61 protein-coding genes (1 of these 61 cut by a window edge) are annotated in these 55615 nt (G+C 66.9%); 36 read left to right on the top strand and 25 right to left on the bottom strand.

Going from position 1 to position 55615, the window contains the following annotated elements; translation table 11 throughout:
* On the bottom strand, window positions 1-915 hold the 5' portion of the coding sequence (locus tag QQ25_RS00305) for an NADH:flavin oxidoreductase/NADH oxidase family protein (RefSeq protein ID WP_039376525.1). Its footprint begins 336 nt before the window's first position; 915 of the gene's 1251 nt are visible here — the first part of the coding sequence; the start codon lies at window positions 913-915; the stop codon falls past the left edge of the window.
* A gap of 105 nt (window positions 916-1020) precedes the next feature.
* On the opposite strand from QQ25_RS00305, the gene QQ25_RS00300 reads away from it, so the two are divergent.
* Complete coding sequence (locus QQ25_RS00300; RefSeq protein WP_039326571.1) at window positions 1021-1950, top strand: carbon-nitrogen hydrolase family protein; 930 nt, start codon at window positions 1021-1023, stop codon at window positions 1948-1950.
* A gap of 4 nt (window positions 1951-1954) precedes the next feature.
* Here the strand turns inward: QQ25_RS00300 and QQ25_RS00295 are convergent, their stop codons facing one another.
* On the bottom strand, window positions 1955-2587 hold the full coding sequence (locus QQ25_RS00295; RefSeq protein ID WP_039326570.1) for a TetR/AcrR family transcriptional regulator: 633 nt from the start codon (window positions 2585-2587) through the stop codon (window positions 1955-1957).
* A gap of 102 nt (window positions 2588-2689) precedes the next feature.
* On the opposite strand from QQ25_RS00295, the gene QQ25_RS00290 reads away from it, so the two are divergent.
* Genes QQ25_RS00290 through QQ25_RS00280 form a run of 3 tightly spaced genes read left to right on the top strand, consistent with a single transcriptional unit; the run spans window position 2690 to window position 3940 of the window.
* Window positions 2690-3079: a nuclear transport factor 2 family protein gene (locus tag QQ25_RS00290; protein WP_039326568.1), complete on the top strand. Its 390-nt coding sequence runs from the start codon at window positions 2690-2692 to the stop codon at window positions 3077-3079.
* A gap of 33 nt (window positions 3080-3112) precedes the next feature.
* The gene (locus QQ25_RS00285) at window positions 3113-3451 is read left to right on the top strand and encodes an ArsR/SmtB family transcription factor (protein ID WP_039326567.1); all 339 of its coding nucleotides are present in this window, start codon (window positions 3113-3115) and stop codon (window positions 3449-3451) included.
* Between the two features lie 3 nt (window positions 3452-3454).
* Window positions 3455-3940, top strand: coding sequence for an SRPBCC family protein (locus tag QQ25_RS00280; RefSeq protein ID WP_039326566.1), 486 nt, complete (start codon window positions 3455-3457; stop codon window positions 3938-3940).
* An 18-nt stretch (window positions 3941-3958) separates the two neighbouring features.
* On the opposite strand, the gene QQ25_RS00275 is transcribed toward QQ25_RS00280, so the two are convergent.
* Genes QQ25_RS00275 through QQ25_RS00255 form a run of 5 tightly spaced genes read right to left on the bottom strand, consistent with a single transcriptional unit; the run spans window position 3959 to window position 8797 of the window.
* Window positions 3959-4744, bottom strand: a complete 786-nt coding sequence (locus tag QQ25_RS00275) for an MHYT domain-containing protein (protein ID WP_039326565.1) — start codon at window positions 4742-4744, stop codon at window positions 3959-3961.
* A 58-nt stretch (window positions 4745-4802) separates the two neighbouring features.
* Window positions 4803-5387, bottom strand: a complete 585-nt coding sequence (locus QQ25_RS00270) for a GTP-binding protein (RefSeq protein WP_039376524.1) — start codon at window positions 5385-5387, stop codon at window positions 4803-4805.
* Window positions 5368-5745 carry a DUF742 domain-containing protein gene (locus QQ25_RS00265; RefSeq protein ID WP_101906401.1) on the bottom strand — a complete coding sequence of 126 codons (378 nt, stop codon included), beginning with the start codon at window positions 5743-5745 and terminating at the stop codon, window positions 5368-5370. The genes QQ25_RS00270 and QQ25_RS00265 overlap by 20 nt, the downstream gene beginning before the upstream one ends.
* Entirely contained in the window at window positions 5742-6197 is a 456-nt protein-coding gene (locus tag QQ25_RS00260) for a roadblock/LC7 domain-containing protein (protein WP_039376523.1), read from the bottom strand. Before QQ25_RS00260 ends, QQ25_RS00265 begins: the two co-directional genes overlap by 4 nt.
* Entirely contained in the window at window positions 6194-8797 is a 2604-nt protein-coding gene (locus tag QQ25_RS00255) for an ATP-binding protein (protein WP_101906402.1), read from the bottom strand. The genes QQ25_RS00260 and QQ25_RS00255 overlap by 4 nt, the downstream gene beginning before the upstream one ends.
* Window positions 8798-9336: 539 nt before the next feature.
* Between QQ25_RS00255 and QQ25_RS00250 the strand changes: the two genes are divergently transcribed.
* Entirely contained in the window at window positions 9337-9603 is a 267-nt protein-coding gene (locus tag QQ25_RS00250) for a hypothetical protein (protein ID WP_039326560.1), read from the top strand.
* A gap of 139 nt (window positions 9604-9742) precedes the next feature.
* Window positions 9743-10552, top strand: coding sequence for a L,D-transpeptidase (locus QQ25_RS00245; protein ID WP_082017347.1), 810 nt, complete (start codon window positions 9743-9745; stop codon window positions 10550-10552).
* A gap of 116 nt (window positions 10553-10668) precedes the next feature.
* Here the strand turns inward: QQ25_RS00245 and QQ25_RS00240 are convergent, their stop codons facing one another.
* The gene (locus tag QQ25_RS00240) at window positions 10669-11097 is read right to left on the bottom strand and encodes a hypothetical protein (RefSeq protein ID WP_234706237.1); all 429 of its coding nucleotides are present in this window, start codon (window positions 11095-11097) and stop codon (window positions 10669-10671) included.
* Between the two features lie 321 nt (window positions 11098-11418).
* Window positions 11419-12282 carry a DUF732 domain-containing protein gene (locus tag QQ25_RS00235; RefSeq protein WP_039326556.1) on the bottom strand — a complete coding sequence of 288 codons (864 nt, stop codon included), beginning with the start codon at window positions 12280-12282 and terminating at the stop codon, window positions 11419-11421.
* A 215-nt stretch (window positions 12283-12497) separates the two neighbouring features.
* Between QQ25_RS00235 and QQ25_RS00230 the strand changes: the two genes are divergently transcribed.
* On the top strand, window positions 12498-13337 hold the full coding sequence (locus tag QQ25_RS00230; RefSeq protein WP_039326554.1) for an SDR family oxidoreductase: 840 nt from the start codon (window positions 12498-12500) through the stop codon (window positions 13335-13337).
* A gap of 415 nt (window positions 13338-13752) precedes the next feature.
* Entirely contained in the window at window positions 13753-14898 is a 1146-nt protein-coding gene (locus QQ25_RS00225; protein WP_039376520.1) for a glycoside hydrolase 5 family protein, read from the top strand.
* 55 nt (window positions 14899-14953) lie between these two features.
* Here the strand turns inward: QQ25_RS00225 and QQ25_RS00220 are convergent, their stop codons facing one another.
* Window positions 14954-16003: an alpha/beta fold hydrolase gene (locus QQ25_RS00220; protein WP_039326551.1), complete on the bottom strand. Its 1050-nt coding sequence runs from the start codon at window positions 16001-16003 to the stop codon at window positions 14954-14956.
* Window positions 16004-16110: 107 nt separating this feature from the next.
* On the opposite strand from QQ25_RS00220, the gene QQ25_RS00215 reads away from it, so the two are divergent.
* Entirely contained in the window at window positions 16111-17004 is an 894-nt protein-coding gene (locus QQ25_RS00215; protein ID WP_039326549.1) for a LysR family transcriptional regulator, read from the top strand.
* On the opposite strand, the gene QQ25_RS00210 is transcribed toward QQ25_RS00215, so the two are convergent.
* On the bottom strand, window positions 17001-17354 hold the full coding sequence (locus QQ25_RS00210) for a VOC family protein (RefSeq protein ID WP_039326547.1): 354 nt from the start codon (window positions 17352-17354) through the stop codon (window positions 17001-17003). The two genes, QQ25_RS00215 and QQ25_RS00210, sit on opposite strands and share 4 nt — an antisense overlap.
* A 209-nt stretch (window positions 17355-17563) precedes the next feature.
* Between QQ25_RS00210 and QQ25_RS00205 the strand changes: the two genes are divergently transcribed.
* Complete coding sequence (locus QQ25_RS00205) at window positions 17564-17926, top strand: DUF6766 family protein (RefSeq protein WP_039326545.1); 363 nt, start codon at window positions 17564-17566, stop codon at window positions 17924-17926.
* A gap of 31 nt (window positions 17927-17957) precedes the next feature.
* Here the strand turns inward: QQ25_RS00205 and QQ25_RS00200 are convergent, their stop codons facing one another.
* Window positions 17958-18878, bottom strand: coding sequence for a TIGR03619 family F420-dependent LLM class oxidoreductase (locus tag QQ25_RS00200; RefSeq protein ID WP_039326543.1), 921 nt, complete (start codon window positions 18876-18878; stop codon window positions 17958-17960).
* A gap of 105 nt (window positions 18879-18983) precedes the next feature.
* Here QQ25_RS00200 and QQ25_RS00195 point away from each other — a divergent pair, with 105 nt between their 5' ends.
* A complete protein-coding gene (locus QQ25_RS00195) occupies window positions 18984-19775 on the top strand; it encodes an SDR family NAD(P)-dependent oxidoreductase (RefSeq protein ID WP_039376519.1) in 792 nt (263 codons plus the stop codon).
* Here the strand turns inward: QQ25_RS00195 and QQ25_RS00190 are convergent.
* The 5 genes from QQ25_RS00190 to QQ25_RS00170 all read right to left on the bottom strand — a co-directional run bounded on the left by QQ25_RS00190 (window position 19740) and on the right by QQ25_RS00170 (window position 26917).
* Window positions 19740-20375, bottom strand: a complete 636-nt coding sequence (locus QQ25_RS00190; protein WP_039376518.1) for a TetR/AcrR family transcriptional regulator — start codon at window positions 20373-20375, stop codon at window positions 19740-19742. The two genes, QQ25_RS00195 and QQ25_RS00190, sit on opposite strands and share 36 nt — an antisense overlap.
* A 7-nt stretch (window positions 20376-20382) precedes the next feature.
* Window positions 20383-21603 (bottom strand): FAD-dependent oxidoreductase, encoded by a 1221-nt coding sequence (locus QQ25_RS00185; protein ID WP_039326538.1) that lies wholly within the window; start codon window positions 21601-21603, stop codon window positions 20383-20385.
* Window positions 21596-23761, bottom strand: coding sequence for an RNA polymerase recycling motor ATPase HelR (gene helR / locus QQ25_RS00180; RefSeq protein WP_110812333.1), 2166 nt, complete (start codon window positions 23759-23761; stop codon window positions 21596-21598). The genes QQ25_RS00185 and helR overlap by 8 nt, the downstream gene beginning before the upstream one ends.
* 57 nt (window positions 23762-23818) lie before the next feature.
* Window positions 23819-26353, bottom strand: coding sequence for a DEAD/DEAH box helicase (locus tag QQ25_RS00175; RefSeq protein WP_039376516.1), 2535 nt, complete (start codon window positions 26351-26353; stop codon window positions 23819-23821).
* A 90-nt stretch (window positions 26354-26443) separates the two neighbouring features.
* The gene (locus QQ25_RS00170) at window positions 26444-26917 is read right to left on the bottom strand and encodes a carboxymuconolactone decarboxylase family protein (protein WP_039326535.1); all 474 of its coding nucleotides are present in this window, start codon (window positions 26915-26917) and stop codon (window positions 26444-26446) included.
* Window positions 26918-27039: 122 nt separating this feature from the next.
* On the opposite strand from QQ25_RS00170, the gene QQ25_RS00165 reads away from it, so the two are divergent.
* The gene (locus tag QQ25_RS00165; protein WP_039376754.1) at window positions 27040-27897 is read left to right on the top strand and encodes an adenylate/guanylate cyclase domain-containing protein; all 858 of its coding nucleotides are present in this window, start codon (window positions 27040-27042) and stop codon (window positions 27895-27897) included.
* Here the strand turns inward: QQ25_RS00165 and QQ25_RS00160 are convergent.
* Window positions 27848-28456: a cutinase family protein gene (locus tag QQ25_RS00160; RefSeq protein ID WP_110803495.1), complete on the bottom strand. Its 609-nt coding sequence runs from the start codon at window positions 28454-28456 to the stop codon at window positions 27848-27850. The genes QQ25_RS00165 and QQ25_RS00160 overlap by 50 nt on opposite strands.
* 156 nt (window positions 28457-28612) lie before the next feature.
* Between QQ25_RS00160 and QQ25_RS00155 the strand changes: the two genes are divergently transcribed.
* Both QQ25_RS00155 and QQ25_RS00150 read left to right on the top strand, forming a co-directional pair.
* Window positions 28613-28990: a nuclear transport factor 2 family protein gene (locus tag QQ25_RS00155; protein ID WP_039326531.1), complete on the top strand. Its 378-nt coding sequence runs from the start codon at window positions 28613-28615 to the stop codon at window positions 28988-28990.
* A gap of 52 nt (window positions 28991-29042) precedes the next feature.
* Window positions 29043-29762, top strand: coding sequence for an NUDIX hydrolase (locus QQ25_RS00150; protein WP_039326529.1), 720 nt, complete (start codon window positions 29043-29045; stop codon window positions 29760-29762).
* A gap of 3 nt (window positions 29763-29765) precedes the next feature.
* On the opposite strand, the gene QQ25_RS00145 is transcribed toward QQ25_RS00150, so the two are convergent.
* Window positions 29766-30206 (bottom strand): flavin reductase family protein, encoded by a 441-nt coding sequence (locus tag QQ25_RS00145; protein ID WP_082017368.1) that lies wholly within the window; start codon window positions 30204-30206, stop codon window positions 29766-29768.
* Window positions 30207-30349: 143 nt separating this feature from the next.
* Here QQ25_RS00145 and QQ25_RS00140 point away from each other — a divergent pair, with 143 nt between their 5' ends.
* The gene (locus tag QQ25_RS00140; protein ID WP_039376514.1) at window positions 30350-31531 is read left to right on the top strand and encodes a zinc-dependent alcohol dehydrogenase; all 1182 of its coding nucleotides are present in this window, start codon (window positions 30350-30352) and stop codon (window positions 31529-31531) included.
* Between the two features lie 24 nt (window positions 31532-31555).
* Here QQ25_RS00140 and QQ25_RS00135 read toward each other — a convergent pair whose 3' ends face one another.
* A complete protein-coding gene (locus tag QQ25_RS00135) occupies window positions 31556-32290 on the bottom strand; it encodes a TetR/AcrR family transcriptional regulator (protein WP_082017346.1) in 735 nt (244 codons plus the stop codon).
* A 38-nt stretch (window positions 32291-32328) separates the two neighbouring features.
* Between QQ25_RS00135 and QQ25_RS00130 the strand changes: the two genes are divergently transcribed.
* Entirely contained in the window at window positions 32329-35175 is a 2847-nt protein-coding gene (locus QQ25_RS00130) for an MMPL/RND family transporter (RefSeq protein ID WP_039376512.1), read from the top strand.
* Here QQ25_RS00130 and QQ25_RS00125 read toward each other — a convergent pair.
* Both QQ25_RS00125 and QQ25_RS00120 read right to left on the bottom strand, forming a co-directional pair.
* Entirely contained in the window at window positions 35148-35600 is a 453-nt protein-coding gene (locus tag QQ25_RS00125) for a VOC family protein (protein ID WP_039376510.1), read from the bottom strand. The genes QQ25_RS00130 and QQ25_RS00125 overlap by 28 nt on opposite strands.
* 57 nt (window positions 35601-35657) lie before the next feature.
* A complete protein-coding gene (locus tag QQ25_RS00120) occupies window positions 35658-36551 on the bottom strand; it encodes an LLM class flavin-dependent oxidoreductase (RefSeq protein WP_039376508.1) in 894 nt (297 codons plus the stop codon).
* Window positions 36552-36692: 141 nt separating this feature from the next.
* Here QQ25_RS00120 and QQ25_RS00115 point away from each other — a divergent pair, with 141 nt between their 5' ends.
* From QQ25_RS00115 to QQ25_RS00040, 16 genes are all read left to right on the top strand, one after another.
* Window positions 36693-37694, top strand: coding sequence for an AAA family ATPase (locus QQ25_RS00115; protein ID WP_039326522.1), 1002 nt, complete (start codon window positions 36693-36695; stop codon window positions 37692-37694).
* Between the two features lie 7 nt (window positions 37695-37701).
* Window positions 37702-38568 carry a DUF58 domain-containing protein gene (locus tag QQ25_RS00110; RefSeq protein WP_039376506.1) on the top strand — a complete coding sequence of 289 codons (867 nt, stop codon included), beginning with the start codon at window positions 37702-37704 and terminating at the stop codon, window positions 38566-38568.
* Window positions 38558-39031 carry a hypothetical protein gene (locus QQ25_RS00105; protein WP_039376504.1) on the top strand — a complete coding sequence of 158 codons (474 nt, stop codon included), beginning with the start codon at window positions 38558-38560 and terminating at the stop codon, window positions 39029-39031. Before QQ25_RS00110 ends, QQ25_RS00105 begins: the two co-directional genes overlap by 11 nt.
* A complete protein-coding gene (locus tag QQ25_RS00100; protein WP_039376502.1) occupies window positions 39022-39984 on the top strand; it encodes a hypothetical protein in 963 nt (320 codons plus the stop codon). Before QQ25_RS00105 ends, QQ25_RS00100 begins: the two co-directional genes overlap by 10 nt.
* Entirely contained in the window at window positions 39981-40892 is a 912-nt protein-coding gene (locus tag QQ25_RS00095; RefSeq protein WP_039376750.1) for a VWA domain-containing protein, read from the top strand. The genes QQ25_RS00100 and QQ25_RS00095 overlap by 4 nt, the downstream gene beginning before the upstream one ends.
* Window positions 40889-41575: a hypothetical protein gene (locus QQ25_RS00090; RefSeq protein WP_039376500.1), complete on the top strand. Its 687-nt coding sequence runs from the start codon at window positions 40889-40891 to the stop codon at window positions 41573-41575. The genes QQ25_RS00095 and QQ25_RS00090 overlap by 4 nt, the downstream gene beginning before the upstream one ends.
* A gap of 61 nt (window positions 41576-41636) precedes the next feature.
* Window positions 41637-42236 (top strand): TetR family transcriptional regulator, encoded by a 600-nt coding sequence (locus tag QQ25_RS00085; protein ID WP_039376496.1) that lies wholly within the window; start codon window positions 41637-41639, stop codon window positions 42234-42236.
* Between the two features lie 107 nt (window positions 42237-42343).
* Window positions 42344-43048: a hypothetical protein gene (locus QQ25_RS00080; protein ID WP_082017367.1), complete on the top strand. Its 705-nt coding sequence runs from the start codon at window positions 42344-42346 to the stop codon at window positions 43046-43048.
* A 133-nt stretch (window positions 43049-43181) separates the two neighbouring features.
* Window positions 43182-44723, top strand: coding sequence for a nitric oxide reductase activation protein NorD (locus QQ25_RS00075; protein WP_201774189.1), 1542 nt, complete (start codon window positions 43182-43184; stop codon window positions 44721-44723).
* 14 nt (window positions 44724-44737) lie between these two features.
* On the top strand, window positions 44738-45550 hold the full coding sequence (locus QQ25_RS00070) for a CbbQ/NirQ/NorQ/GpvN family protein (protein WP_039376491.1): 813 nt from the start codon (window positions 44738-44740) through the stop codon (window positions 45548-45550).
* Entirely contained in the window at window positions 45547-45675 is a 129-nt protein-coding gene (locus QQ25_RS31480) for a hypothetical protein (protein WP_039326505.1), read from the top strand. The genes QQ25_RS00070 and QQ25_RS31480 overlap by 4 nt, the downstream gene beginning before the upstream one ends.
* Window positions 45660-46367 (top strand): hypothetical protein, encoded by a 708-nt coding sequence (locus QQ25_RS00060; protein WP_101906544.1) that lies wholly within the window; start codon window positions 45660-45662, stop codon window positions 46365-46367. The genes QQ25_RS31480 and QQ25_RS00060 overlap by 16 nt, the downstream gene beginning before the upstream one ends.
* A gap of 21 nt (window positions 46368-46388) precedes the next feature.
* Complete coding sequence (locus QQ25_RS00055) at window positions 46389-46811, top strand: hypothetical protein (protein WP_407661836.1); 423 nt, start codon at window positions 46389-46391, stop codon at window positions 46809-46811.
* A complete protein-coding gene (locus QQ25_RS00050) occupies window positions 46812-48062 on the top strand; it encodes a cytochrome P450 (RefSeq protein WP_052235524.1) in 1251 nt (416 codons plus the stop codon). It begins immediately after the preceding gene.
* A gap of 39 nt (window positions 48063-48101) precedes the next feature.
* Complete coding sequence (locus QQ25_RS00045; RefSeq protein ID WP_039327256.1) at window positions 48102-48641, top strand: hypothetical protein; 540 nt, start codon at window positions 48102-48104, stop codon at window positions 48639-48641.
* 72 nt (window positions 48642-48713) lie between these two features.
* Window positions 48714-49148 (top strand): hypothetical protein, encoded by a 435-nt coding sequence (locus QQ25_RS00040; RefSeq protein WP_131546044.1) that lies wholly within the window; start codon window positions 48714-48716, stop codon window positions 49146-49148.
* Here QQ25_RS00040 and QQ25_RS00035 read toward each other — a convergent pair.
* Window positions 49127-49780: a TetR/AcrR family transcriptional regulator gene (locus tag QQ25_RS00035; protein WP_234706235.1), complete on the bottom strand. Its 654-nt coding sequence runs from the start codon at window positions 49778-49780 to the stop codon at window positions 49127-49129. The two genes, QQ25_RS00040 and QQ25_RS00035, sit on opposite strands and share 22 nt — an antisense overlap.
* An 80-nt stretch (window positions 49781-49860) precedes the next feature.
* Between QQ25_RS00035 and QQ25_RS00030 the strand changes: the two genes are divergently transcribed.
* A complete protein-coding gene (locus QQ25_RS00030; protein WP_039376490.1) occupies window positions 49861-50775 on the top strand; it encodes an alpha/beta hydrolase fold domain-containing protein in 915 nt (304 codons plus the stop codon).
* A gap of 78 nt (window positions 50776-50853) precedes the next feature.
* A complete protein-coding gene (locus QQ25_RS00025) occupies window positions 50854-52215 on the top strand; it encodes an FAD-dependent oxidoreductase (RefSeq protein ID WP_039376487.1) in 1362 nt (453 codons plus the stop codon).
* A 21-nt stretch (window positions 52216-52236) separates the two neighbouring features.
* On the opposite strand, the gene QQ25_RS00020 is transcribed toward QQ25_RS00025, so the two are convergent.
* Together QQ25_RS00020 and QQ25_RS00015 are read right to left on the bottom strand one after the other, a co-directional pair.
* Window positions 52237-52689 (bottom strand): 6,7-dimethyl-8-ribityllumazine synthase, encoded by a 453-nt coding sequence (locus tag QQ25_RS00020; protein WP_039326494.1) that lies wholly within the window; start codon window positions 52687-52689, stop codon window positions 52237-52239.
* Between the two features lie 9 nt (window positions 52690-52698).
* Window positions 52699-53460 (bottom strand): alpha/beta hydrolase family protein, encoded by a 762-nt coding sequence (locus QQ25_RS00015; protein WP_039376486.1) that lies wholly within the window; start codon window positions 53458-53460, stop codon window positions 52699-52701.
* Between the two features lie 269 nt (window positions 53461-53729).
* Here QQ25_RS00015 and QQ25_RS00010 point away from each other — a divergent pair, with 269 nt between their 5' ends.
* Together QQ25_RS00010 and QQ25_RS00005 are read left to right on the top strand one after the other, a co-directional pair.
* Window positions 53730-54626, top strand: a complete 897-nt coding sequence (locus QQ25_RS00010; protein ID WP_039376746.1) for a mycobacterial-type methylenetetrahydrofolate reductase — start codon at window positions 53730-53732, stop codon at window positions 54624-54626.
* A 43-nt stretch (window positions 54627-54669) separates the two neighbouring features.
* Window positions 54670-55615, top strand: a 946-nt coding sequence (locus QQ25_RS00005; protein WP_039376745.1) for a DUF222 domain-containing protein, incomplete at its 3' end; no start/stop codon positions are given.

The following is a 55615-nucleotide window of genomic DNA, read 5'->3' as shown; positions in this document are numbered from 1 at the left end:
AGTGCGTGAACGGAAGCCGCCCGTCACGGCGAGCGGCACATCGCCGGCGTGCTCGCGAACGCGCTCGGCGTATGTGAGGAAGTAAGCCTCCCGGTCGCGGGTGCTCTGCCGTGCGATCGAGCCCATCATCGCCGGCCGCTCGAACGTGCCGCCACTGATCTCGATCAGGTCGATCTGCTCGGCGGCCAGGCGGGTCACCACCTTCTCGGATTCGTCCTCGGTGAAGCCGCCGCGCTGAAAGTCGGCCGAGTTCAGTTTGATTCCCACCGGGAATCGGTCGCCCACCGCGGCACGAACCGCCCGCAGCACTTCGATCGGGAATCGCATGCGGCGTTCCAGATCGCCACCCCAGTCGTCGTTGCGCCGATTGGCCAGCGGGGAGAGAAACTGCGAGATCAGATAGCCGTGCGCACCGTGCAGCTGGACTCCGTCGAACCCGCAGTCCTTGACGACGGCGGCCGCGGTCGCGAAACGCCGGATGGTCGCCTCGATCTCGCGTGCGGTCAGGGCGCGCGGACGTGGTGCGCCGGGAATGGCGAGGGCAACGTCACTCGGTGCCACCGGGCGGGTGCGGCCGGCGAGTGGGTTGGCCTGCCGCCCAGGGTGATTGAGCTGGACCCAGATGTGCGTGCCGCCCCGCTTGGCGGCCCGTGCCCAGCGGCACAGCTGATCACGATCGCGGCCGTCCTCGATGGCGACGTTACGCGGCTCAGCCATGTGGAGCCGGTCCACTGTCACGTTGCCCGTGATGGTCAAGGCGCAGCCGCTACGCCCCCAACGGTCATAGAGGCGTTCGAGCTGCCCGGTGGGCGCGTGGTCGCGATCGCTCAGCTGCTCACTGAGCCCGGCTTTCATCAGCCGGTTTGGCAGTGTCTGTCCGCAGGCCAGCGTGAGCGGCTGATCGATGGAGCTCATGGCGACCGCACTCTATCGAGAAGCCGGGGCGGGCCGCCGATCATGAGCCAGAGTATTGCATGAATCCTCAGTTTTTGAAGTTGCGTTCAGTTATTGTGTTGTTTCATGCGGCTCCTCGCAGCGGCCATACAACTCGAGGCGGTTCTCGGCGACGTCGCCGAGAACCTGTCCGCGAGCGAACGGCTCGCCGATGAGGCCGGCCGGGCGGGAGCGAAGGTCATTGCGCTGCCCGAATTCTTCTCGACCGGAATCGGTTTCGTGGAAGAACTCAAAGACGCTGCGCTTCCGCCGGGCGGAGAAGCCACCGCGCTGCTGTGCCGGCTCGCCAGTCGGCACCAGGCACTGGTCGGCGGTTCGTTTCTGTGCCGCGACCCCGACGGACACGTGCGCAACGCCTATATCGCCGCCGGTCCCGGCGGCATCGTGGGCCGGCATGACAAGGATCTGCCGACGATGTGGGAGAACGCCTTCTACATCGGAGGGAGCGACGACGGAGTCTTTGCCAACGGGGACTACCAGGTGGGTGCCGCGGTGTGCTGGGAGCTGATGCGGACCCGCACGGTTCGCCGGTTGAGGTCGCGCGTCGATCTGATGATGACCGGTTCGGGGTGGTGGTCGATCCCGGAATGGACTCCGCGGGTGTTGTTCGACCGGTGGGAACGCCAGAATTCCGCGACGGCCCGCACTGCTGCGGCGTCGTTTGCGAAATACGTTGGCGCACCGGTACTTCATGCCGCGCACGCCGGGGTGTTGACGTGCTCGATGCCGTGGTTGCCGGTCAGTTACGAGGGCCGTTTCGAGGGGTCGACGCTCATCACCGACGCCGGTGGGGCGATCGTCGGCGAACGTCGAGCCGACGAGGGCGAGGGTGTGGTCCTGGGCGAGATCGAGATCGGCCGTCGAACACCGGCGCTCGAGCCGCCCGAGGCGTACTGGCTCCATCCGCGCGGGGCCCTCGCGAGCGCCACGTGGCACTACCAACGCTGGCACGGCAGACGCTGGTACCGCCGTCACGTGACGAGTGCGCGGGTGTGACCTCTCATGCCTGCAGAGCATCGCGAACCAGTCCGCGACCGAGTTCGATGCAATGCTCAAGTTCGGTGAAGCTGAGGGCCAGATCGTCCTGGCGCAGGGCGAGAGCGATCACGCCGTTCCAGGCTCCCCACAGAAACTGCATCGTGGCGGGTACGTCGACGTCGCGGATCAGCCCGGCGTCGCGCGCCTCGGCAAGGTCGGCTTCGACGTTGCCGACGATCCGCCTCACTCGCGCCGCGATCCGCTGCTCGGCGTCTTCGAGCGTCCCGCCGCTGGACGGCTCCAGCACGCGCAGCACCACGAGCCTGAACTTGTCCGGATGGTCGAGGAAGAAGCGCAGGTAGCAATCCCCGGATTGCAACACGCGATCGAACGGCCCACAGTCCCGGTCGATCCGGCCCATGTACTCCTCGTTGACGTCGAGTGCACGCTCGACGAGTGCGAGGTAGAGGCCGTCTTTCGACTCGAAATGGAAGTACACGGTCCCGACCGATACGTCGGCAGCGGCGGCGATCTCGTCAACGGTGGTCCGCACCAGACCCTTTGCGGCGAACAGCCGTTCGGCGGCATCCATGATCGGACCTGCCGTACGCATCCGACGGCGCTGCGCCCGGTCGCTGAGACTCTTTTCCGCCATACCGAACCGAACGCTACCTGGCGCGCGCCCGAGCCCGGGAGCTGACCCGCTGGCGCGGATCAGTTGCGTGAAAGTCGTCCGACAAACCGTTGAGGAGGATTCGTGAGCCAAGCAACCGAGGCCCTGTTCGAGCGTTACCACGCCGCCTGGGTGGGGCACGATGCCGACGCCATCGCCGGCCTGCACAGCGTGGACTCTGTGTTTCATCTGCACGTGGGCCAGGATCCGGCGCGGGGCCGGGAGGCGATTCGGCTCGCCGCGGCCCAGGTCTTCGAGCTGGTGCCGGACCTTGGTTTCGTGCCGGTGTCCCTGCGGGTGGGCGAGGACTACTGGGTGGCGGAGTGGACGATGACCGGCACGACGCCCGCCGGTACACCCGTCGAGATCGACCTGGTGGATGTCGTGTCCGTCGAAGACGGACTGGTCACCAGTAAGCAGTCCTACGTCGACGGCGCGGCCATGCAGGCCGCGATGGCCGAGATCAACCCTTGACAACATACAACCAAATGGTTGTATGTTGGAGGTGTGACTGAGAGCGATGAGGACCGGGCAGACGCCTTGTTCCACGCGCTCGCCGACCGGACCAGGCGAGACATCATGCGCCGGGTTCTGGCCGGGGAGCACTCGGTCTCGGTGCTCGCGGCGAAATACGAGATGAGCTTCGCCGCGGTGCAAAAACACGTCGCCGTGCTGGAGAAGGCCGGGCTGATCACCAAGCGACGCAACGGTCGTGAGCAGCTGGCCAGTGGTGACGTAGAGGCAGTGCGGTCGGTCGCGTCCATGTTGACTGAGCTGGAACAGGTTTGGCGTGGCCGCATCGCACGCATCGATGAACTGATCGCATCAGATACCAAGGAGGACTGAACCATGCCCGTAACCGATGTCAAACACGACCTCGACAGCCTGACCCTGACGATCACCGCCGACTTCGCTGCCCCGGTGCAGCGCATCTGGCAGGTCTACGCCGACCCGCGCCAGCTGGAGAAGGTGTGGGGCCCACCGACGTACCCGGCGACCGTCGTCGACCACAGCCTCACGCCCGGCGGGCGCGTCACCTACTTCATGATCGGCCCGGAGGGCGACAAGCACGCGGGGTACTGGGATGTCACGGCTGTCGACGAGCCGACGAACTTCGCGTTCGACGACGGTTTCGCCGATCTGGACTTCAACCCGAATCCCGAAATGCCGGTGTCCAAGAACGTCTACACCTTTGCCGAACACGACGGCGGCACCCGCGCCACCTACGTGAGCACCTACGAGTCCGCCGATGCGCTTCAGCAGGTGCTGGACATGGGTGTGGTCGAGGGGGCCTCGTCGGCGATCAACCAGATCGACGACCTGATCGCAGCGTGATCCGCCGCGCTGACCGGTTTACCGGTGGCGCCCGACCGTCGCGGCCACTGGGCGGGAATCGGATTCGCTGTCCTCACCGCTGTTGTCGGGCGCCAGCATCACGGCGGTGATCGGGACGACGAGTGCGAGAAGGCCGATCACGAAGACCGGGAACAGGAACGAGAACACCTCGGGCCCACCGGGAACCGGCATCGTGTGGTCGACATTCACCCGCACCGCAGCCATGCCGGTGTAGTGCATGCCGACGACGGCCACACCCATCACCAGGCCGGCGACGAATCGCAGTCCGCGTGATTCGAGGACGAGGGTGAACCACAACGCGGCCGTCGCCGCGACGACGGCGATCACGAAGGAGAGGACGACAAGGGTGGTGTCGTAGGTCATCGTGCCCTGCATCTGCACTGCCCACATGCCGGTGTAGTGCATCACCGCGACCGCCAGGCCGGTGATCACACCGCCGGCCAGCAGGCGGCGCAGGTCGAATTCGCGGCCGATGGTGATCAGACCGACGAACACCGCGACGATGGCGATGACGGCTGAGGCAATCGTCCAGCCCAAGTGGTACCGGACCATGCTGCTCGGGATCGCGAAGCCCAGCATCGCGATGAAGTGCATCAGCCAGATGCCCACCCCGCCAATGGCGATCGAGGCCATCAGCAACCAGCGGAGCCGATCGCGTCCGCTGGTTGCGGTGGCACCGCAACGGGTGCAGGCCAGGCCGACGACGGAGCCGGTCACCGAGACGATGTACGCAAGAAACAACAGCCAGAGGCCCATGTCGAAGTGATGTACTTGGTGGTTCATGGTGTGTTCCTCGAGACTGTGGGACTGGTGGGGCGGGTGGATCTAGAGGGCGGCGGATCTACAGCGCTGAGGACGGCAGGCGGTCCAGCGCGTACGAGGTGATGGCGATCAGGGCATTCTTCGCTGAATCGCGTTGCCGTGCATCGACATTGATGATGGGCACGTTCGGCGAGACCGACAGCGCCTCACGCAGCTCGTCGATGCTGTGGGTCGGCGAGTCGTCGAACTCGTTGACCGCGATCAGGAACGGCAGGCTGCGGGCCTCGAAGAAGTCGACGGCCGCGAAACTGTCATCGAGCCTGCGGGTGTCGACCAGCACCACGGCGCCGATCGCGCCGTGCACCAGGTCGTCCCACATGAACCAGAACCGCCGTTGCCCGGGGGTACCGAACAGATACAGCACCAGGTCGTCGGCAATGGTGATGCGGCCGAAATCCATGGCCACCGTGGTGGTTTCCTTGCCGGGGATCGCCTCGAGATCGTCGTGGCCCTGCGAGGCGTTGGTGACGAGTGCCTCGGTGCGCAACGGCACGATCTCCGACACCGATCCGACGAACGTGGTCTTGCCGACGCCGAAGCCTCCGGCGATCACGATCTTCGTCGATGACACGGTGGGGCCGGAGTCAGAGTGCGCGTAATCCACTGAGGGTCCTTTCGATCAGTAGGCGCCGTTCTGCAACGGTCGAGCGGTCGGTCAGGGTGGCGTGTACGCGAAGGTGGCCGCTGTCCACCAGATCGCTCACCAGTACCCGCGTCACCCCGATGGGTAGGCCGGCGTAGGCCGAGATCTCGGCGATCGACGGCCGGGTGTCGCACATCCGGACGATGACGGCGGGGATGTCGCCCGGTGCGCAGTCGAGATCACCGGATGACAGCACGGCCTCCACCGGTGCTTCGATCGGTACCTCGACCCGGGCTCGGGTTCGTCCGCCGGTCAGGGTGTACGGCCGCGCGCGACTGGCGGACCGCTTCTGCTCGGGTCTGTCCATGCTCAGGGTCATCGAGCTGCATGGGTGGCGCGCGGTGTCGCCTCGACGGTCTTGCCCACCCGGTCGACCAGCAACGCCATCTCGTATCCGACCTGTCCGATGTCGCACGAGATCGAGGCCAGGGTGGCCAGATACGAGCCGTTGCCGACGCCCATCAACAGCAGGAACCCGTCGTCCATCTCGACGATCGACTGCCGTACGTTGCCTGCCTCGAACAGCCGGGCGGCACCGGTGGACAAGCTCGCCAGGCCAGAGGTGACCGCGGCCAGTTGCTCGGCACGATCGGCAGGCAGGTGGGAGTTCGCGGCCATCAGCAGTCCGTCGGCCGACACCAGGATCGCGTGGGAGACACCCGGCACGTCGCGGACGAAGTTGGACACGAACCAGTCGAGGGTGCCTGAGGTGCCTGACCGTGTTGCAGCAGATCCCGCGGACCGTTCATGTGGTTGCGTGCCGGTGTTCATCGATCTCCTTCGATTCGGCTCTGTGCTGCGTCGGTCTCGGCCCGGCCCCTGCGTACGCCGGCCAATTGCCGGCTCAGGATGTCCCGGATGGCCGCAGGATCGTTGGACCCGTCGGCCCGGGCCTGGGTTTCCGATCTTGCCTCATCGGGCACCAGGCGCGCTCCGCGTTCGCGAATCGGCAGCCCGGATGCGGTGTGCCGCTTCGGTTCCTGCTCGACAGCCTTGGCCGCGGCCTCCCAGCTGGCGTCGGCCGCGCTGGCCCAGACCCGGTGGCGGGATTCCGGTGCCGTCGGATCCATCAGCCATTCCGAGGCCATCCGCTCGAAGATCGGAGCACTCTCCAAAATCTCCGCCTCGATGCGCGGTTGCACGGATTCGGTGGCCGGTGCGGGTTCGGGGCTCGGCGGTTTCGAGGCCGCGGGATCGGAATTGCCCGAGGTGAAGTACGAGAGCGGATTCCCGCGCTGCTGACGCTCGGGTTCTTCACGATCGGCCGGCGCCGGGGCGGTGAGCCCGTTGGCGGGGGCCGGGATGCCGGTCACGCCGCTGGCGCCCGGTGAGCGCTTCGGCAGTCCGCTGGCGGTCGCGCGGACCGGGGCGCCGGATTCGGGCTCGGGCGGCGAGCTGGCCTGCGAGCCGTTCGTCAGGGCATGCGTCCCGGCTGTGAGTGCTCCCCGCCCGGCTCCGGCGGACCGCGGGCGGGATTCTCCCGGAGAAGGCTCGGCGAACGAACCGGTGCGCAGGTCGTCGAGGCTCTCGCTCATCCCTATCGGTGAGACCAGCGTGCCGGGTAGATGCACGCTCGCCGTCACACCGGGGCGCTCGGTCAGGGCGGAGGTGGTCCGCAGCCGCACCGTGGCCTCGTGGCGGCGTGCCAAGCGTCCGACCACGAAAAGGCCCATGCGCTTCGCGGTTTCGGAGGTCACCTCACCACCGAGCGCGAGGCGTTCGTTCGCCGCCGTCAAGTCGTCCTTGGACATGCCCAGTCCGCGATCGGCCACCTCGACCAGCAGGCCGGCGTCGACCGCGCGTCCGACGGTCACCATGACGGGCGAATCGGGCGGTGAGTAGCGCAGTGCGTTGTCCAGCAGTTCGGCGATCAGGTGGCCGATATCGCCGGCGGCCGATCCGGCGATCGACACGTCGGCCATGTGTCCGACCTGCACCCGGCGGTACTCCTCGACCTCGGACATCGCGGCGCGCAGCATGTCGGGCAGTGCGACAGGGGGCGATGTTCGGTGGCGTTCCACGGTGTCGGCGAGGACCAGCAGGTTGTCGCCGTTGCGGCGCATGCGTGTCGCGAGGTGATCGAGCCGGAAGAGGTGATCGAGCCGGACCGGATCTTCCTCGTCGAGCTCGAGTGTCTCGATGAGTGCCAACTGTTCCTCGACCAGTGACCGGCTTCGACGGGACAGGGTTTCGAACATGTCGCCGATCTGGAGGCGGACACCGTGCTCACTGGCGAGGCGGACCGCCTGGGAGTGGATGTCGTCGATCGCGCGCGCGAGCTGACCGACCTCTTCGTTGGTACGGAACGGCAGCGCCTGGATCTCCGGCATACCGCCGCCCTTGCTGAGGCGTTCGATCTCCTCGGGCAGCTCCACCTGTGCCACCTGCAGCGCGCCCTGGCGCAGCCGGCCGATCGAGCGGATGAGTGAGCGGCCGACAGCGAGGGCGAAGACCAGGGCGGCCAGCACGGCGCCGAGGATGATCGCGGTGTCGCGCAAGGCATCGGACCGCAACACGTTGGCTCGGTGGTGCAGGGTGCCGTCGAGGTCGGCGGACAGGCGCTGCGTCATCGCGCGGTACTGGTCGACGCTTGCCCGCATCGCTTCGGTGAACGCGGGCGCGTGCACGGTGTCGCCGGACGGTTCGCTATAGGTGTCGCGGCGAACGTCGGACTCCTTGGACAACGCCGTGGCTTCGTCGGTGGGTGTCAGCCGGCCGAGTCGATCGATGGCCGCTGCCTCGGCACCCGCGGCGTCGGCGACCTCGGTGCGAAGCTCGTCGGACTCCCTGAAGTCGGGGGCGGCGATCAGGACCCGCTGCGTCGTCAACGCCCGCTGCGCTGTCAGTGCGTCCACGAGTTGATCTGCCAGGGGCCGCACGACGCGATCGTCGACCGTCCCGGTGGTGGTCGCGATCGCGGACACGACGCCGGACGCCACGTCGGACGCACGTTCGGCGATCACGCGCTGGGGCAGCGGGCCCGATTTGATGTCGTCGCGCAGCGTCTTGGCGGTCGGAGATGCGGTCGTCAGTTGTGCGGCGGCGGTCGGGTCGAACTCGGCGGATGTGATCAGGGCGTCCAGGGCGCCGGCGCTCTCGTCGAACTGTCTGAGGGGCTCTTCGAGTGGTGCGCCCGAGGCGGCGGCGTAGGCCAGGCCGTCGAGCCGGTCGACCAACTCCACCGCGGGCACCACGATCACGGCGTTGTCGGATGCGAGGTTCAGCCGCGAGGCGGCCGACAGTTCATTGTAGATACGGACTGCGCCGAACGTCGCCGCGAGCAGGATCGGCAACACCAGAGTCGCCGCGACCTTCCATCGAAGCGGCCAGCTTTCGATGGACGCGCGAGACGCGCGAGACGTCCGCGTCATGGTCGGACGCGCATGTTCTCCGACGCTCGGATCATGTGCATCCACAGCCGTACCACCCTTCACCGAGCTAATTGACGTTCCAGCAGGGGAGCTCGGCCACCGGACAGGGTAAGGGATAGGTAACGATTCTGCATCGACGGGGCTAACGGCGGCGCGTTCGCTGGCGCCGTTCCTTAATTTGTGTGCGCTTCCTACGTGCGGGTTTCTTGCGAATGTAAGAAGATGCTGCGATTGTGAGGACCCCCGCCGGTGGGAAGCTGTCGCGACGGCTGAGTCGGGATTGCTGGCAGTGCCTGCCGCGATGATCTTGATCGTTCGATCAGGGCGAATGGGAGTGCCGCAGCAGCAAACAACTGCGGCGGATGTTGTCAAATCCGTGAGTGTGAAATACGTCTCTGTCGACGTTCTTTCAGTGTGTAAAAGCAGCTTAAGAGGGATCCTTAATGTGTCCACGGCCAACTCGATGCTTCGTCTCAGCTTGGCCGAGCACGCTTGGCACTGTGTAGAAGTGCCGTGAAGCTCCGCTGGAGGTCAGGGAAATGGCGACAAAAGCTGCCGGCTCGACGGTCATCGAGTTGGCGACGCATCCACTCTGGTGTTCGTCGCAGCGCTACTCCCGTGAGCTCGCCGCGGCCAAGCGCAGGCATCCGTCGTCGTACCGGCCGGAGGCCGAAGACGACACGATCGATCGCGAGTCGCAGCGGCCGCCGCAGTCGGGTTTGCGGGCCAACGCTCTGGTGACCCCGCTTTCGTGCGCTCGGGTTCTCAAGTTCGACCCGGCGGCGGACGAGCTCGTCGGGGATTGATGCCGCGGCCCCCCGCTGTGGCCGAAACGTGACGAACGCTTGACCGAATTGCCTACGTGTGACTACACATTCGGACCGCTGCGGGCCCATACCATGACAACGTTCAAGATCATGGGGGCATCGCAGAGGGATCGAATTGATGCGCGCGGTTTTTCAGGGTGTTCTCGTACTGGTCGTGATCGTCATGACCTTCTTCTCCGGAGTCACGGATAACGTCGACACGGCGGCGATGAGTCTGCCGGTGGCGTCGACCATCGAATCGATCGCACCGGCCAAGGGCGCTGTCGTCGGCGTGGCTCATCCCGTAGTGGTGACGTTCAAGAAGGCGGTCACCAACCGGTCGTCCGTCGAGCGTGCCCTCGGCCTGATGTCCACGCCGGCGCGCACGGGCACCTACGAGTGGCTCGATGCCAACGTCGTGTCATGGACTCCGGCCCAGTTCTGGCCGGCTCACAGCACGGTGATGCTGTCCGTCGGCAGCATGCGGACCGAATTCCAAACCGGCCCAGCGGTTGTCGGCGTAGCCGATATCTCCGATCACACCTTCACCGTGACCATCGACGGGATGGCCGAAGACCCGCCGATCGCCCTTCCGGCGCCGCACCATCTGCCACATGCCGGCGAGCCGGGTGTGCTGCTGGCCTCCCTGGGACGTCCGGAATACCCGACGCCGGTCGGCACCTACACCGTCCTGGGGAAAGACCGCACGGTGAAGATGGATTCGAGCAGCGTCGGCATTCCCGTCGATGCCCCCGACGGCTATCTCCTCGATGTGGACTACGCGGTCCGCTTCACCCATCGTGGCCTGTTCGTGCACTCGGCGCCGTGGGCTGTGCCGTCGATGGGACTGGACAACACCAGCCACGGCTGCATCAGCCTGGTCCCGGCGGCGGCCGAATGGTACTTCAACACCGTAAACATCGGCGATCCGGTGATCGTGCAAGAGTAGCGAAACACCCTGCCACGCAACGGAAACAGAGCATGAGAAAGGCGCCCGGCTGGTGAGCCGGGCGCCTTCCTTGTCGCTACGTGGTGGGGTCAGGTGGTGGGGTCAGCCCGCACCGATCAGTCCGCGGGACCTGGCAGCGTGGGCGTCCCGGCAACCGGCCCGCCGCCGGGTGAAACGGTCGGCACACCCTTTCCGGTGCCTGCGGCGACAGTTACGGGAGCGGCGATGGGCGCTGCGGCGGGGACGGGGGCCGCGGCGGGCACGACCGGCACCGGCGGCGCCAGCGGCACAGGCGGGACCGCCACCGGCGGTGGTGCCAGAGGTACCGGCGGCACGACGGGCGGTGGTGCCACGGGCACCGGCGGGACGGCTGCGGGCGCCGCCGCGGGCACGACGCCCGCGGCTTCGACCGCGGCAGCCGCACACAACGGTGCGCCGGCTACGGGCGCAGCGCCGGCGCCGACGCACTTGTAGCCCCCCGTCTTGAGTTGCAGCGCGGCCGCGGCGTGCGGACTCAGCGCTACGGCGGTCGCCACTGCCGTCATGCACAATCCAGCGCTGACAACAGTTTTGACCGTGATGTGAGCAAAGGTAGCCATCCCCGGACCAGCTCCTGTTTTTCGTGTCGAAATTACATCGATGAAGATTGTGACGAGCGCAACGGTAGGACCGTGTGAAATCGATGTCTACTCAAGTTCCCAGTTGATGCTGGGATGACATGTGAGCGAGCCGCACTCGTGATCACATCGTTTCCAAACGGTTGCGGCCGCCGTGATATGGCAGCGCACGGAAATGAATGTAACTCGGCGTCCCCGTGCGATTTTCGCAAACATCACGGCAAACACCGCCGCACACCGTGGACGGCATCATTGACCGAGCTGCATCTGTATCCCTTTGGCCACAAGCTCTTCGAAGCTGTAGCTGAATTCGCCACGACGTCCCACCGAGAGCACGTAGCGATCCTGGCCTTCGGTCAACGGCACGCTGAAGGAGAAGGTGCAGCTGGCGGCGCTGCCCTTGCCGGGCCCCAGGGTGGTCGTGGCCAGCACGTCGCCCTTGCCGTTCTTGACCGTGACGATGGTGCCGGGGTTGACGTCGGAGTAACCGTTGGCGCCCTGGCACGCCTTTCCGTCCGAGGCGATGCCCTGCACCCCGGCATTGTCGGAGAGCACGAAAATGCCCGTAACCGTGACTTTTTCGAGCACGCGGAAACCTTCGGAGAAGTGCGGGCAGAACGTGTCGACGGCGATCTTGTCGGCTGCCAGACCCTGTTGGGCTTCGCCGTCTTCCAGCCGGCGGCACACCTGCCGCCCGTGAGCCACCGCGTTGGCATCGGAATTGAACTGATCGAAGAGCCCGGCATCCCGCAGTGCCGCAAGGTATCCGGCTTCGGGTGGGGGTGGTGGCCTGCGACCCGCCACCAGCAGCACCCACACCACCGCGGCAGTCATCACGATGATCACCGCGGCCGCCGTGGTGCCCAGCCACGTAGACCGGATGCCTGAGGTCTTCAACTCCAGGTAGTCGGGCAGCATCCGGCCCCCATCGGGGTCCATCGACACCGACCTGCCGTCGCGTACCCGGTTCGTCGGGTGTCCGGTGACGAAGTAGCGGCCCTCGTGGCGCGCGGTGGGATCCGGTCGCCATCCCGTGGCTGACGTGTGGAGCTGTCCGCAGCGGCTACAGGTGTCGGTCCCGTCGAGCGGGGATCCGCAATACGGGCACGTCATAGCCCGCGATCCGCCGCAGTTGATCGACAACGGTTCGCCAGCGTCATCGTCGGGCCATCTGTCATCACTAACCGTTATATGCCGGTCGGTGCGCCCGCACAGCGAGCCGCTCAGATTGGCTGCCGCGAAAATCGCCCGCGCCGCCAGGGGTTGGCGCTGAGCAGTCGCTCGAGCCCCCCGTGCGGCCGCGGTTCTGCCCGTATACCGTGCTTGCCATGACACGCGTGACGGTGATCACAGGCGGTGCGGGCGGCATGGGGCTGGCGACGGCAAAAGTCGTCGGCCCGGAGCATCCGGTGGTGCTGTGCGACGTGCGGCAGGACCGCCTCGACGACGCCGCCACCGCCCTGGCTGACCTCGGTATCTCGGCCACGACCGTCAATGCCGACGTCACCGACCGGGATGCCGTCGATCGGCTTTTCCAGACCGCAGCCGGGATCGGCAGCGTGGGCGCGGTCGTCCATGCGGCGGGGGTCAGTCCCAGCATGGGTGACGCCGAGTACGTCATGAGGACCAACGCGCTGGGCACCCTCCTGGTGAACGAGGCTTTCTTCGGGTCAGCTGCCGAGGGCGCGGCCATCGTCAACGTAGCGTCGATGGCGGCACACCTGCTGCCCGAGGAAGTCATTCCCGCGCAGCATTTTCCGCTTGCGTTGCAGGATCAGGACGCATTCCTCGCCGAGATGCTCGCGGCATGCAGCGTGGCCCCCGAGGACATGAGGTCCGGCTTCTCCTACGCCATCAGCAAGGCCTTCGTGAAGTGGTTCAGCTCGTCGCAGGCCGAGCGGTTCAACAGCCGCGGTATCCGCATCGTCTCGGTATCCCCGGGTTCCGTCGACACGGAGATGGGCCGGCTGGAGGAGCAGGCCGGGGCGGGCGCGATGGTGGCCGATGCCGCCGTGCCACGCTGGGGCAAGCCCGAGGAGATGGCCGATCTGCTGGCCTACTGCGTCAGTGAGCGGGCCGGCTACCTCACCGGCACGGACATCCTCAACGACGGCGGCGTCGTGGCCTCGATGCGGGAGCGTGCCCGCTTGGCCGCCGCCGGCAGTTAGCCGGCCGAACCCGACGTCCGGGAGTTATCCGGCCGCCGTCTGCGGTGACAGTTCTCTGAGCACGGCGTTGGCCCACACATCAGCCGGCAGCGCCCCCGGTGGCGTGTCCCGATACCCGTCGTGAAACGGTAGGAAGAGCGGTCAGGGCTGCCCGCAGTCGTAGGCATCCGGGTGCCCACCGATCCGCGATGTGATCGCTCGCTGCGACCAGGTGCCGCCACCAGGTACCCGAAGTGGTCCGCGTCAAACCATGGCAGCGCACCGTGCGGCAGGGCCGAGAGTCGGGTACACCTCGAGTGGTGGGCAGAACGACGCCCGGCCGGGGACCAATGTACGCCGATGATGACGAAACCGTAAGGAACACAGTTTGTTTGGCATTTCGACGCAGCACATCACGTCAGGCGTCGCCGGCCGGGTGGCTCGCCGCACAGCGTTCAAGGTGCCGCTGGTCGTCTCGGCGGCCGCCGCGCTGTCCAGGGCGCCGGGGGCGCGTGCACAGGCCGACGGGCCTGGGGCTCGCTGGTCACCAGAGCGGGCGCAGCGCTGGTATGCCGCGCAGGGTTGGCTGGTCGGTGCCAATTTCATCCCGTCCAACGCGGGCAATCAGCTGGAGATGTTCCAACCCGAGACCTATGACCCGCAGCGGATCGACAACGAGTTGCGTATCGCCAGGTTGGCCGGGTTCAACACCGTGCGGGTGTTCCTGCACGATCAGCTGTGGGTCCAGGACCACTTGGGCTTTCAGAACCGACTGGCCCAGTTCGTTGCTCTGGCATCCAGTCACGGGATCAAACCGCTGTTCGTGCTGTTCGATTCCTGCTGGGACCCATTTCCCCGATTGGGTCACCAGCGCCGGCCGCGGCCCGGGATACACAACTCGGTGTGGGTCCAGAGTCCGGGCGCGCAGCACCTGGACGATCGCCGGTACCGGCGCACGCTGCGCGAATATGTCGTCGGCGTCATCACCCAATTCCGGCATGACGAGCGGGTATTGGGATGGGACCTGTGGAATGAGCCCGACAATCCCGCGGCCACCTATCGCGAGGTGGAACGGCAGGACAAGGTCAAGCTCATCGAAGGGCTCCTGCCTCAGGTCTTCGGCTGGGCCCGCTCGGTCAATCCCGTGCAACCGTTGACCAGTGGCGTTTGGGACGGCCCGTGGGCAGACCCCAAGCTGCGCAGCGCGATGGCGACGATCCAGCTCGACCATTCGGACGTGGTGACCTTTCACAGCTACGACGATCCGGTCGGATTCGAGGCCCGGATCGCCGAGCTGGCACCGATGGGACGGCCGATCCTGTGCACCGAATATCTGGCGCGAGGTGAGGGCAGCACCGTCGAGGGGGTTCTGCCGGTCGCCAAACGGCACAACGTCGGTGCCTACAGCTGGGGGCTGGTGGCGGGTAAGACGCAGACCTATCTGCCGTGGGATTCCTGGGACCGGCCGTACCAGACGCCGCCGCGCGTGTGGTTCCACGACTTGTTCCATGCCGACGGCCGGCCTTATCGCGACGGTGAGATCCGCGTGATCCGGAAGCTGACCGGGCGGCCCTATCCCTGACGCCGTCAGATGGTCGTGAAATGCCGATCTGGTCCAGACATGCCGAGCGCCGACGTCAGCGCCCGCCCATCCGACTGACATCGGCGATGGCCGCGGCGAACTGCTCAGGTGCCTCCTGGGGCACGTTGTGCCCGATGCCGTCGAGGACGCGATGTTCATACGGCCCGGTGTAGAGCGCACGGTAGCCGGCTCCGTCCTTGGCCGCACCGTCGAAGTCCGACCCGATCGTGATCGCCGGAACGGTGACGGGCGGCTTGCCGGCCAGCCGCGCCTCGTCGGCGTCGAAGCGGGGCTCGCCGGGGGCCAGGCTGAGCCGCCACCGGTAGTTGTGCACGACGATGTCAACGTGGTCGGGGTTGTCGAACGCGGCGGCCGACAGGTCGTAGGTGGCGTCGTCGAAGCGCCACAGCGGCGAGGCCTTGGTCCAGATCAGCCGGTTGAACTCCTTGGTGTTCTGGCGGTAGCCGAGCTCACCGCGCGGGGTGGCGAAGTAGTACTGGTACCACCAACCCAGTTCGGCCTCCGGCGCCAGCGGCTTCAGGTTTGCCGCCAGGTTGACCGTGATGTAGCCGCTGACGGCGACCAGACCGGCGCACCGCTGCGGCCACAGCGCGGCGACGTTGTTCGCGGTGCGCCCGCCCCAGTCGTATCCGCCGATGATGGCGCTGGGAATGTCGAGGGCGTCCATCAATGCGACGACGTCCTGGGCCAGCGCGGCCTGCTGGCCGTTGCGCACGGTGTCCGCGGAGCGGAACCGGGTGGAGCCGAAGCCGCGCAGGTAGGGCACGATCACCCGGAAGCCCTGTTCGGCGAGCAGTGCCGAGGCATCGGCGTAGCTGTGGATGTCGTAGGGCCAGCCGTGCAGCAGGATCACCGGGTGCCCGTCGGCCGGGCCGGCCTCGGTGTAGCCCACGTTGAGCTCACCGGCATCGATCTGTTTGACCGGGTTCAGAGTGTGCGACGGCTTCGAGGGAGGCCCAGCCGGCACGCTCGGCGAGGGTCCGGGAGCGGGGGCGGATGAGGTACCGCAGGCGGCCAGTGTCGCCGCCCCCGCGGCGGCTGCCGTGAGGAAGCCGAAGTTCCTTCTGCTCAAACCGTTCACCATTGCTGCTCCTTGTCGCGGGCTCTTGTGTCCATCTCACTGCCAACTTCCCATCAAGTCCAACGATTGGATCTGATAGGTGCCATCGATGACATAGATAGACTGTCGCCGTGGAGTTACGGCAGATCGAACACTTCATCGCGGTGGCCGGCGAGATGAGTTTCACCCGCGCCGCCGAGCGTGCGCATGTCGTGCAGTCGGCGTTGTCGACCTCGATCGCCAAGCTCGAGCGTGAGCTGGGGGTGGAACTGTTCGACCGCTCACGGCAACGGATCAGCCTGACCGCCGCGGGCGAGGCCTTCCGCCCCCATGCCTACGAAGTCCTGCACGCGGCCAGGGCGGCAGCCGAATCCGCCGGGCAGTTCCGCGGATCGCTCATGGGCACAGTCGAATTCGGATCCCTCATTTCCTACGGCCCGGTCGATGTCGCGCGTGCTCTCGGTGGCTTCCACCGAGCCCACCCGTCCGTCCGGCTGCGGTTGAGGCTGAGCCAGGCCGGGGCGTCGGCCTATCTGGCCGCACTTCTGGAGGGTTCGCTGGATCTGGCCCTGGTATCGCTGCCCAACAGGTTCCCGCCGCAGCTCGAGATGACGTTGCTGTTCGAGGAGCCGATGCTGTTCGTCTGTCGTGACGACCATCCCCTGGCCCGGCGCCGTCGTGTCGACATGGCCGAGCTGGCCGGCGAGGATCTCGTCGGCTTCCCACCGGAATTCGGGCTGCGCCGACTGATGGACGAGGCGTTTCACCGTGCCGGTGTGCAACCGCAGACGCAATACGAGGTGCCGGCCGGGTTCGCCGCGATCGCCGAACTGGTCGGCAATGGCCTGGGCACGGCCTTCATGCCTGCCTCGGAGGCGCGCCGCTTCGGCGATCTGCGAACCGTCGCGCTGCGCGACCCGGCGATCTGGCAGGTCTACCTCGCCGCGCCGCCGGTCGAGCGGATGACACCGGCCGCGGCGCGGCTGGCCGAAACCCTGCTCGACGCTGCGGCTTCGGCAGGTTAACGAGCCAGCGGGCTGTAGAACACCAGGCCGTTGCCCTTGTTGTCGTAGACAACGGCGCGGCGCTCGTGGGCATCGTCGTACGGGTGCTTGATGATTCCCCCGCCGCTGGCCTCGATGGCTCTGGCCGCGCCGTCCACGTCGGCGGTCTTGATCCCGACGACGACTTGGCCGGGGATCGGGTGATCCACCGATGTGGCCAGGGCGAGAGTCAGCGATCCGCCGTCGAGTGCGGCGAAATGCGCGCCGTCGCGGAACTTCAACGGCATGCCGAGCGTCTCGGTGTAGAAGCGGATCGACTCATCCAGATCGTCGGTCGACAGAATGATCATCCGTACGTCGTGGTCGCTCATCGGGTTCCCTCCAGGCGGCTGTTTCTCAAACTATGGCAGGCCCACGGGCCTTGATGGTCTAGACCGGGCCGCTCAGGAAGCGGCAGCGCCGTTTCGGTTGATCGAACGGCGGGTACCTGTAGCGAAAAGAATGCCGGGACGGCGGGTGCGTCGCGATTGAAAAGCCGACCACCACAACGACACTGACCGACACGAGCCAAGGAGGCATCATGCGGCATCTTCGTCGATGGGGTGCGGTATACGTACTGCTGCTGTTGTTCCTCGGTTCGTGGCTCGGACAGTTCTTCACCCAGCTTCAGACTTTTCGATCCGAGCAGGCCGCACATGGCCAGCCGTTCCTGTGGCCGGAGTACTGGAGCACCTTCTTCGCCAGCACGCTGGAGAACTGGCAGAGCGAGTGGTTACAGCTGGTCTTCCAGGCCATCCTGTTGCTCGGTGCCAAACACTTGATCTTCAAGGTCGATGCCGACGATATGGAACGGATCGAAGCCAAGATCGACCGGATCCAGGACCGGCTCGGCTTACCCACACCACCGCCGGGGGAGGAACAGAGCGAGCAGGTGATCCGCTGATCGCACCGGTGCTGACCACGCCGGGCAGCACCTACGGCACGCGGGGTTTGATCTCCTCGATCACCCACTGGGCATAGTCGAGGTATTCGTCGACACCACTGACAGCAGGCAGCGGAACGGCACTGACGGTGACCCCTTGTTCGCCGAGCCAACACAACCTGTCGATGATCTCCTGCGCGCTCATCCCGGACCGGGCCTCTGGATCGTCGCGCACGGTATGGCCCTCGCCGACGCGTCGGGTCGCCATGCCGTGTACTACATCGAAGCGCCGCCCGTCGTAGCCCGGCTGCGACTTGAGGTATTCGATCCGTTCGGCGATCTGCTCAGGCGGGGTGAGAAAGGACCACCAGCCTGTGCCGTATCTGGCGGCCCGCCGGAGGGAGGCGTCGGCGTCGCCGCCGATCCACACCGGAAGATGTGGTTTCTGAACCGGTTTGGGCTCGACGGCGATGTCGTCGAAAGACACATACCGACCCTCGAACCGAGGGGTTTCGCTGGTCCACAGCTCGATGATGGCGGCCAGGTATTCGTCGGCGATCCGGCCGCGTTCGTGGAACGGGACGCCCAACAGTTCGAACTCGCGCTGCAGCCAACCCACGCCGAAGGTGACCATCATCCGCCCGCTGCTCATCCAGTCCGCTGTCGCCAGCGCCTTGGCGAGCACGATCGGATGCTGGAGTGGCAATACCGTGATGCAAGAGTTCAGGCGGATCGAGGAGGTGGCTCCCGCCAGGTATGCCTGGGCTGTCGTCGACTGCAGGTAATGAGGGCCGGACAATTCGACGTGGTCGCGGGGGATCGCGAAATGCTCCGGTACGGCGATCATGTCGTAGCCGAGCTCGTCGGCCCGTTTGGCCATCCGGGTCTGGTCGGCCCCGGTTACGGCCGCCTCCCAGGGTTGCATCATCGCCTTCAGGCGCAGCATGTGCGGCAGATTGAAGATGAACTGCACTGCAGCTCCGTCCGGTGTAGGCAGCGTCGGTCCTCAGGACTCTACATATATAGAGATTTGATGCGATAGTTTGTCCGAAACGAACCAGAGGAGACGTGGCCGACGATGACGCTGCAATTCGATCTGTCGACCCGCCGGGTGTTGATCACCGGAGCCGGACAAGGCGTCGGCCGGGGTCTCGCTGATGCCTTCACCGCGGCAGGAGCCACCGTGCTGGTCAATGATCTCCGCGCTGACCGGGCCGAGGCCGTCGCCGCAGAACTCCGGGAGGCCGGCGGTGACGCGGTGGCGGTGCCGTTCGACGTCACCGACTATGCGGCCGTCACCGAGGCGGTCGCTGAAGTCACTTCGACGGCCCGCCCCGTCGACATCCTGGTCAACAATGCGGGCAACGCCGGAGCCGAGGGCTTCGCCGCCCGAATGCCGTTTGCCGAATCCGCTCCAGCGGACTGGGATCCGTTCCTGCGAGTGAATCTCTACGGGGTGCTGCACTGCACGCGGGCGGTGCTGCCGATGATGGTCGAGCGGCAGTGGGGCCGGGTGGTCACCATCGTCTCGGATGCGGGACGGACCGGCGACGCCAGCGGCGCGGTGTATGCGGCGGCCAAAGCCGGGGCCGCGGGCCTGACCCGGTCGATCGCGCTGGAGAACGGCCGCTACGGCATCACCGCCAACAACATTGCGCTGGGCACCATGCGGACGCCGCTCACCGAACCGCTGTGGGCGGAGATGGCCGACTCGCCACAGGCCAAGGCGATCCTGTCGCGCTACCCGATCCGCAGGCCCGGTCTGCCCGAGGACGTCGCCTATCTTGCGGTGCTGCTCGCCAGCGACCACGGATCCTGGATCACCGGGCAGACGCTACCCGTCAACGGCGGCTACTCCTTCGCGATGTGAGGTCGCCGGGGCCGCGGCGACGATCGCGGTGATGATGTCGTGGAGCGCCTCGGGGGAGCTGATCGTGCGGTCGCCGCGGGCCACGGCGAGCATCAGTCCGCTGATGAAAGTCATCAGCACATAAGCCTTTTCATCGATGACCTCCGGATCGGTGCCTGCCGGGCAGAGGCCGAGCACGACGTTGCGGTGCAGCTCGAAGAAGTGCTCCTGGTTGCGGCTGAACGCCTCGGCCAGGGCGGCGTCGCGACTCGATGGCATGACCAGTTCATAGCGAGCCTTGCTACGGACCAGGCGTGCGCCGGTTCCCGAGCGGATCACCAGCCGGGCCAGGCCGTCCGCTGCTGACAGGCCGTCGTCGGGAGATTCGGACCGGGTGGCCGCGGTGAGGTCGGCGAGGTCGAGATCGGCGATGCGATCGGCGGCCGCGCGGATCAACGCCGCGCTGGTGCGGAAGTAGAACGACGTGGTGCCGTCGGCGACGCCGGCCTTGCGGTCGACCTTGAGGTGGGTGACGCCCTTGATGCCCTCACGGGCCAGCAGAGTGATTGCCGCATCGCATAATTCGCGGCGGCGCTGTTCCGGGTTCTGTTTGCCTCCCACGCGGTACCTAACGGCGGGCCGGCTCGGGCACGTGTTCCGGCCGGACTCCGGTGCCCACCAGATAGGCCGGGATGGCGCTGAGTTGGGGGAACCGGCGCATGATGCTGCCCAGCACGCCCGGCGGGGTGATCTCGGCACCGGCCATCACCGGCTTCATCACCTGACGGTGCAGGATCCGTTGAAAGCCCTGGGTGACGGTGGTGGGCAGAAAGCGTTGACGCTGCACCGCGGCCAGGTCGGATTCGGTGACCCGGTGCTCGCGCAGCGGCCGGTACAACAGGCGCGCGGCCGCGGCGGCATCCTGGATCGCGACGTTGATACCGACCCCGCCCACGGGTGACATGGCGTGCGCGGCATCGCCGATGCACAACAACCCGTCGCGGTGCCAACGCGGCAGGCGGTTGAGTTGTACGTCAAGGTGTTTCACGTCATCCCACGAGGTCAGCGTGCCGGCGTCGGCTTCGGGGATCAGCTCGGCCAGCTCGGTGTGGAAGGCGTCCAGGCCGCGGGCCCGCAGCGCGGCGTCGCTGCCCTTGGGGATCAGGTAGGCCACCTGGAAGTAACCCGTCCGGGGGATCATGATGAGCGCGCGGCCCGGCCCGGTACGCGGGATCAGCGAGTACTGGCCGTCCTCGGTGCGCGGCAACCGGAACCACCACACGTCGAACGGCACCGGATAGTCCTTGGTCTTCAGCCCGGCTTCCCGCCTGACCACCGACGTGCGCCCGTCACATGCGACGGTGAGCTCGCCGCGCAGTTCGCCGGCCCCGTCCGGGCCGGTGTAGCGCACGCCGGTGATCCGCTCACCGTCGCGCAACAGCCCCGTCACCTCGGTCTGCATGAGCAGGGTGAAGTTGGGTTCGCACTTCCCGGCGTCGGCCAGTAGATCGAGGAAATCCCACTGCGGCACCATCGCCACGTACGGGTGCGGTTGGCGCAGCCGGCGGAAGTCGACGAAGGTCACCGGCTCGCCGTCGACCGGGAACTCCGCCTTCTCCACCTTGCTGTAGCCGGTCTTGCCGAACTCGTCGAACAGGCCCAACTCGTCGAGCATCCGCATGGTGCTGGGATGCACTGTGTCACCGCGGAAATCCCGCAGAAAATCGGCGTGCTTCTCCAGCACGGTCACCGCCACTCCGCACCGGGCCAGGATGAGCCCGAGCATCATCCCGGCGGGCCCACCACCCACGATCACGCAGGTGGTTTCCGGTGCAGGGGCATCAGGCATGGGCGAGTCCGTTCAGCGCGGCAGGCAGGGGTCCGGTGTGCAGGACCCCGAGGCGCTGCGTCGCACGGGTGAGGGCGACGTACAACTCGGCGGCACCCCGATCGCCGTCGGCCAGGATCCGGGCGGGCTCCACGACGAGCACGGCGTCGAACTCGAGGCCCTTCGTCTCCGACGGTGCCACCGCGCCGGGGACATCGGGCGGCCCGATCACCACGCTGGTGCCGTCTCGCGCCGCTTCGTCGCGCACGAATTCCTCGACAGCAGCGGGGATTTCGGTGGCGCTCAACTGCCTTGACCACGGCTGCACCCCGCAGGCGCGGACCGATTCCGGTGGCGTGACAGACGGGGCGAACTCGGCCAGCACCGCACCGGCCACCGCCATGATCTCGGCCGGGGTGCGGTAGTTGACCGACAGTGTCCGGTAGACCCAGCGGCCGGGTACATACGGCTCCAGCATGGTGCCCCAGGACCGGGCCCCGGCCGCCGAGCGGCGCTGGGCCAGATCGCCGACCACCGTGAAGGACCGCCGTGGGCAACGACGCATCAGCACCCGCCAGTCCATCTCGGACAGTTCCTGGGCTTCGTCGACCACAACATGACCGTAGGTCCAATCCCGGTCGGCCGCAGCGCGTTCGGCGAGTTCGCGAGTATCGCGTTCGAGGAACCGGTCGGCCAGGTCCTCCGCGTCGATCAGGTCGCTGGCCAGCAGGTGGTCTTCGTCGTCCATCAGATCCTCGCGGGCGATCATCAGGTCGAGAACCCCCGCGGCGTAGGCGGCTTCCTCGCGCCGTTCGCGTTCGGCGGCTTCGTCGGCCGCCTTGTCCCGGCCCAGCAGGTCGACGAGCTCGTCGAGAAGGGGCACGTCGGAGATGGTCCAGGCGGTTCCGTCGGCGCGGAACAGCCGGGCATCGGCGCCGGCCGCGGCCAGCCGCTCGGGCGACGAATACAGCGGGGCGAGGAGGGTTTCCGGGGTGAGGATCGGCCACAGCGCATCGAGTGCGGCAGCGAATGCCGCGTTGTCGTCGAGTTCGCTGACCACGCTCGCCCGCAGCTCCTCCCAGGCCGCCTTGTCCTGGCGGCCGAGCCAGCCCTTGCCGATGCGGGCCACGGCCCGCTCGGTCAGGACGTAGGTGACGATGTCGCGGAATGTCGCGCGGGCCTCGTTGTGCGGCAGCCCGGTCTCGCGGGCCTCCTCGATCGCCCACTGCGCGGTTTCGGCGTCGATGCGCACGGTGACATCGGGCAGTTCGATCAGGATCGGCTCGTCCGGGACCGCCTGGCGGTCGGCCACCGCGGCGGCCAGCACGTCGAGGATCTGCAGTGAGCCCTTGATCGCTGCGGCCTCGGGCGCGTCCTCGGCGGTGACGTGCAGGCCGGGGACCAGGTCGCCGGGTGTCATGAACACCGCGTCGGATTCACCCAGCGAGGGCAGGACCCGGCCGATGTGGTTCAGGAATGCCTCGTTGGGGCCGACCACCAGAACGCCGTGACGTTCGATCCGCTCGCGGTGCGTGTAGAGCAGGTACGCCACCCGGTGCAGCGCCACCACGGTCTTGCCGGTCCCGGGCCCGCCCTCGACCACCAGCACGCCGAGGTGCTCGTTGCGGATCACCTCGTCCTGCTCGGCCTGAATCGTCGCGACGATGTCGCGCATGCCCTCGCCGCGCGGGGCGTTGACCGCGGCCAGCAGCGCCGCATCGCCGGAGTCTTCTCCGGTGGGCCGGCCGAGCACCTCGTCGGTGAAGTCGAGTATCCGGCGCCCCAGCGTGCGGAACTGGCGCCGCCTGCGCATGTTCTCCGGATGGGCCCCGGTGGCGGTGTAGAACGGGCGGGCCAACGGTGCCCGCCAGTCCAGCAGTAACGGTTCGTAGTCGTTGTCGCGGTCGAAGATGCCCAGGCGCCCGACGTAGAGATGTTCTCCGGCAACGGTTTCCAGCCGCCCGAAGCACAGCCCGTTGTCGGCCACGTCGAGCCGGTTGCCCTCTTTGGCCAGCGCCCGCACCTCGGCGTCGCGCTCCACCGCGGAGCCGCCGTGCTCGCGTAGCGCGGTGCGGTAGCGGTCGCGCACCCGGGTGCGCTCGGCGTCCAGGCGGGTATAGAGCCCGTCGACATAGCTCTGTTCCGACTTCAATTCGTCGTCGTGTGCGTCAGCTGGCACGTAGCCCTCAGTTCTCTTGCTTGCCCGTGAAAATGGCACAGAGTCAGTCGATCTTCCCTATCCCATCCGGCCCACGTCCACGATACGCAGCACCGCGGTTCCCTCCTCGTCGCTGGCGGCCAGGTCCACTTCCACATCGAAGCCCCAATCGTGATCTCCGGCAGGGTCTTCGAGGATCTGTCGAATGCGCCACACCTGAGGCTGCCGATCGAATATCAGCAACGCCAGCCCACGTGCGTCGGCTCCGGTGCCCACCTCGGCGTGTTCGTCGAAATACGCCTCGCCGGCCTCGGCCCAGCGCTCGGCCGTCCACGCGCTCGCCGCGTCGAGCGCTCCCAGCTCGTCCCAGCGCGACCGGGCGAACAGCTCGACGCGGCGGAACAACGCGTTGCGCACCATCGCGGTGAACGCCCGCTCGTTGCCCGTCAGTGGGCGTGGCCGGGTCGGCACTGCCACAGGTACATCGTGTGGCTGATCCGGGCTGGTGAGTTGCTCCCACTCATCGAGCAGGCTGGAATCCACCTGGCGCACCAGTTCGCCCAGCCACTCGACGATGTCGGCCAGCGCTTCGGTGCGGGCCGTGGTCGGCACACCCGAGCGCAGCGCCTTGAACGCATCGGACAGGTAGCGCAGCACGGCACCTTCGGAGCGGGTCAGCCCGTAGACGCTGATGTATTCGCGGAAGGTCAGCGCGCGCTCCCACATCTCGCGCACCACCGACTTGGGTGACAGGTGTCCGTCGGCCGCCCACGGATTGGTCTGCCGGTACACCTCGTAGGTGTGTTCCAGCAGTTCTTGTAGGGGCTTGGGATAGCTGACCTCGTCGAGCAGCTCGATGCGTTCGTCGTATTCGATGCCGTCGGCCTTCATCTGTGCCACGGCCTCGCCTCTGGCCTTGTTCAGTTGGGCGGCCAGGATCTGACGGGGGTCTTCCAGGGTGGCCTCGATCACCGAAACCACGTCCAGCGCATAACTCTCGGCTTCGGGGTCCAGCACATCGACCGCGGCCAGTGCGAAGGTCGACAGCGGTTGGTTGAGCGCGAAGTCCGGGGGCAGGTCGACCGTCAGCCGGTAGCGGCGCCCGCCCTCGTCGGGAGCGTCGAGACGTTCGAGCACCCCGGCCTGCAGCAGTGAGCGCGCGATGCCGACCGCTTCCCGAATGTGCTTCAGCTGCCGCTTGCGGGGCTCGTGGTTGTCGGTGAGCAGTCGTTGCATCGCCAGGCATGGGTCGCCCGGGCGGTCGACCACATCGAGGATCATCGCCGTGGACACCCGCATGTTGCTGGTCAAGGCTTCGGGGCTGGCTTCCATCAGCCGGTTCATGGTGGCCTCTCCCCACGGCACCATGCCCTCGGGTGCCTTGCGGCGTACCAGTTTTCGGCGTTTCTTGGGATCGTCGGCCACCTTGGCGAACTGTTTGAGGTTCTCCACCTCGTGATCGGGCGCCTGGACGACGACGGTGCCCGCGGTGTCATAGCCCGCCCTGCCGGCCCGTCCGGCGATCTGGTGGAATTCGCGAGCGTTGAGCAGCCGCGTCCGGGTGCCGTCGTACTTGGACAGGGCGGAGAACACCACGGTGCGGATCGGAACGTTGATGCCGACGCCGAGAGTGTCGGTGCCGCAGATCACCTTGAGCAGCCCGGCCTGGGCCAGCTGTTCCACCAGGCGCCGGTACTTGGGCAGCATGCCGGCGTGGTGGACACCGATGCCGTGGCGCACCAACCGTGACAGCGTGGTGCCGAAGGTCGTCGAAAAGCGGAAGCTGCCAATGTGTTCGGCGATCGCGGCTTTTTCTTCCTTGGTGCAGACGTTGACACTCATCAGTGCCTGGGCCCGCTCCAGTGCCGAGGCCTGGGTGAAGTGCACGACGTAGACCGGCGCCTGCCTGGTGTCGAGCAGGTCGGCGATGGTCTCGTGCATCGGCGTGGTGGCGTACGAGAAGAACAGCGGCACAGGTCTTTCCGCACCCGCCACCAATGCGGTCGGACGTCCGGTGCGGCGCGTGAGGTCCTCGCGCAGGAAGGTCACGTCGCCCAGCGTCGCCGACATCAGCAGGAACTGGGCCTTGGGAAGTTCCAGCAGCGGTACCTGCCAGGCCCAGCCGCGGTCGGGGTCGCCGTAGAAGTGGAATTCGTCCATCACCACCAGGCCGATGTCGGCGTCGGCACCCTCCCGCAGCGCCAGGTTGGCCAGGATCTCGGCCGTGCACGCGATGATCGGCGCGTCGGCATTCACCGACGCGTCCCCGGTGAGCATGCCGACATTGTCGGCCCCGAACACATCACACAGCGCGAAGAACTTCTCACTGACCAGCGCCTTGATCGGGGCGGTGTAGAAACTGACGCGGTCCGCGGCGAGCGCCGCATAGATCGCACCGGTGGCCACCAGGGATTTGCCTGAGCCGGTCGGCGTCGCCAGGATCACGTTCGCTCCGCTGACCAGTTCGATCAGCGCCTCCTCCTGGGCCGGGTACAGCGTGGTGCCGTTGGCCTCGGCCCAGCCGGCGAAGTCGGTGAACAGAGTGTCGGCGTCGCCGCCCTTGGCGCGCAGCGCCGACAGGTCGTTCGGATCGTCGAGCAGGGGAGTGGTCATATTGATGACCAGCGTGCCAGTTCGCCCGCACCGGCGATCGTCCCGGTCGGTACCCCATACGGTGCACCGGCCGGGACCGACCCGGCGCCGTTATCCGAACTGCCCCGGCTGGTAGCCGCCTGCGGGCTGCTGCACGATCACGTTCAAACGGTTGACCGTGTTCATGAAAGCGATCAGGCACACCAGCGCGGCGAGTTGGTCCTCGTCGTAGTGTTTGACCGCGTTCGCCCACACCTCGTCGCTGACCCCGCCCGCCGCATCGGCGATGCGAGTGCCCTGTTCGGCCAGCTCGAGGGCCGCGCGTTCGGCCTCGGTGAACACGGTCGCCTCGCGCCACGCCGCCACCAGGTGCAGGCGCTGCTGGGTTTCCCCGGCCAGGGCCGCATCCTTGGTGTGCATGTCGGTGCAGAAGCCGCAGCCGTTGATCTGGCTGGCGCGCAGTGCCACCAGCTCCTGCGTGGACTTTGGCAGCGCCGAGTCTGTGATCACCCTGCCGGCCGAGGTGACGTACTTGAGCATCTTGACGGCGGTCGGGTTCTCGAACAGATTCAAACGAGCATCCATGGTGACTCCTAGTCGATGGTGATTACCCCCTCAAGACACCGCCAATCGACGAAATGTGACATGTGCGCCGGACGCGGCGTTGCCTGCGTCCGGCCGCCGTGCCCGATAATCACCGGGTGCCGATACCGACCACCCTTGAGTCCGTCCTGTTGGTGGTCGTCGTGCTGTTGTTCGGGGCGTTCGTCACGTTCCTCGTGCTGTTCATCGTGAGCCGGCGGCAGCTGACGAAGGCCCGGCGAGAGATCGAGCGCATGCGGTCAGAGGACGAGGACCGCCGCCGCAGGCGCCGTCGCGGGGTGGCGCCGATGGCGATCAAGACGGTTTTCCAGACCGCGGACATGCTGATCAACAAGGGGCTGGGCGCCACCGTGCGCAATTCCATCGAAGATCTGGCGGGATGGGCCCAGGTCGAACGCCCGGATCTGGCCCGGCTCACTGCCGATGGCCGCGTCGTCATCGTGTTCTCCGATATCGAAGGTTCGACCGAGTACAACGCGGCGATGGGTGACCGGGCCTGGGTGAAGCTGCTGGAGAAGCACAACAAGCTTGTCCAGGCACGCGTCGACAAACACGGTGGTCACGTCGTCAAGACCCAGGGCGACGGGTTCATGATCGCGTTCGCCGATCCGGAGAACGCGGTGCGGTTCGCCACGGATGTGCAGCGCGCGCTGGCCGAGAGCCCGCAGCGGTGGCAGGCGATCCGGGTCCGGATCGGTGTGCACATGGGTACGTCGGTGCGCCGCGGCGACGACTTGTTCGGGCTGGATGTCGCGATGGCGGCCCGTGTCGCCGGTCAGGCCGACGGCGGCGAGATCCTGGTCAGCGAGCCGGTCGAGGAGGCGGTCAAACACCTCGATGACGTCCGGCTGGGTGCGCCCCGCGAAGTCGAACTCAAGGGTCTTCCCGGGACCCATCGGCTCTACCCGGTTGTCAGCGTCGAGCAGCGGGCGCTGGAGGCGGCGGCTGGACGTGACGTGTGACCCATTGCGCGGCCAGCTTGATCAGGCCGGACTTCGGATAGCTGACGTGCGCATTCCAGTCCCGGCCGAGCGAACAGATGGGGTCGTTGGTGTTGCACAGATCGGCGGTCCTGGCACCGAAGTCCGGGCTCATCCGGGTCAACGGCTGGCCCAGACGCGCCGACGGATTACCGAAGACGACGACGGAGGCGACCCGCGGCACCACCGTGGCGGGCAGCGGAGCCGTGTAGCCGAGCCCCGCGATGGGTGAGGTGGCCACCACGTCCACCACGGCCGCGCCCTGCGAGTAGCCGCCCATCACGATCTTGGTCTTGGGGCATCGCGCCGCCGTGGCCTGGACGCGCTTGCTCATGTCCGTGGCGCCGGCGGCGGCTTTCATGAAATCCCACGATGCGGGATATTGCACCGCGTAGGTGCCGATCGTCGAGCCTTTGACCATGGGACGCAGCGTCTCGACGAACGCCTTGCCGACGTTTCCGATGCCCGCGGGCTCGTCGGTGCCCCGCGCGAAGACGACCTCGATGTCAGGGCAGTCCGGCGCGGCGGAGGCCGAGGGCATCGCGAAGGGCGTGGAGACCGTGCCCACCGCGGCGGCCGCAGCCACTGCTGCGATGCCCGCGAGGGCCGATACCTTGACACCCACTAGTCACTTCTACCACTGTTTTAACAGCGATGCCCAGGCATATCGGATCCGGGTAACGGGTATCACCTACCGGTGACCAGCCACGTTCTCGACGAACTCCTGCACATCGAACGCGCCGGATGGGACTCGTTGTGCGAGTCGACCGGCGCGGATTTCTACGGTGAGCTGATGCTGCCCGAGGCTGTCATGGTGCTCGCCAACGGCATGGTGATGGACCGCAACACCGTCGTCAGCGCACTCGCGCAATCCCCGCCGTGGCGTGCCTATGAGATCAGCGGCGTGCGGCTGATCGCCGTGGACGACGACAACGCGGTTCTGGTCTACGTCGGTACGGCCTATCGCGACGGGGAGGAGCCCGCGTTCGTGGGCGCCATGTCCAGCGTCTACCACCGGGTCGACGGCACCTGGAAGCTCGCGCTGTATCAGCAGACCCGCAAGCCGGACCAGTAGCCGCGCGTCACCTCGGCGGTCGGGCCGCCGGCCCTCCGCATATGGTCGAGCGGTGACGATCGCCTACGACGAAGCCCTGCGCGAACGCATCGGGGCGCATCTGGCGGGGCACGAGCGCCGCGCCGTGACCGATCCGACGAAGCGGCACGCGGCCGTCGCGGTGGTGCTGGTCGACTCCGAACTCGGTGAGGACCGGGTGGATCCGGCTCCCGTCGACGAGTGGATCGACGGCCGGCCGATGCCGGAACCCGGGCTCGACGGGCGCATGGTGGATGTTTCCGGCGGCGCGGCGTTCTTGTTGTGCCGCAGGGCATCTCGGCTGTCTTCACATGCCGCGCAGTGGGCGCTGCCCGGTGGCCGGCTGGACCCGGGAGAGACCGCGGTGGAGGCGGCGCTGCGGGAACTGGACGAGGAGGTCGGGGTCAACCTGCCCGACTCGGCGGTTCTGGGCTTGCTCGACGACTATCCGACGCGTTCGGGGTACGTCATCACCCCGGTGGTGATCTGGGGTGGCGGCCGGCTGGATCTGCGCCCGTCGCCCGACGAGGTGGTGGCGGCCTACCGGGTGGGGTTGCATCAATTGCAACGTGAGGATTCGCCCCGCTTCATCACCATCCCGGAGAGTCCGCGCCCGGTGGTGCAGATTCCGTTGGGCAACGACCTGATCCATGCCCCGACCGGCGCGGTGTTGTTGCAGTTGCGGTGGCTGGCCCTTGAGGGCCGCACCGATCCGGTCGACGAACTCGAACAGCCGGTCTTCGCCTGGAAGTAGCGCTCAGGCCTCGTGTCCGGGCGACAGGTCGGCCACGTCGGTGAGGCTCACCCAGGGCTGCGGCTCGTCCGGGGCCTGGCCGGTGACCGGATTCAGCAGATACCCGACGTGGTCGCCGAGGTCGACCCGGTCGAGGATCGCACCGACGAACCAGGCCGGAGCGGCATCGAGGATCGGCACCCCGGCGGGGCCGGCCCTCCAGCCGCACCGGGCGAACTTGTCGACCTCGTCACCGGTCTGCCCACCGAACCAGCGGGCCAGCTCCAGCTCGTCCCGAGCCAGCAAATGCACTCCCAGATGATCGGCCGTGTCTGCCGCGGCGAACGTGTGGTTCTTCTTCGAAATCCCGACCAGGAATCGAGGTGGATCGATGCTTGCCTGCGTGGTGAACCCGACCAGACAGCCCGCCGGTCCGTCCGCGCCATGTGCCGTCACAACGAACATCGGATAGTCGAGCAGCCCGACGAATCCGTCGAAACCTTCCCAGCTCTGCGCCACCAGACCATTGTCGCCGCCGCGGTGCCGGTTTGGCACCCATCGTGCGGGGTAGCCACCTCAGCGACATCGACAGCGATGGGAGTGCACCTGTGAAAGCCGTTACCTGGCACGGCCGGCGCGACGTCCGGGTGGAGACCGTGCCGGACCCGAAGATCGAAGAGCCGACCGACGCGATCATCGAGGTCACCTCGACCAACATCTGCGGTTCGGACCTGCACCTCTACGAGGTGCTCGGTGCTTTCATGCACCCGGGCGACATCCTGGGGCACGAACCGATGGGCATCGTCAGAGAGGTGGGCTCGGGAGTCGGGAGCCTGTCGGTGGGCGAGCGCGTGGTCATCCCGTTCCAGATCTCGTGCGGGCACTGCTTCATGTGCGATCAGGATCTCTACACGCAATGCGAGACCACCCAGGTTCGCGACCAGGGGATGGGTGCGGCGCTGTTCGGCTATTCGGAGTTGTACGGCCAGATCCCTGGTGGCCAAGCCGAATACCTTCGGGTGCCGCAGGCCCACTTCACCCACATCAAGGTGCCGGACGGTCCGCCGGATTCCCGGTTCGTCTACCTCTCGGACGTACTGCCCACCGCGTGGCAGGCCGTGGCCTACGCCGAGATTCCCGAGGGCGGCTCGGTGACGGTGCTGGGGCTCGGGCCGATCGGTGACATGGCGGCCCGCATCGCAGACCACCTCGGCTATCGCGTGATCGCGGTGGATCGCATCCGGGAACGGCTGGCCCGCGCGGAAAATCGTGGCATCACCACGATCGATCTCAACTCGCTCGACGAACCGGTGGGTGACGTGGTGCGGTCCATGACCGACGGCCGTGGCACGGATTCGGTGATCGATGCGGTCGGTATGGAGGCGCACGGCTCGCCGGTGGCCTCGGCCTTGCAGAAGATCACCGCATTGATGCCTGATTCGATCGCCAAACCGATGATGCAGACGGCCGGCGTGGACCGACTGGACGCGTTCTACTCAGCGATCGACATCGTGCGCCGCGGCGGCACCATCTCGCTGATCGGCGTGTACGGCGGCATGGCCGATCCACTGCCCATGCTGACCTTGTTCGACAAGCAGATTCAGCTGCGGATGGGCCAGGCCAACGTCAAGAAGTGGGTCGGTGACATCTTGCCGTTGCTCGGCGATGACGACCCACTGGGCGTCGACGATTTCGCCACCCATGTGCTGCCCCTCGACGAAGCGCCCCACGGCTACGACATCTTCCAGAAGAAGAAGGACGGTGCCGTCAAAATCGTGTTGAGGCCGTAGGCGTTTCGCGGCCCACACGGCCGGTCACGTTCTGCGGCTCCGGCGCCCGCGCCGCACCGTGGCCGTCGCGGGAGTGCGCGGGCGTGGCGGCGTGGCAGGCGGTTCGAGCCGCTGAAACGACTGCAGGATCTGTTCGCGGTCACCGCCGAGGCCGACCAGAAGGTTGGTGATGTGCGGCGCGAGTACCCGCGCGACGCCGCCGCCGTCGGTGCCGAAAACACCGATGATCTCTGCCAGTACGTAGCCGTGCATCATGGTCCAGATCTGGGCGGCCACGGCCACCGGGTCCCCCTCGTCGATGGCTCCGGCATCCATGCAGCGCCGCACGAAAGCGGGAATCTGGGCGTACACAGAGTTGATCTCGGACAGCGCCGCCGGGTTGCCGTCGACCGTGAGGTCGCGACCGATCGGCAGGGTGATCGACGGCGACGTGATCCCGAACATCAGCCGGTACCGCTGCGGATAGGTGAGTGCGTACTCGCGATAGGCCAGCCCGGAGGCGAGGAGATCTGCCACCGGATCGTCGCTGTCGGGGCGCCTGCGCAGGTATGCACCGAAGCGGACGTAGGACTCGCGCACGATCGCCTCGTACAGGCCCGGCATGCCGTCGAAGTGTGTGTAGACCGCCATCGTGGAGGCGCCGATCCGCTTGGCCAGCATGCGTGCGTTGAGTGCCTCGGGCCCGCTCTCCTCGAGGACCTGCAGGCTCTCCTCGATCAGGCCTTCGCGAATTCCCATGGTCGCCATCGTCCTGGACATGCTGCCATAACAATGTTATACCTGCCAATAACATTGTTATGGAGGGGCGGGAAGCGATGTTGGAGTCCGTTGCACGCGTGGCGAGCAGATACGCCCTCCTGGTCATCGCGGCCTGGCTACTGCTGGCCGGCCTCGGCAACCTCGCGGTGCCTCAACTCGAACACGTCGTGAAAGAGCAGTCGCGGGCCTTCTTTCCGGCCGACTCCGGCGCCACTCGGGCCGCGCAACGGATGGGCACCCTGTTCGGGGATTCCGACAGCAACAACATCGCCTATGTCGTCCTCGATGCCGACCGGACGCTCGGGGAGTCCGACCGCGGCTACTACCGCGCCCTGGCCGACCGGCTGCGCACGGATACTCCCGGCGTCGAATCGGTGATGGACCTGTGGGACGACCCGACTGCGGCAGCCGTATTCGGAAGTCAGGACCATCGGGCGGCCTATCTGATGGCAAGGCTCTCCGGACAACTGGGGAGCAGCACCGCCACCGAGGCGGTCGGCGCCCTGCGCGCAGCAGTCGATGCCGCCGGACCACCCGAGGGGCTGCGCACATACGTCACCGGCCCCGGCGCGAGCCTGGTCGATGAATTCGCGGCTCTGGACGCGCAATTGGCAAAGATCACGGTGCTGACGGTCGGCATGATCGCGGCCCTGCTGTTGTTCGTGTACCGCTCGCCCATCACCGCGGCGGTCCCGCTGGCGTCGGTCGGGCTGTCGCTGGCGCTCGCGCGTCCGGTCGTCGCCCTGCTCGGAGAGCACGGCACGATCGAGGTGTCGGTCTTCTCGGTGGCATTGATGTCGGCGATGGTGTTGGGCGCCGGCACCGACTACGGCATCTTCCTGCTCGGCCGCTATCACGAGAACCGGCGCGCCGGCCTGGCTCCGCCGGATGCGCTGGCCGACGCCTACCGTCGGGTCGCGCCGGTGATCGCGGGCTCGTCGGCAACCATCGCCACGGCACTGTTCTGTCTGACCTTCGCCAAGGTGAGCTTTCTGCGCAGCGCCGGGATACCCAGTGGCATAGGCATTCTCGCGGCCATGCTGGGTGCGCTGACGTTGACCCCGGCCATGATCGGCTTCTTCAGCCGCCGCGGATGGATGGAGCCGCGGGCAGCGCGGATCAACCGTCGATGGCGCCGGATCGGCACCGGCGTCGCCCGTTGGCCAGGCCCCGTCCTGGTGGTTGCTGTCGGTGCCCTGATCGTCTGCACGGTTCCGTTGCTCGGTGCCCAGGTCAGCTTCGCGGAGCTGAGCGCACAGCCGGCCACCACCGACTCCAGCCGCGGCTACCAGGCCGTTCGCGAGGGCTTCCCGGACAACCGGCTGCTACCCGAGATCGTCTCGATCCAGGCCGACCGTGACCTGCGCACCCCGGCCGGGCTGATCACCATCGAGCGCGTCACCCGCAAGGTCCTCGAGGTGCGCGGCGTGCGCACGGTGCAGTCCGCCAGTCGGCCCGCGGGCACCCCGGTGCGCCAAGGCACGTTGACCTATCAGGCCGGCCAGATCGGCGAACAATTAGACAGCACAGCACAATCCGCGATCAGCGGGATGAGCTCCGTGGACACCGTCGCGGCTACGATCGGACAGCTCGATGCATCCCTGGACGGTATGCAACGCGGGCTGACCGGTGCTGTCGACGGCTTGAACCGCGTCGGGGCGGGCTCACAGGACATCGGTGCGGGCATGGCCGGGCTGCAGGGCAATCTGCGGGAAGTGTCCGGATATGCCGATCCGCTACGCCAATTCGTCAACAGCAATCCCGATTGTGCGGCCAACCCGATCTGTGCCGCCGTGCAGAAGATCGTCACGCCGCTCGACGACGCGGTCAGTGCGACGGGCACTCTGGCCGGCGGTGCGGGTGCGCTCGAGGAAGGTGCCGCCGGCGCCACCAACTCACTCGACGGTGCGGCACGGGGCGTGGCGACGATGCGCGCCGCGCTGGGCCAGCTGCGCGGCCTCACCTCCACCTTGCGGTCCAGCCTGGGTACGGTCGGGCCGCAGATGCAGCAGATGACCGGCTACCTGTCCCAGCTCAGCACCGATTTCGACGGCACTTCCGAGGGCGGGTTCTACCTGCCGCCAAGAACTTTCAACGACCCGCAGTACCGCCGGGCGATGGAGATGATGTTCTCTCCCGACGGTCGTGCGACGCGGCTGCTGGTCTACGGCGACGGCGAATCCTGGGGTCGCGACGGTGCCGAACGCTCTGGCGAGATCCGCATCGCGGCTGCCGAAGCGCTCAAGGACACCCCGCTGGCGCAGAGCGGCTTCGTCGAGCTCACCGGGGTGGGAACGGCCACGGCAGAACTGATCACCTATGTGCGCCACGACTTCACGCTGCTCGTCATCGCCACGCTCGTGCTCATCTTCCTGATCGTGGCCGCCATGCTGCGCAGCCCGGTCGCCGGGGCCGTGGTGTTGGCCACCGTCACGCTTTCCTACGCCTCGGCGTTGGGCGCCAGCGTCGCGATCTGGCAGTTTCTGTTGGGCCAGCCCCTGCACTGGGCGGTCCCGGCGTTGGCGTTCATCGCCCTGGTTGCCGTCGGCGCGGACTACAACCTGCTGCTGGCCATGCGGTTGCGCGACGAGTCCGGGGCCGGAGTCCGGACTGCCACGATCCGCACCTTCGCAGGCACCGGCAGCGTCGTCACCGTTGCGGGGATCGTGTTCGGGCTGACCATGTTCGCGATGCTGGGCGCCAGTGTCGTGACGATCGCCCAGGTGGGATCCACGATAGGCATCGGTCTGCTGATCGACACCCTGCTGGTGCGGACCTTCGTGGTGCCGCCCATCGCCGTGCTGTTGGGCCGCTGGTTCTGGTGGCCGCGCCGCACCGCCGGGAAAGTCAGCCGACGTCAGGTCGATGAGCCTGTCCCGGCGTGAACACCGCTCAGCAGACCGGTCATCTGCCCCACCTCGATGAGATAGCCGTCCGGATCGCGCATGTAGCTGCGCACTTCGGCCTTTCGGTCGATGGGTGGCGTCAGGAACTCGGCACCCTTCGCGCTCCACTCGCGGTAGCACGCTTCGATGTCGGCCACCCGGATGTTCAGAAAGCTGGTAGCGGTGTGCGGATCGGTCGGCGGGTGCAGCGTCACGTCCGGCTTGTCGGGCGTGGGCCCACCTCCGGGGTTCATGATCAGCCAACTGTTGGCGAGCTTGACGATGCACGGGTCTTCGCCCATCACCACCTCGCCGCCGAGCACCTCGCTGTAGAAAGCCCTCGAACGCGGCACATCGGCGAGGGTGAGGAAGTGGGTCAACAACAAACCCGACTCCGGGTTCGGCAGCGAATCATTGCGATTCATATCCGATTTCCTTCCGCGTGGTGACGTGCGGCCTGGGTACCCGGTCCGGTGCTGTGGCTAATCTCGACGATGACTCGCCACGGCTTCACGCACGGCAGGAACGATTTCGTTGGCGAACACCGCCGCCTGAGTCGCATCGTCGCCGGGCGTGCCGAGCAGGAACGTGTCCATCCCGGTCTCCACGGCCAGGGCGGTCAATTCGTGCGTCCACTGGGCTACCGACCCGTTGAAGGCCTCGGCATCGCCTGCCTGAGTTACCGCACCGAAGATGTTGTAGGCCCGCACGATTGACGCAGGATCACGACCGGCTGCAGCAGCCGCGTCATCGATCTGGCGCTGCATCGCAGGCAGTTTGTCCGGTGGGAAATAACTGTTCGACGGCACCCACCCGTCGGCCTTGGTGCCCAGGAAACGCAACATGCGCGGGCCACCCACGCCGAGCCAGATCTGGATGTCGTGGGCGGGAGCCGGTCCTGGGTGAACCCCGGACAAGCGGTAGTGCTGGCCGTCGAATCGCACCGACCGCGCATCCGACCACATCAGCCGGATGACCTCAACTGCTTCTTCCAGAGCCCGTGCGGCCTGCCCGGGGGTGCGGTTCGGTCCACCCATCGCCGCAATGGCCTGCCAGAACGCGCCCGCGCCGAGGGCGAGTTCGAAGCGGCCACCCGATACGACATCGAGGCTGGCCGCCGTCTTGGCGAGTACCGCCGGTGGCCGCAGCGGCAGGCTGGCGACATCGGGGATCACCTTCACCCGCTGCGTCCGGGCCAGCACGGTTGCCATCAGCGCCCACGCGTCCAGGAATTTGGCCTGGTACGGATGATCCTGAATGGCAACGAAGTCCAGGTGCCGGTCGGCGAGCGCCGCAAGGGCCAGCGTGTTGTCGAGCATGTCCGCGCCAGGCGTGACGAAGAGCCCGAACTGCAGTGGGCGGTGGTAGTCGGTCATTCTCAGCACCCTCTCGACGTCGGACTCGGCTGTTTCCCGACGGTAGTCGTCGCGGCAACCCGCGCCCGCGCATGACATCGGCGAAGTTTGGGTACATCGACTGGGTCTGGGGAAGGGGGACGACTGAACCGGAGAGGACCCATGACGGCACCGCGATTGCAGGCTGACCAGCGCGACGCCGCCGAAGCCCAGCGCATTGTGGGCGCGGTGACCTCGGCGTTCGCCTCCAGGGTGGTGGGCCAGGACCATCTCCGCGAGTCGATGCTGGTCGCGCTGCTGGCCGGCGGGCACCTGCTCATCGAGAGCGTTCCGGGCCTGGCCAAGACGCTGGCCGCGCGGGTGATCGCCGAGTCCATAGACGGCAGCTTCCGGCGAATCCAGTGCACACCCGATCTGCTGCCCAGCGACATCGTCGGAACCCAGATCTACGACGCCGACCACAACTCTTTCACCACCCAGCTCGGGCCCGTCCACGCCAACATCGTGCTGCTCGACGAGATCAACCGCTCCAGTGCCAAGACCCAGAGCGCGATGCTGGAGGCGATGCAGGAACGGCAGACCACGATCGCCGGCGTCGAATACCCGATTCCGGAGCCGTTTCTCGTGATCGCCACCCAGAACCCCGTCGACCAGGAGGGCACATATCCGTTGTCGGAGGCCCAGACCGACCGGTTCATGCTCAAGGAGATCGTGGGATACCCCTCGGTGGAGGAGGAGGTCGAGATCGCGGCCCGGATGGACGCCGGGCTGTACGACCGGGACCACCGAATCACCCCGGTCGTCACGATCGATGACGTGCGCCGGGCCCAGGGGATCGTCCGTTCGGTGTATCTGGACCGTGCCCTCGTCGAGTATGCGAGCCGCCTGGTCGCCGTCACCCGCACCCCGGGGCAGTACCTGCCGGCGAATCTGGCCCGGCTCATCGAGTACGGGGCCAGCCCGCGTGCCACGCTCGCCTTCTGCCAGACGGCACGGGCCCTGGCTGTGCTGCGCGGCCGTGACCATGTGGTGCCCGACGACATCGCCCGGCTTGCCCACCGGGTCCTGCGGCACCGGTTGATCCTCGGATTCGAAGCGGCCACCGCTCGGGTCACCCCCGACGCCGTCGTCGACGCGGTGTTGCGCGCGGTCCAGGTCCCGTGAGGCTGCCATGGGCAGGTATCTGGACTCCGCCAGGGCGTTTGTCGGCCGTGACGCCGGCGGGCTGCTCGAAGGCGGCCGTTACGCCCTGGTGCACACCCGCAGCCTGGAGTTCGACGAGCTGCGGCCCTACGTCCCCGGTGACGACGTTCGTGACATCGACTGGAAGGCCACGGCCCGTTCCGGGCACACGCTGATCAAACGGTTCGTCTCCGAAAAGCACCACAAGGTCCTGGTGATCGCCGACGCCGGTCGCAACAGCTGCGGGCTGGCGCCGTCGGGTGAGCTGAAAAGGACTGTGGCCCAGAACATCATCGGCGCGATCGGGCTGATGACGCTGCCCCGCTCCGATGAGATCGCCATGGTCCTCGGGGACCGCCGGGGCAACGTCGACATCCGGCTGCGCCGGGGCGAGACGCACATCGAGAGCATGCTGCACCGGTTCCACCACCACACCACCGACGATCCGGGCCCCAGCGACATCCTGGTCCAGCTCGAATGGGTGGCCCGCCATTACCGTCACCGGCTGTTGATCTTCGTGGTGTCCGACGAACCGGACGTCGACGACAGGTTGGTCGAGGTGCTGCGCCCGCTGACTGCCCGCCACGACGTGCTGTGGGCTCTGATCGGCGACATGCCCGCCGTCGATATGCATCCCGACGCCGGCCGCGGCTACGAGGTCACCGATGGCCGGCCCATCCTGACCGATCTGGACCAGCACGTCATCGAGGCCTATCAGCGTGCGGAAGCGCAACGGCGGGAGAGGCTTTCGGAATTCCTGACGCTGCAGCGGATACCGCACGCCCGGATCCCCGGCAGTCTGCGGATCAAGACCGCGTTGACGGCGATGACCGAGGTGTACGCCCGTGCCGGATGACCTGCTGCGCCACGTGATCGGTCCGATGCCCTACTCACCGGTCTGGCTGTGGACCGCGATCGGCCTGATCCTGTTGCTGTGCGGCTGGTATCTCGCGGTGTTCGCGCTGACGTCGCGACAGCGCTCGGTGCGTGACCTCCCCGTCCTGGGCGCCGCACGGGCAGAGTTTCTGCGGCGCCGGTCGGCCCGGGCGGTGCGAACCATCGGAAACCGTTACCGCTCGGGTGATCTGAGTGCCGCGCCCGCCGGCGCGGCACTCAGCCGGGAACTGCGATCCTTCGTACACGCTGTCACCGGGGTCCGGGCCCAGTACATGCAGGTCGATGCGATCGCCGACAGCGCTGCCGCGCCCGCCGCTCCGATCCTGGCTCAGCTCACCGATATTCAGTTCAATCACCGCTCGGAGCTCGACGCCGGGACGGCCAGCGACACCGCCGAGGAGTTGATCCGCGGATGGACCTGATCTGGTGGGTGGTGGCGATCGTGGGCTGCCTGGCGCTGGCCGGGTGTGTGGGCCTGGCGATGTTGCTGCGGCAGCCGCCCGACCCGGGCGAGCTCAGGCCCCTGGCCAACACCGCGCGGCTCACCCGGCTGCCCGAGTATGTGCGCGCCGCGCGGCTGCGGACCATCTCGGCGGTGGTCGCGATGGTGATGTTGACGGTCGCCTTCGCGGCGTCGGTTGTGGTGGCCGCCCGCCCCACGGGTCTGCCGTCGTGGCACCGCAGCACCGAGGTCGCGACCCCCGAGGACATCATGGTGTGTGCGGGCGGCCCGGCGAGCGATCCCGCGGTCAGCGCCGCGATGCGGTACCTGGCCGAGCGGGTCCGCACCTTCGGCACCGAGCGGATCGGGCTCACCTCGGCCAACCGGCGGGTCATCCCACTCACCCGCGACTATCAGTACGCCGCAGCGCAATTCGATGCCGCCGCTCGCCAGGAAGGCTCCAGGCCGTTGGTCGCACCGGTGTCTTACGTCGATTACACCGAAGGTGTCCAGGATGTGCTGGCGATGTGCCTGACCGGGTTCCCGTCCTTTGACGAGAAGGCCCCGCAACGACGTTCGCTCATCTACATCGGTCCCGAATCCCAGCCCGGCACCGGCGAGGGCGCGCCCTTGTTCACCCCGGACCGGCTCCGCGACCTGGCGGTGCAGGCAGGGGTCCAGGTCAACGCGATCACGCCGGGCTCCGGAGAGGGGGCCGTGGCGGAACTGACCCGCAGCACCGGCGGCCGGTGGTATTCGGATGCGGCCGACGTGGCCGGGCATCTCGCCGAGATCCGGGCCAATCCACCGGCGCCGGGGTCGACGGACGAGCGTGCGGACGTCAGATCCGCCGAGACGCCGGGCGTACCCGTATCGCTGGGATTGCTTGCCCTGGCTGTGCTGTGGTGGTGGCCGGTGGTGATGCGGCGATGAGGCTTGAGCCGCTCGTCCCGCCGCTGTTGTTGGCAGCGCTGGCGGTGGCGCTCGTCGCGGCCCGCACCGTCACGTTCAGGCAGTCCCGATCCGGTGGGCGGCCCGCTCGTCGGCGCTGGTGGGCGCTGACGGCGGCCGGCGTGCTGTTGCTGGTGGCCGGTCTGGGCCCGGTGGCCGGCGCGGCGACCGACACCGTGGCGCGCCCGGCCGGGGACCGCGAACCCAGCATCTTCCTGATCCTTGACCGCTCGCCGGAGATGTCGGAGCGCGACGTCGGCGACCGGTCCCGGATGACGGCCGCACACGCCGACATCATGGCGTTGATCGAGCGGTATCCCCGCGCCCGGTTCGCCTTGATCAGTTTCTCCGGCCGCCCGTCGGTGGATTGGCCGCTGTCTGCCGACACCTGGAGTCTGGGTCCGGTGGTCACCGCGTTGGATCCATACCCGGTCGCGTCGGACACCAATGTCGGAGCAGCGGCCACTGTGCTGCGCTACCAGCTGATCACCGCGGTCCAGCAGTTTCCCCGCGCCGAGAATCTGGTCTTCTATCTGGGCGCCGGCGCCACGGAATCGGAAGCGCCACAACGCGAATTCCAACTGCCCGAGAATTCGGTGGACGGTGGCGCGGTGCTGGGCTACGGAAGTGCCGGGGCGCAGGCCCTTCGCGGCGTCGCCGGGCAGATCGGGGTTCCGTTCGTCTCGCGCACGGACGCGACACCGTTGGACGCCGCCCTACCCGGCGACGGGGCACCGGGTCAGAGACCTGGGCCGGCCGTGGACCGGAGCGTTGTCGAGCTGTACTGGGGCTTCGCCGCGGCTGCGGCCCTGCTGATCCTGGTCGAGTTCTATCTCGTGCTGAGAGAATTCCGCAGGATGCAGCCGATCGATGTGGGGCCGGGATCATGAACGCGCTGCGGCGCAGGCTGCTGGTGTACTCGGCGCCGGTGGTGCTGGTGCTCGTGATCGCCGTCGTCAAACTGTTGTCGGTCGTGGTGATCGGCAACTCCGCAGGGTCCAGCTTCACCGACCGCGACACCGAGTCGTTGGCAGGCGACGTCGCGATGCTGCAGACGCTCAATGTCGTAGAGCCGGGCAAGGCCGATTTCGCCGCGGGCACGCTGGCCGTCCTGGAGGACCGGCTCGCCGACGCCGACCGGCACTTCGCCGGTGCGGTGGAACGCCTGGACGCCGATGAATCGTGTTCGGCGCGAGTGAATCTGGAACTCGTCCGGGAGACACTCGGTGACCGGGCCGCTGCGATGTCGGACAGCCAGACTGCCATGAACCGTTATCTGGCCGCGCGGGATGTGGTGGACCGGGCACCGACCGGATGTTTCCGCGGCAACGCCGACACTGACCCCGATCGGCACGCCGTCCGCGATGACACGCCGCAACGGTTGAACAGCAAGATCGACGCGGCTGCAGCCGTGCCGCCAGCCGTGCCGCCGCAGCCCCCGCCCCCGGCGGCAGCACCTCCGCCGATGTCGGGAGATGCGTCGCGCACACAGCCGCAGAACCGCCTTGATCCCACCTCGGGGGATCCGCTGGACCGGCTACAACAGATCTTGCGCGACGCGGCCGCAGGTTAGATTCGGGTCAGTCGGCCCGTTGAATCGGTTCGTTGGTATCAGGTCCAAGCGGAGGAATGGAATGGCTATGGCAGACGGGCTGTCTGCGCGCGAGGCGAAACGCCTGCAGACGCGTGAGCGATTGATGGGTGCGGCGATCGCAGAGTTCAAGCGCGCGGGCATGGCCGAGGCGGACGTGGCCGCCATCGTGGCGGCGGCCGGCGTGGCGCACGGCACGTTCTTCTTTCATTTCCCCACCAAGGAACATGTGCTGCTCGAGCTCGAGCAACGTGAAGAAGAACGCATCGCCAAGCAGTACAACCAGTTCCTCAAGAAGCCGCACAGCCTCGAAGGCGGGCTGCGCGAAGCCATGCGCCTGGTGGTCGGGCTCGAACGCCGGCTCGGCAATGTGTTGTTCAAAGACTTTCTGGCCCTGCACTTCTCACAGACACGGCCGCCCACGTCGGACAGCCAGGAACACCCGGTCATCTCCGGGGTGGCGCGCGAGATCGAACTGGCCCAACAACAGGGCGAGGTGGCCGCCGACGTGAACCCGTGGAACAGCGCGGTGTTCTTTCTGCTCGGCTTCTACGCGTTGTTGATCACGACCAACGATTGGCCCACCCGCGACGCCCTGCTGGACGACTACGTCGTCAGGACGATGCGCAGCCTGGCGCGCTAGTCCCGAAACTCCGTCCGCGGGCCCCCTGTCCAGCCGGCATATCGTTGACTATAGTCAGTCAACAGTTCGTCACCGGCTCGCCAGGAGGACCCTTGAATCCGCCGACCATCAGATCGCGCGGCACGGCTGCGGCCGGTGCGCGCGATTTGTCGGCGGCCGACCACGACGAGCAGTCCCGGCTGGCGCAGCGGCAGGCTGACAAATGGCTCATCGCCGGATCGCTGCTGATCGGCAGCGCCGTGCTGGGCATCGTCGGACTGCCGATCTTCCTGCGCGGCGTGTGGTTGCTGCGGCGTGCCCAGCGGGACGGGTTGTCGGTGCGGCCGATGATGGTCACCCTGCTCGGCTATCTGGTCATCATCGACGCCGCGATCAACGCGATGGGCTGGTCACTGGACCTGATCGGCAACCACTCCTTGCTGGCCAGGGTGCTTTTGACGGGCTGGGGCAACATGTTTGACGCCGGCTACTTCTGGCATTTCAACGAGCTGTGGGTGGGCGGCGCGGGCGGCCCGGGGGAGAAGGCCTGGGAGGTCGCCCTCATCCTCACGGTGTTCACCATGCGGATCGCCGCGGGCATCGGCTTCTTGCAGATGAAGCGCTGGGGGCAGCAGTGGATGATCGTCACCTGCTGGATGGGCGTGGTCATCTGGTGCGGCTATGTGTTCAACATGACGATGTTCGCCGACGTGCGCTACGCCGGGGTGATCTTCCCGGTGATCGGCTGGTGGCTCTACGACATCTTCTACATCACCCCGTTCCTGGCGATCCCGTACCTACACACCGTCAACCGCGAGATCTTCACGGACTGACGCCTCAATTATTGACTCAAGTCAGAAATAGAACGAGGGAGTGTTCTGGACATGTTCTGGGAAATCTGCCGGTACATCGGCGCATGGGGCGGGACCGCCCTGATCATCTGGTTCTGGTACTGGATGTTCTCCAATATCGGCACGTTCTGAGCCGATGGCCGACAACGACGCACTCACCGTCGAACGCAGCTGTGCCGTGACCGCCGTCGCCCTGAGCGCCGGCCGTCGTTGCGGGGTGCGGCTGGTGACCGGAGAGCAGCGTGCGTTCGGACTGAACGCGGCGCTGGACTTCGTGCTGGTGCCCTATCCGGCTGCCCCGCCCACCTGGACCCGACGAACGTTGACGTGCGGGGTGGCGCTGCAGTGTGCGCCGTCCAAGGAACGGCTGGTGCACTACCGATTGGGTGAGCTTTCTGGCCGTGAGCTGCAGGCCCTGGCGTTGGTGGAAGCCGGGGTGGCGCTCGGCTGGATCGCGTCTCGATGGCCGGGTCTGGTTTCCGAAATCCGAAGACTGCTACCGCAGCTGGAGCAATCCGACGGTGATACGCCGGCCGCCGACATGCTGCGGCAGGCGGTGGAGCTGGCGCGCAGCGGTCCCGTGCAGGTGGACCCGCTGCTGGGGCGCCTGCCCGTGGCCTACACAGCACCGGCCGGACTGACCGACGGATTGCGCCGCAGGTTCGGCCGGATGCCGTGGACCAGTAGCCAAAAGCGCCTGCCCCGGCCATATTCCGTGCCCGTCGGCGGCGACGGCGGCGTGCGCAACCCCAATCTGCCGCCGCCGAGCCGGCCGCAGGACAACGACCTCGACGTCACCCCGCTGCACCGCCCGGGAATTCCGTACCCCGAGTGGAATGCATGGACGGAGAGTTTTCTGCGCGACCACGTCGCCGTCGTCGAGCATGCCAAGCCACCGCGCGGCCGCGAATCGGCACCGGTATCGGCCGATCTGCGGGCCTGGTTCGCCGAGCACACCCACCGGGCGATGACCGACCGCCTGGAGGACGGGTCGGATCTGGACGTGGATTCCTATGTGCGCCACCACATCGACGTGGTGACCGGCGAGGCGGCCGAGCCCCGGGTGTTCCGGGAGCTGTTGCCCAGCAGCCGGGATGTGTCCACCGCGCTCCTGCTCGACGGCAGTTCGTCACTCGGCGTGCACGGTGGGCGCATCTTCCGTCTCGAGCTGGCGTGCGCCGACGCGTTGTCGCGGGCCATGACCCAGGCCCGGGAACGCCACGGCATCTTCGTGTTCACCGGCAACACCCGGCACCGGGTGGAAGTGCAGTGCCTCAAGGACTTCGAGGACCGCCGGTACGTCCCACCGAGTGCGGCCGGGCTGGTCACCGGGGGATACACCCGCCTCGGTGCACCGTTGCGGCATCTGACCAATCGGCTGCTGGCCCAACCGTCGGAGCGGCGCCTACTGATCGTGATCGGCGACGGGCTGATCTCCGATGAGGGTTACGAGGGCCGCTACGCGTGGGCGGACACCGCGCATGCGGTCGAGGAGGCGAACGACGCCGGTGTGGCCGTGTACTACGTCGGGGTCGGGCCCACCCGCGTCGACCCGCTGCCCGAGGTGTTCGGACCGCGGCGATCTCAACGAATCCGCCACGTCGAGGAGCTTCCGCGCGTGCTGGCGCACGTGCATCGCGAACTGGTCGCCGCCTGAACTGTGAGGAGAAGATGAGCAAGGACACGTATTTCGCCAACGGCAACGAGGTTCAGCTCTTCGAGCAGGCCTACGCCCGCCGAATCCCGGTGATGCTGACCGGGCCGACAGGCTGCGGCAAGACGCGGCTCGTCGAGCACATGGGGTCGCTGCTGCAGCGGCCCGTGGTGACGATCAGTTGCCACGACGACCTCACCAGCTCGGATCTGGTGGGCCGGTTCATGGTGACCGGAGGTGACGTGGTCTGGACTGACGGACCGTTGACCCGCGCGGTCAAGACCGGCGCGATCTGCTACTTGGACGAGGTGGTCGAGGCCCGCCATGACTCGCTGGCCATCCTGCATTCGCTCACCGATCACCGTCGTGCGCTGTACCTGGACCGGGCCGGCGAGGTGGTGCGGGCGCCGGACACCTTCATGCTGGTGTGCTCGTACAACCCGGCCTACCGCAGCTCGCTCAAAGAGCTCAAACCGTCGTTCCGGCAACGGTTCGCGACGCTGCCGATGAGCTACCTGCCGCCGGAGCGAGAGGCCGAGGTGATCGTGGCGGAGACCGGGGTGGGCCGCGAGACCGCGGTGCGCCTGGTGGCGTGCGCGACGGCGATCCGCACCGCCGACGCCGCGTTCCACTTCGAACCGCCCTCGACCCGCGTGCTGGTGACCGCCGCACAGTTGGTCGCCGAGGGCGCGTCCGAACTCGACGCCGCGCAGGCCTGCGTGCTGGCCCCGCTGAGCACCGACGGTGCGATCAGCGACGGGCTGCGTGAAGTCGCCGCTGCCGGCCTGCTCGACGGCGCGGCCCAAGACCCAGGAAAGGGAGTCAGATGAACGAACAAGAGCGAAAGCGCAAGCGCGCGTTGATTGTTCTGCAGGTTGTCATCTACGGCTATCTGTTCACGATGTTCTGTATCCAGATGTACATGTCCTTCGCCCGAGGCTGGTGGGACCTGTGAACGTGCCGCTGACCCAACCGGATTCGGTGACGTTGGAAGATCACCATGAGCAGTCCCGGCTGGCCCAGCGCCGGGCCGACAAGTGGATGATCGTCGGGGCGCTGTTGATGGGCATGTGGATTCCCGGTCTGATCGGCTTCCCGATCTTCATGCGCGGGGTGTGGCTGCAGCGCCAGGCCCAGCGTGCGGGATTATCGGTGCGCCCCATGATCGTCACGTTGATCGGTTACCTGGTGCTGATCGACGGTGCACTCAACAGCCTGGGCTGGGCACTGGATCTGGTGGCCAACCACACGCTGATCAACCGGGTGCTGATGATCGGCTGGGGCAACATGTTCGACGCCGGATACTTCTGGCACTACAACGAACTGTGGATCGGTGGCGCCTCCGGGCCGGGTGAGAAGTCGATGGTCTTCGGCATGATCATCACGGTCTTCGCGATGCGCTGCGCCGCCGCCATCGGGTTCTTGCAGATGAAGCGCTGGGGACACCAGTGGATGATCGTCACCTGCTGGATGGGCGTGGTCATCTGGTGCGTCTACGTGTTCAACATGACGATGTTCGCCGACGTGCGCTACGCCGGGGTGATCTTCCCGGTGATCGGCTGGTGGCTCTACGACATCTTCTACATCACCCCGTTCCTGGCGATCCCGTATCTACACACGGTCAACCGCGAAATCTTCTCCGACTGAACATCTTCCAAGGAGCACATGGTGTCGACATCTGCCGAAACCGAGAAGGACCCGGCGCAGGATCTGCCGCCGGGCACCACCCCGTACTACGCGAACATGCACAAGTGGATCAAGCGCGCCGTCCTGGTGTGCCTGGTGGCCCTGGTCGTTGAGGGCGCATTTACGTTGCCGTTCATGGCGGTCTACTACGGGTACCCGACGTTGAGCATGACCGAGATCTGCAGCGAGCTGCTCAAGGTCCGCTACTCCGACGACACGCTCGAGTGCAAGCATCCGTACCCGATGTTCGGACCGCCCGAGGGCGCCGAGGGGAAGGACACCGCCCGCGACGAGTGGGGCATTCAACCGACTCCGAAGTACGACCGGTTGGGCTTCCGCGAACTGGTGCGCCGTCACGAGGAACGCCTGGCCCGCCAGGCCCAGACTCAGGAGCAGGGTAGATAGATGCCCAAGTCGGCTGACGAGCATGCCCGCAACTGGGATCTGCGCCATGAGGACTTCAACGACCATGACCTCCTGTACGAGGTGTACTCGGTGATGCGCCGACAGGCTCCGATCGCGCACACCGAGGTGCCGTTCTTCCCCACGGACGGCGCGTGGGTCGCGCTCGGCTACGACGAGTGCTACCGGATCGCCCAGGACTGGCAGCACTTCTCCAGCAACCCGACGCCCGAGGGTGCCGAGCAGGCCGGCGGCGACCTGGTGATCACGCTCGATCCGCCGCGGCAGCAGAAGTTCCGTAAGGTGCTCAACCCGTACTTCTCCCCAGCCAGGATGAAGGCGCTGACACCGCAGATCCGCATGGAAACCGATGTGCTGCTCGATGGGTTCATCGAGCAGGGCTCGGGGGATCTGGCCCAGGTGGCCTGGCAGCAGCCGGGCGTCGTGTTCTTCAAGTACCTGCTCGGGATGCCGGTCGAGGACGTGCCGCTGTGCCTCGAGCTGGTCGACACCGCGCTCAACGGCGACACCGAGCAGGGCCGGATGCTGGCTTGGGGCGGGCTGTATCAGCATCTGCACGATGCGGTGTCGGCCCGCGTGGGCGCACCCGAGCGCGACGACATGATCGACGTGCTGCTGCATGCCGAGATCGACGGAGAACCGCTGCCGTTCAACGACGTCGTGGCCAACGCCATCTTGCTGGTCCAGGCAGGGCTGGAAACCACCGCCAGCGCAATGTCTTTCGCGTTCCACTATCTGGCCACCCACCCCGGTGAACGCGACCGGCTGATCTCCGAGCCGGAGATCCTGCCAAGGGCGGTCGAAGAGTTCATCCGGTTCGCCGGTTCCATTCACGGCTTGCCCAGGACCGTGGCCGAGCAGGTCGAACTGAGTGGGCGCACCTTCTGCCCGGGTGATTCGGTTCTGCTGAACTATGCGGCGGCCAACCGCGATGCCACGCAGTTCCCTGATCCGGATCGTTGTGTGCTGGATCGTCCGGCCAATCGACACCTCGGATTCGGAGTCGGCGTGCACCGGTGTCTCGGCTCCAACCTGGCCCGGCTGGAGTTCGCCATCGGCCTCGAACAGGTGCTGGCCCGGATGCCGGATGTCAGGTCGGATCCCGCCGCCGCAGCGGTGTTCCACGGCAATTCCGTTACGCGCGGCTACCGTCGGGTCCCCGTCGTGTTCACGCCGGCCCGGAGATCGACTGTGTTGCGGGGACCTAACGATTCGGTGGTATCTCGGTGCTGACGCTGCCGTAAGCAGCAAACCCGTGGTTCAGTGGTGTCGATGTCTGGTGTCTGGTCCCCGCGTCGCTGTCTCACCGCTGCGGTGACGGCGGGAGTCTCGTTGCTCGCGGTGGGAATTCCGTCGGCCTCGGCCGCCCCGGCCAGTGACGGCCGCGGCTACGTCGATTCCACGGCGCGGTGTGCCAGTGCGGAGGCGACCGTGGTGTTCGGCAGCACCGACGCCTCGCGGGTGGCGATCTGCTCGGTGCCCGGCGGCAAGTACGAGTACCGCGGGGTCCGGCTGCGTGACGGCGCCAAGCTGATCGTGCCCGCGACCCGTAACGACCAGGGCGCGTTTCGAGTCGAGAATGCCGGCATCGAGTACCTGGTGACCTCGAAGTCACTGGTGGTCAGTGTCGGGGAGAAGGTGATCCGGGAAGAGGCGATGGTCGACTTCCACGGCTCGGGGGCGCCGGCTGCGCAGGGCACCGCGAAGTCCCCGGGTGCGGCTCCGGCTCCCGCGACAGCAGCGGCCACGCCCACCACTCCGCTTCCGCCACCGCTTGCCGCCGAAGTCGGTGGCAGCGGGCCCCGTCGCTGATCCAACGCCGCTGAACAGCGCATTTGCCCGCATAGTTGAGGGCAAGCGATGAAAATGATAATCATTAACGGTATGCGTACGTGTTCGCCGGCTGTGGGTACTGCCGATCTCGACCGGCTCGTGGACCAACTCGGCCCGGGGACACTTCGCCTCACCGTTCCGCTTGTCGATGACGCGGTTCAGGTGGGCATCGGCGGCGACTTCGCGACCACGATCCTGGTCGTCGCGGTGACAGCCTCGACGGTGCGGGTACGCCGACTCGACGGCGGGCCGCTGCAGGTGCACCTGGTCGAGGGCTGGCGCAGCGCGTCGGCGCCGGGCGTGGTGATCCCGATATTCGACGCGCCAGTCGAGGCTGCGATGTTCGAACGCTGCGGGACGCACTGGATCTCCCGGCCGCGTCTCAGCGCCCGGGCCGCCGAACTCGATCGATTTGTCGGCACGCTGGTCCGATTCGCCCTGGCCAAGCACGGCCGCGCAACCGGTCAGGCGCTTGGCGCGGCGTAGGCCTGCAGGTACTGGGTCAGAGCCTGTTCTGCCTCGGTCAGTATCGCGCGGTCCTTGTCGGGGCCGGCGTGGAAAGCCATCTGCAACAGGCGATCGCCCATCTCCACGGCAACCATGGTGACCAGGGGGTCCGTCCCCTCGCGCAGCAGCCCCCATCGCAGCAGCGCGGAGTGCAGGGCGTTGGCGAACTCCGCCCGGCGCGCCCGGGGGTCGGCGATCAGGCCGCTGGCCAGGCTGGCGTAGTGCAGGTTGACCAGGTGTGGATGGTTGCGCAGGTGCTCATAGTGAAACTCGAAGATCTCGTGCGTCACCTCGGCCAAACTTGTCGGCACGAGCGCGGCCAATATCGCGGCGCCCTCGGCGTCACGCCGGTCGAGGTGGTCGGAGACGATCTCCTGAAGGATCGCATCGCGGTTCGGAAAGAACTGATAGACCGTGGCTACCGGGACATCGGCTCGATGGGCGATTGCCCGAGTGGTGACAGCGTCTACGCCCTGCGTCTCGAGCAGCTCGAGGGCTGCCGCGCGGATTCGTTCGACACGTCGTCTGCTGCGCTCCTGCACAGGTTGGCGTCGCCGTAGTGGCTTGTGGGTGACCACCTGGAAATCGTCGCACACGGCTGATGCGAACACGATTCATGTTAACTATCGACACTCGGCGACGAAGCTGGCGAGGCCAGGGCTGATTCCGCCCACCAGTAGCGTGGGAGCCCGTGTCCATTCTGTCCACACCCATGGTGGCCGATGCCCTGGCTCGGTTGTTCTCCGCGGCCGTCAATCCGGCTCCCAAACCCGGCGTACGGTTTCCCGAAATCCCCGGGCGTACAACGCTGATCGACATCCCCACCCGGCACGGGAAAGTAGCCGCCACGGTGTATCACCCTGCGGCCGACGTGGCGACGCCTGCGGTATACGTGAACGTGCACGGCGGTGGATTCGTCGTCGGGCATCGCGAACAGGATGACCCGTGGTGCCGATTTCTCGCCGCCAACGCGAATGTCGTTGTGGTCAATGTCGATTACCTGCTTGCCCCGCACCGCCGGTTTCCCACCCCGGTCGAACAGATCTACGACGTTCTGGATTGGGCCTCGGCGCCAGAGCGGGACTGGGACGGCGGCAGGTTGTGCGTCGGAGGGCAGAGTGCGGGTGGGAGCTTGTCGGCGGCGGCCGCGCGGCTGGCCTTCGAGACCGGTCCCGAGAGCGGACCGCAGATCGCCCTCCAGGTTCTGCACTACCCACCCCTGGACCTGGTCACCGCCACCAAGGACAAACATTCTCCGCTGGGCGCCAAGGCCATCATGAAGCCCTGGATGGGGGAGGTGTTCGACACCGCCTACATCCCCGATCGTGCGCAGCGCACCGACCGGTTGGCGTCCCCGGCCTGGGGCGCCAACTCCGACGGGATCAAGGGCATCGCCCCGGCATTGGTCGTCACCGCGGAGTACGACCGGTTGCGTGACGAGGCCTGGCGGTACGCGCAGAAGCTCGAGGCGGTCGGCTCTCTGGCCGAGTACTACGAAGTGCCCGGCGTCGACCACGGCTACAACATCATGAGCGACGATGCCGAGGTCACCCGGACGGCCTACGAGCACATCGCCGGGCACGTCCGCCGCGCCACCGCACCGTGACGGGGATCTCGTCGGGGAAGTCTTGCGGGATCCTCACCTCTATTTAGGCTTGCCTTACCTAAATATGTAAGGGTGGTCATGAGGAAGATCCAGGTAGCGGTCATCGGAGCGGGTCCGGCAGGTATCTACGCGGCGGACATCCTGACCAAGGAGTACGAGCATGCGCGCGTCGACGTATTCGACCGGCTGCCTGCTCCTTACGGACTCGTGCGGTACGGCGTCGCCCCCGATCACCCGCGGATCAAGGAGATCATCAAGGCGTTGCGCCGGGTGCTCTCCCGTGATGAGAGCAGCGTGCGGTTCATCGGCAATGTGCACTACGGCACGGACCTCCGGCTCGCCGATCTCCGGCGTCACTATGACGCGGTGATCTTCTCCACCGGGGCCAGGGCCGACCGGGCGCTCGACATCCCGGGCATCGACCTGCCGGGAAGCTACGGCGCTGCCGACTTCGTGTCCTGGTACGACGGGCATCCCGATGTGCCCCGCACCTGGCCGCTGACCGCGAAACACGTCGCGGTACTCGGAGCGGGCAACGTGGCGCTCGACATCGCCCGGATGCTCGCGAAGCCGGCCGACGAGCAGCTCGGCACCGAGATCCCCGGCAACGTCTACCAGGGTCTTGCCGCCAACCAGGCCACCGACGTCCATGCCTTCGCCCGTCGCGGGCCGGCGCAGATCAAGTTCAGCCCCATGGAGTTTCGTGAGCTGTCGCACTCACCGAGCATCGACGTCATCGTGCATCCCGAAGGCTTCGAGATCGACGAGGCCAGCCAGCACGCCATCAACACGAGCAAGTCGACCAGACTCGTGGTGGACACCATGATGAAGTATCTGCAGCGCGAGCCGACCGGTGCGCCGCACCGGATCCATCTCCACCTGTGCCAATCGCCGGTGGCGGTGTTGGGCACGGATCGTGTCGCCGGCCTTCGTACCGAACGAACCGAGCTCTGCGGAGACGGAAATGTCCGCGGCACAGGAGAATTCACCGACTGGCCGGTCGAAGCCGTGTACCGTGCCGTCGGCTACATGTCCACCCATCTGGCGAACTTGCCGTTCGACCACCACGCCGGGGTGGTGCCGAATGACGCGGGCCGGGTGCTCGACATCGACGGAGGGTTGATCGACGCCACCTACGTGACGGGATGGATCAAACGCGGCCCGATCGGCTTGATCGGGCACACCAAGTCCGATGCCGCCGAGACCGTCACGAGTCTGCTCAACGACCTGCCGGGTCTCCGCGTCCCCGAAACCGCTGACCCTGACGCGATACTCGCGCACCTGGCGGCCAATGGTGTCGACTACACCACCTGGGCCGAGTGGGAGCGACTCGACGCTCGCGAGGTGTCGCTGGGCGAGGTACAGGGGCGCGAACGGGTGAAGGTGGTCCCGCGTGAGGACATGATCCGGGCCGGCCGCGACGCCCTGGTGCGCGACTGACCCGGCCCGCGCTGCCGGTGATCAGCCCAACGTGCTGTGGAGAGCCAGGGTGGCCGCCACGGCGTTGGCCGCCTCGGCGCCCTTCTTGACGAAGTGCCTGGTGAAGTAGTCGACGTGCTCGTCGTGTTCGTGGAAATGGTGCGGGGTGAGCACCACCGAGAACACCGGTATGTCGGTGTCGAGTTGCACCCGCATCAGCCCATCGATCACCGCGCCTGCCACGAAGTCGTGGCGGTAGATACCCCCGTCGACCACGAGACCGGCGGCAACGATGGCCCGGTACCGCCCGGTCAGCGCCAGACGCTTTGCGGTGAGCGGAATTTCGAAGGCGCCTGGCACCTCGAAGAACTGCAGCGCATCCTCGGCGATGCCGTGGGTGAGGATCTGTGCGCTGAATCCCTCGCGGGCCTTGTCGACGATGTTGCGATGCCAGGTGGCTTGCACGAACGCGATCTGAGAGGCTGCGTCAGACATGCAGCGACGCTATCGCACATCGAGGTAGGCGTCGGCCCAGGCGCCGATGATCCGTCCGGCACGTTTGGCCTGCCCGGGCCCGGTGAGCAGGTGCTCGGATCCTTCCAAAGAGACGAAGCTCCGCGGATGGCGGGCAGCCCAGAAGATGTCGCTGGCGTTCTGGATGCTGACGGTGTTGTCGGTGGGGGAGTGCAGGATGAGCAACGGCATCTTGAGGGCCTCGATCTTGTCGCGGAGCTCGGCGATCCGGACATCCTCGACGAATGACCGCTTCAGTGTGAGCGTCTTCCCGCCCACCATCCATTGGCCACTGCCCTCGGCGAACACCTGCTCCAGGCAGGCGTCGTATTGATGCTCGACATGGCCGACGTCGAATGGCGCTCCGACTGTCACAACGGCCCGCACGCCGGGGGATTGCCGGGCCGCGGCGATGGCCGCCGAACCGCCCCACGAATGCCCGATCAGGATATCGGCGGGCGTACCACGCTCAGACATGAACGTGCACGCTGCGATGACGTCGTTGACCTTGACGGTGAACGAACCGTCGCCCCAGTCGCCTCCGGAATCGCCCAGTCCCAACGCGTCGAAGCGCAGCATCCCGATGCCGTCGGCGGCCAGCTGCTTGCAGATGCGAGAGGCGGCCGGGGAGTCCTTGCCGAGGGTGAAACCGTGCGAGAACACGCCCCAACCGCGTACCGGCCCGTCGGGGAGATCGATCACACCGGCCAGCATCGGGCCCGTCGAACTGGGGAAGGTGACGCGCTCAGCCATGACGGTGGTCTACCACGGGAGCAGCAGCGCCGCGACGACGCCACGAAGCTCGTCGGCATCCCAGTTGGGTGGGCTCGTGCACGAAGCGGCCCGGCACTCTAGTTAGCCCGGCACGGTATGCAGCCCGAAATGCGACGTTGAGCGGAGGTACCTGCGTGGTTGCCAGCTCGGCTCCGTAGTCTGGGATGTCCGGTGGTCTGCGGGCGTTGTCCGTGTTGGGCAATGTGGCCCGCCCCCGAGTAGGTATGTCGTCGGATGTGGAGCAATACGTGCCTCTGAAAACCATCGCGCTGGAGCTCGTCCCGCCGAACCTGGAACGCGGCGTGCAGTACCCGGTTGACGAGGCGCGCAAAGTGCTCGCCTTGGCAGCTGAGGCCGGCATCGAAGGCCGGATAAAGCACGTCATGATCCCCGGAATGATCGACGAGGACGACGACCGTCCGATCGAGATGAAACCGCGAATGGATGTCCTGGACTACTGGAACATCCTGCGGCCCGAACTGCCCGGCATGCGCGGTCTGTGCACGCAGGTCACCTCATTCCTGGATCAGGACTCGCTGGGCAAGCGCCTGACCGACCTCAGTGGGGCCGGTTTCGAGGGCATCGCGTTCGTCGGCGTGCCCCGAACCATGAAGGACGGCGAGGGCGACGGCGTCGCGCCGACGGACGCCCTCTCGATCTATGAGCAGCTCGTCCCCAACCGGGGCGCCATCCTCATCCCGACTCGCGACGGCGAGCAGGGCCGGTTCAATTTCAAGTGCGAGCAGGGCGCCACCTACGGCATGACCCAGTTGCTGTACTCCGATGCCATCGTCGAGTACCTGACCGAGTTCGCCAAGACCTCCGACCACCGGCCCGAGATCCTGCTGTCCTTCGGTTTCGTGCCGAAGATGGAGAGCAAGATCGGTTTGATCAACTGGCTCATCCAGGACCCGGGCAATGAGGCTGTGGCCGCCGAGCAGGAGTTCGTCAGCCGGTTGGCCGAAATCGACCCGGCCGAGAAGCGCAAGGCGATGGTCGACCTCTACAAGCGGGTGATCGATGGGGTGGCCGACCTCGGCTTCCCGTTGAGCGTCCATTTCGAGGCGGCTTACGGGGTGTCGAAGCCGGCTTTCGAGACCTTCGCCGAGATGCTCGCGTACTGGGCGCCGGACCGACTCGGGTAGTCCGCTGATCAGCTAGAGCACGGCCGTACTTGTCGGTGGTCGAATGTATGTTCGAATAATGGAGGCGGGTGCGGTTGAGGCGGTGGCGGGGTTGCGGGCCGCGTTCGACGGGTTCGCCGCCTGTGATTTTGGGGCGTTGACCCGGGCGCAGGTGTTGGCGGTGCTCGACGAGTACGAAACCTTGACCTGTCAGCTGCCCGGTCCGCTGCATCGGTTGTTGGCCCAGCTGCAAGCCGAGGCCACGCCACGGGAGTTGGGCGCCAAATCCTGGAACGCGGTGCTGCGGATCCGGTGGCGGCTGTCGAGTGCTGAGGCCGGCCGCCGGCTGGCCGAGGCTGCCGAGTTGGGGCCACGCCGTGCCGTGACCGGGGAACCTTTGGCCCCGGTGTTGCCGGTGGTGGCCGCCGCCCAGGCGGCTGGGTTGCTCACCGGTGATCACGTCAAGGTGTTGCGCGACGCGGTGGGGGATCTGCCCGGGTTCGTCGACCAGACCACCCGCGACCAGTTCGAGGCCGACCTGGTCAGGGTTGCGGTCGGGGTGGGGCCTAAGGAGCTCAAGGAGACTGCCGAGTTGCGGTTGTTCCTGCTCGATCAGGACGGACCCGAACCCGACGACATTGAACGCGCCCGCAAACGCGGCGTGACCGTGTCCAAACAGGGTCGTGATGCGATGACCGCCCTGACCGCCAACATGACCCCCGAAGCGGCCGCAGTGTTCGAGGTCTTGTTCGCCAAGTTCGCCGCCCCGGGCATGTGCAACCCCGACGATGACGAACCCTGCACGTGTGGCACCCCGAGCCAAGCTCAGATCGACAACGATCACCGCGGCCTGGCTCAACGCCAACACGATGCGCTGCTGGTGATCGGACGGATCGTGTTGATGAGTGGGGATCTGGGTCAGCTCAACGGGCTGCCGGTGTCGGTGATCATCCGCACCACCCTGCAAGACCTCGAATCCCGCGCCGGGATCGGCGTCAGCGGTGGTGGCA

This window comes from Mycolicibacterium setense, from assembly GCF_000805385.1.
Lineage (GTDB): Bacteria > Actinomycetota > Actinomycetes > Mycobacteriales > Mycobacteriaceae > Mycobacterium > Mycobacterium setense.
This window is presented reverse-complemented; position numbering and strand designations above follow the sequence as displayed.

Excerpts from the sequence above, each read along its gene's own strand:
- QQ25_RS00120 (WP_039376508.1), bottom strand. The coding sequence starts at position 36,551 with ATGACCGACTACCACCGCCCACTGCAGTTCGGGCTCTTCGTCACGCCT.
- QQ25_RS00100 (WP_039376502.1), top strand. The coding sequence starts at position 39,022 with ATGGACCTGATCTGGTGGGTGGTGGCGATCGTGGGCTGCCTGGCGCTG.
- QQ25_RS00280 (WP_039326566.1), top strand. The coding sequence starts at position 3,455 with ATGCCCGTAACCGATGTCAAACACGACCTCGACAGCCTGACCCTGACG.
- QQ25_RS00040 (WP_131546044.1), top strand. The coding sequence starts at position 48,714 with ATGCGTACGTGTTCGCCGGCTGTGGGTACTGCCGATCTCGACCGGCTC.
- QQ25_RS00295 (WP_039326570.1), bottom strand. The coding sequence starts at position 2,587 with ATGGCGGAAAAGAGTCTCAGCGACCGGGCGCAGCGCCGTCGGATGCGT.
- QQ25_RS00220 (WP_039326551.1), bottom strand. The coding sequence starts at position 16,003 with ATGGTGAACGGTTTGAGCAGAAGGAACTTCGGCTTCCTCACGGCAGCC.
- QQ25_RS00265 (WP_101906401.1), bottom strand. The coding sequence starts at position 5,745 with ATGACCCTGAGCATGGACAGACCCGAGCAGAAGCGGTCCGCCAGTCGC.
- QQ25_RS00115 (WP_039326522.1), top strand. The coding sequence starts at position 36,693 with ATGACGGCACCGCGATTGCAGGCTGACCAGCGCGACGCCGCCGAAGCC.
- QQ25_RS00130 (WP_039376512.1), top strand. The coding sequence starts at position 32,329 with ATGGAGGGGCGGGAAGCGATGTTGGAGTCCGTTGCACGCGTGGCGAGC.
- QQ25_RS00195 (WP_039376519.1), top strand. The coding sequence starts at position 18,984 with ATGACGCTGCAATTCGATCTGTCGACCCGCCGGGTGTTGATCACCGGA.
- QQ25_RS00245 (WP_082017347.1), top strand. The coding sequence starts at position 9,743 with ATGCGCGCGGTTTTTCAGGGTGTTCTCGTACTGGTCGTGATCGTCATG.
- QQ25_RS00255 (WP_101906402.1), bottom strand. The coding sequence starts at position 8,797 with ATGACGCGGACGTCTCGCGCGTCTCGCGCGTCCATCGAAAGCTGGCCG.
- QQ25_RS00210 (WP_039326547.1), bottom strand. The coding sequence starts at position 17,354 with ATGAGCGACCACGACGTACGGATGATCATTCTGTCGACCGACGATCTG.
- QQ25_RS00170 (WP_039326535.1), bottom strand. The coding sequence starts at position 26,917 with ATGGATGCTCGTTTGAATCTGTTCGAGAACCCGACCGCCGTCAAGATG.
- QQ25_RS00185 (WP_039326538.1), bottom strand. The coding sequence starts at position 21,603 with ATGCCTGATGCCCCTGCACCGGAAACCACCTGCGTGATCGTGGGTGGT.
- QQ25_RS00300 (WP_039326571.1), top strand. The coding sequence starts at position 1,021 with ATGCGGCTCCTCGCAGCGGCCATACAACTCGAGGCGGTTCTCGGCGAC.
- QQ25_RS00175 (WP_039376516.1), bottom strand. The coding sequence starts at position 26,353 with ATGACCACTCCCCTGCTCGACGATCCGAACGACCTGTCGGCGCTGCGC.
- QQ25_RS00070 (WP_039376491.1), top strand. The coding sequence starts at position 44,738 with ATGAGCAAGGACACGTATTTCGCCAACGGCAACGAGGTTCAGCTCTTC.
- QQ25_RS00020 (WP_039326494.1), bottom strand. The coding sequence starts at position 52,689 with ATGTCTGACGCAGCCTCTCAGATCGCGTTCGTGCAAGCCACCTGGCAT.
- QQ25_RS00235 (WP_039326556.1), bottom strand. The coding sequence starts at position 12,282 with ATGACGTGCCCGTATTGCGGATCCCCGCTCGACGGGACCGACACCTGT.
- QQ25_RS00145 (WP_082017368.1), bottom strand. The coding sequence starts at position 30,206 with ATGTTCGTTGTGACGGCACATGGCGCGGACGGACCGGCGGGCTGTCTG.
- QQ25_RS00240 (WP_234706237.1), bottom strand. The coding sequence starts at position 11,097 with ATGACGGCAGTGGCGACCGCCGTAGCGCTGAGTCCGCACGCCGCGGCC.
- QQ25_RS00260 (WP_039376523.1), bottom strand. The coding sequence starts at position 6,197 with ATGAACACCGGCACGCAACCACATGAACGGTCCGCGGGATCTGCTGCA.
- QQ25_RS00230 (WP_039326554.1), top strand. The coding sequence starts at position 12,498 with ATGACACGCGTGACGGTGATCACAGGCGGTGCGGGCGGCATGGGGCTG.
- QQ25_RS00205 (WP_039326545.1), top strand. The coding sequence starts at position 17,564 with ATGCGGCATCTTCGTCGATGGGGTGCGGTATACGTACTGCTGCTGTTG.
- QQ25_RS00085 (WP_039376496.1), top strand. The coding sequence starts at position 41,637 with ATGGCTATGGCAGACGGGCTGTCTGCGCGCGAGGCGAAACGCCTGCAG.
- QQ25_RS00090 (WP_039376500.1), top strand. The coding sequence starts at position 40,889 with ATGAACGCGCTGCGGCGCAGGCTGCTGGTGTACTCGGCGCCGGTGGTG.
- QQ25_RS00125 (WP_039376510.1), bottom strand. The coding sequence starts at position 35,600 with ATGAATCGCAATGATTCGCTGCCGAACCCGGAGTCGGGTTTGTTGTTG.
- QQ25_RS00110 (WP_039376506.1), top strand. The coding sequence starts at position 37,702 with ATGGGCAGGTATCTGGACTCCGCCAGGGCGTTTGTCGGCCGTGACGCC.
- QQ25_RS00050 (WP_052235524.1), top strand. The coding sequence starts at position 46,812 with ATGCCCAAGTCGGCTGACGAGCATGCCCGCAACTGGGATCTGCGCCAT.
- QQ25_RS00160 (WP_110803495.1), bottom strand. The coding sequence starts at position 28,456 with ATGCCCTCGGCCTCCGCCGCGCCGGACTGCCCTGACATCGAGGTCGTC.
- QQ25_RS00135 (WP_082017346.1), bottom strand. The coding sequence starts at position 32,290 with ATGTCCAGGACGATGGCGACCATGGGAATTCGCGAAGGCCTGATCGAG.
- QQ25_RS00095 (WP_039376750.1), top strand. The coding sequence starts at position 39,981 with ATGAGGCTTGAGCCGCTCGTCCCGCCGCTGTTGTTGGCAGCGCTGGCG.
- QQ25_RS00250 (WP_039326560.1), top strand. The coding sequence starts at position 9,337 with ATGGCGACAAAAGCTGCCGGCTCGACGGTCATCGAGTTGGCGACGCAT.
- QQ25_RS00275 (WP_039326565.1), bottom strand. The coding sequence starts at position 4,744 with ATGAACCACCAAGTACATCACTTCGACATGGGCCTCTGGCTGTTGTTT.
- QQ25_RS00025 (WP_039376487.1), top strand. The coding sequence starts at position 50,854 with ATGAGGAAGATCCAGGTAGCGGTCATCGGAGCGGGTCCGGCAGGTATC.
- QQ25_RS00045 (WP_039327256.1), top strand. The coding sequence starts at position 48,102 with ATGTCTGGTGTCTGGTCCCCGCGTCGCTGTCTCACCGCTGCGGTGACG.
- QQ25_RS31480 (WP_039326505.1), top strand. The coding sequence starts at position 45,547 with ATGAACGAACAAGAGCGAAAGCGCAAGCGCGCGTTGATTGTTCTGCAG.
- QQ25_RS00015 (WP_039376486.1), bottom strand. The coding sequence starts at position 53,460 with ATGGCTGAGCGCGTCACCTTCCCCAGTTCGACGGGCCCGATGCTGGCC.